58 protein-coding genes and 3 pseudogenes (1 of these 61 running past the window's edge) are annotated in these 57,671 nt (G+C 41.7%); 55 read left to right on the top strand and 6 right to left on the bottom strand.

What is annotated here, in order from left to right:
- Together HNR43_RS11720 and efp are read left to right on the top strand one after the other, a co-directional pair.
- Positions 1-619: the 3' portion of a M24 family metallopeptidase gene (locus HNR43_RS11720; RefSeq protein WP_183244092.1), read on the top strand. 443 nt of this gene lie to the left of the window's left edge; 619 of the gene's 1,062 nt are visible here — the last part of the coding sequence; the start codon falls outside the window, past its left edge; its stop codon occupies positions 617-619.
- 18 nt (positions 620-637) lie between these two features.
- A complete protein-coding gene (efp, locus tag HNR43_RS11715; RefSeq protein WP_004889583.1) occupies positions 638-1,195 on the top strand; it encodes an elongation factor P in 558 nt (185 codons plus the stop codon).
- A 69-nt stretch (positions 1,196-1,264) separates the two neighbouring features.
- Here efp and HNR43_RS11710 read toward each other — a convergent pair whose 3' ends face one another.
- On the bottom strand, positions 1,265-1,750 hold the full coding sequence (locus HNR43_RS11710; RefSeq protein WP_183244091.1) for a GNAT family N-acetyltransferase: 486 nt from the start codon (positions 1,748-1,750) through the stop codon (positions 1,265-1,267).
- 216 nt (positions 1,751-1,966) lie between these two features.
- Here HNR43_RS11710 and HNR43_RS11705 point away from each other — a divergent pair, with 216 nt between their 5' ends.
- From HNR43_RS11705 to spo0A, 23 genes are all read left to right on the top strand, one after another.
- Positions 1,967-2,239, top strand: a complete 273-nt coding sequence (locus tag HNR43_RS11705) for a YqhV family protein (RefSeq protein ID WP_183244089.1) — start codon at positions 1,967-1,969, stop codon at positions 2,237-2,239.
- A 13-nt stretch (positions 2,240-2,252) separates the two neighbouring features.
- On the top strand, positions 2,253-3,176 hold the full coding sequence (gene spoIIIAA / locus HNR43_RS11700; RefSeq protein ID WP_183244087.1) for a stage III sporulation protein AA: 924 nt from the start codon (positions 2,253-2,255) through the stop codon (positions 3,174-3,176).
- Positions 3,177-3,689, top strand: coding sequence for a stage III sporulation protein SpoIIIAB (gene spoIIIAB, locus HNR43_RS11695; protein ID WP_183244085.1), 513 nt, complete (start codon positions 3,177-3,179; stop codon positions 3,687-3,689).
- Between the two features lie 15 nt (positions 3,690-3,704).
- Entirely contained in the window at positions 3,705-3,911 is a 207-nt protein-coding gene (gene spoIIIAC, locus HNR43_RS11690; RefSeq protein ID WP_183244082.1) for a stage III sporulation protein AC, read from the top strand.
- 6 nt (positions 3,912-3,917) lie between these two features.
- Positions 3,918-4,319 (top strand): stage III sporulation protein AD, encoded by a 402-nt coding sequence (gene spoIIIAD, locus HNR43_RS11685; protein WP_343055775.1) that lies wholly within the window; start codon positions 3,918-3,920, stop codon positions 4,317-4,319.
- Between the two features lie 4 nt (positions 4,320-4,323).
- On the top strand, positions 4,324-5,484 hold the full coding sequence (gene spoIIIAE / locus HNR43_RS11680) for a stage III sporulation protein AE (protein WP_183244078.1): 1,161 nt from the start codon (positions 4,324-4,326) through the stop codon (positions 5,482-5,484).
- A gap of 16 nt (positions 5,485-5,500) precedes the next feature.
- Positions 5,501-6,070, top strand: a complete 570-nt coding sequence (spoIIIAF, locus tag HNR43_RS11675) for a stage III sporulation protein AF (protein WP_183244076.1) — start codon at positions 5,501-5,503, stop codon at positions 6,068-6,070.
- Between the two features lie 6 nt (positions 6,071-6,076).
- Positions 6,077-6,643, top strand: coding sequence for a stage III sporulation protein AG (spoIIIAG, locus tag HNR43_RS11670; RefSeq protein ID WP_183244074.1), 567 nt, complete (start codon positions 6,077-6,079; stop codon positions 6,641-6,643).
- Between the two features lie 12 nt (positions 6,644-6,655).
- Entirely contained in the window at positions 6,656-7,219 is a 564-nt protein-coding gene (locus HNR43_RS11665) for a SpoIIIAH-like family protein (protein WP_183244072.1), read from the top strand.
- A gap of 190 nt (positions 7,220-7,409) precedes the next feature.
- Complete coding sequence (accB, locus tag HNR43_RS11660) at positions 7,410-7,910, top strand: acetyl-CoA carboxylase biotin carboxyl carrier protein (protein ID WP_183244070.1); 501 nt, start codon at positions 7,410-7,412, stop codon at positions 7,908-7,910.
- A gap of 13 nt (positions 7,911-7,923) precedes the next feature.
- Positions 7,924-9,276 carry an acetyl-CoA carboxylase biotin carboxylase subunit gene (accC, locus tag HNR43_RS11655; RefSeq protein ID WP_006318014.1) on the top strand — a complete coding sequence of 451 codons (1,353 nt, stop codon included), beginning with the start codon at positions 7,924-7,926 and terminating at the stop codon, positions 9,274-9,276.
- A gap of 21 nt (positions 9,277-9,297) precedes the next feature.
- Positions 9,298-9,693, top strand: coding sequence for an Asp23/Gls24 family envelope stress response protein (locus tag HNR43_RS11650; RefSeq protein ID WP_183244068.1), 396 nt, complete (start codon positions 9,298-9,300; stop codon positions 9,691-9,693).
- A gap of 120 nt (positions 9,694-9,813) precedes the next feature.
- Positions 9,814-10,200, top strand: coding sequence for a transcription antitermination factor NusB (gene nusB, locus HNR43_RS11645; RefSeq protein ID WP_032100009.1), 387 nt, complete (start codon positions 9,814-9,816; stop codon positions 10,198-10,200).
- A gap of 23 nt (positions 10,201-10,223) precedes the next feature.
- Entirely contained in the window at positions 10,224-11,075 is an 852-nt protein-coding gene (gene folD / locus HNR43_RS11640) for a bifunctional methylenetetrahydrofolate dehydrogenase/methenyltetrahydrofolate cyclohydrolase FolD (protein ID WP_183244066.1), read from the top strand.
- A 23-nt stretch (positions 11,076-11,098) separates the two neighbouring features.
- The gene (xseA, locus tag HNR43_RS11635; RefSeq protein ID WP_183244099.1) at positions 11,099-12,439 is read left to right on the top strand and encodes an exodeoxyribonuclease VII large subunit; all 1,341 of its coding nucleotides are present in this window, start codon (positions 11,099-11,101) and stop codon (positions 12,437-12,439) included.
- Entirely contained in the window at positions 12,436-12,648 is a 213-nt protein-coding gene (locus tag HNR43_RS11630) for an exodeoxyribonuclease VII small subunit (protein WP_009373880.1), read from the top strand. Before xseA ends, HNR43_RS11630 begins: the two co-directional genes overlap by 4 nt.
- A gap of 9 nt (positions 12,649-12,657) precedes the next feature.
- Positions 12,658-13,530, top strand: coding sequence for a polyprenyl synthetase family protein (locus HNR43_RS11625; RefSeq protein WP_183244098.1), 873 nt, complete (start codon positions 12,658-12,660; stop codon positions 13,528-13,530).
- A gap of 172 nt (positions 13,531-13,702) precedes the next feature.
- The gene (gene dxs / locus HNR43_RS11620) at positions 13,703-15,595 is read left to right on the top strand and encodes a 1-deoxy-D-xylulose-5-phosphate synthase (RefSeq protein ID WP_183244064.1); all 1,893 of its coding nucleotides are present in this window, start codon (positions 13,703-13,705) and stop codon (positions 15,593-15,595) included.
- A gap of 3 nt (positions 15,596-15,598) precedes the next feature.
- Positions 15,599-16,441, top strand: coding sequence for a TlyA family RNA methyltransferase (locus tag HNR43_RS11615; protein ID WP_183244062.1), 843 nt, complete (start codon positions 15,599-15,601; stop codon positions 16,439-16,441).
- Positions 16,442-16,534: 93 nt separating this feature from the next.
- Complete coding sequence (gene ahrC, locus HNR43_RS11610) at positions 16,535-16,984, top strand: transcriptional regulator AhrC/ArgR (RefSeq protein WP_004889608.1); 450 nt, start codon at positions 16,535-16,537, stop codon at positions 16,982-16,984.
- An 18-nt stretch (positions 16,985-17,002) separates the two neighbouring features.
- On the top strand, positions 17,003-18,745 hold the full coding sequence (recN, locus tag HNR43_RS11605; RefSeq protein ID WP_183244060.1) for a DNA repair protein RecN: 1,743 nt from the start codon (positions 17,003-17,005) through the stop codon (positions 18,743-18,745).
- A gap of 100 nt (positions 18,746-18,845) precedes the next feature.
- The gene (gene spoIVB, locus HNR43_RS11600; protein WP_183244058.1) at positions 18,846-20,123 is read left to right on the top strand and encodes a SpoIVB peptidase; all 1,278 of its coding nucleotides are present in this window, start codon (positions 18,846-18,848) and stop codon (positions 20,121-20,123) included.
- A gap of 217 nt (positions 20,124-20,340) precedes the next feature.
- On the top strand, positions 20,341-21,120 hold the full coding sequence (spo0A, locus tag HNR43_RS11595) for a sporulation transcription factor Spo0A (RefSeq protein WP_183244056.1): 780 nt from the start codon (positions 20,341-20,343) through the stop codon (positions 21,118-21,120).
- A 20-nt stretch (positions 21,121-21,140) separates the two neighbouring features.
- Here the strand turns inward: spo0A and HNR43_RS11590 are convergent, their stop codons facing one another.
- Complete coding sequence (locus tag HNR43_RS11590) at positions 21,141-21,287, bottom strand: YycC family protein (protein WP_183244054.1); 147 nt, start codon at positions 21,285-21,287, stop codon at positions 21,141-21,143.
- 55 nt (positions 21,288-21,342) lie between these two features.
- On the opposite strand from HNR43_RS11590, the gene HNR43_RS11585 reads away from it, so the two are divergent.
- Entirely contained in the window at positions 21,343-22,077 is a 735-nt protein-coding gene (locus tag HNR43_RS11585) for a glycerophosphodiester phosphodiesterase (RefSeq protein ID WP_183244052.1), read from the top strand.
- Here HNR43_RS11585 and HNR43_RS11580 read toward each other — a convergent pair.
- Positions 22,069-22,320 carry a DUF2627 domain-containing protein gene (locus tag HNR43_RS11580; RefSeq protein WP_183244050.1) on the bottom strand — a complete coding sequence of 84 codons (252 nt, stop codon included), beginning with the start codon at positions 22,318-22,320 and terminating at the stop codon, positions 22,069-22,071. The genes HNR43_RS11585 and HNR43_RS11580 overlap by 9 nt on opposite strands.
- A gap of 124 nt (positions 22,321-22,444) precedes the next feature.
- On the opposite strand from HNR43_RS11580, the gene HNR43_RS11575 reads away from it, so the two are divergent.
- The 13 genes from HNR43_RS11575 to HNR43_RS11515 all read left to right on the top strand — a co-directional run bounded on the left by HNR43_RS11575 (position 22,445) and on the right by HNR43_RS11515 (position 39,578).
- A complete protein-coding gene (locus tag HNR43_RS11575) occupies positions 22,445-24,511 on the top strand; it encodes a sigma 54-interacting transcriptional regulator (RefSeq protein WP_183244048.1) in 2,067 nt (688 codons plus the stop codon).
- A gap of 128 nt (positions 24,512-24,639) precedes the next feature.
- Positions 24,640-25,542, top strand: coding sequence for a phosphate butyryltransferase (gene yqiS, locus HNR43_RS11570; protein WP_183244046.1), 903 nt, complete (start codon positions 24,640-24,642; stop codon positions 25,540-25,542).
- 16 nt (positions 25,543-25,558) lie between these two features.
- Positions 25,559-26,662, top strand: a complete 1,104-nt coding sequence (bcd, locus tag HNR43_RS11565; protein ID WP_183244044.1) for a branched-chain amino acid dehydrogenase — start codon at positions 25,559-25,561, stop codon at positions 26,660-26,662.
- Between the two features lie 65 nt (positions 26,663-26,727).
- Entirely contained in the window at positions 26,728-27,828 is a 1,101-nt protein-coding gene (gene buk / locus HNR43_RS11560) for a butyrate kinase (protein ID WP_183244042.1), read from the top strand.
- Between the two features lie 12 nt (positions 27,829-27,840).
- Complete coding sequence (gene lpdA, locus HNR43_RS11555) at positions 27,841-29,262, top strand: dihydrolipoyl dehydrogenase (protein WP_183244040.1); 1,422 nt, start codon at positions 27,841-27,843, stop codon at positions 29,260-29,262.
- A gap of 11 nt (positions 29,263-29,273) precedes the next feature.
- A complete protein-coding gene (locus HNR43_RS11550; RefSeq protein ID WP_183244038.1) occupies positions 29,274-30,266 on the top strand; it encodes a thiamine pyrophosphate-dependent dehydrogenase E1 component subunit alpha in 993 nt (330 codons plus the stop codon).
- Positions 30,267-30,268: 2 nt separating this feature from the next.
- The gene (locus HNR43_RS11545) at positions 30,269-31,252 is read left to right on the top strand and encodes an alpha-ketoacid dehydrogenase subunit beta (RefSeq protein WP_003394199.1); all 984 of its coding nucleotides are present in this window, start codon (positions 30,269-30,271) and stop codon (positions 31,250-31,252) included.
- 12 nt (positions 31,253-31,264) lie between these two features.
- On the top strand, positions 31,265-32,563 hold the full coding sequence (locus HNR43_RS11540; protein WP_183244036.1) for a dihydrolipoamide acetyltransferase family protein: 1,299 nt from the start codon (positions 31,265-31,267) through the stop codon (positions 32,561-32,563).
- Positions 32,564-32,722: 159 nt separating this feature from the next.
- Entirely contained in the window at positions 32,723-34,744 is a 2,022-nt protein-coding gene (locus HNR43_RS11535) for a methylmalonyl-CoA mutase family protein (RefSeq protein ID WP_183244034.1), read from the top strand.
- The gene (gene scpA, locus HNR43_RS11530; protein ID WP_183244032.1) at positions 34,728-36,923 is read left to right on the top strand and encodes a methylmalonyl-CoA mutase; all 2,196 of its coding nucleotides are present in this window, start codon (positions 34,728-34,730) and stop codon (positions 36,921-36,923) included. The genes HNR43_RS11535 and scpA overlap by 17 nt, the downstream gene beginning before the upstream one ends.
- On the top strand, positions 36,920-38,020 hold the full coding sequence (gene meaB, locus HNR43_RS11525; protein WP_183244030.1) for a methylmalonyl Co-A mutase-associated GTPase MeaB: 1,101 nt from the start codon (positions 36,920-36,922) through the stop codon (positions 38,018-38,020). The genes scpA and meaB overlap by 4 nt, the downstream gene beginning before the upstream one ends.
- A 65-nt stretch (positions 38,021-38,085) precedes the next feature.
- A complete protein-coding gene (locus tag HNR43_RS11520; protein WP_183244097.1) occupies positions 38,086-39,024 on the top strand; it encodes an aromatic acid exporter family protein in 939 nt (312 codons plus the stop codon).
- A 50-nt stretch (positions 39,025-39,074) separates the two neighbouring features.
- A complete protein-coding gene (locus HNR43_RS11515) occupies positions 39,075-39,578 on the top strand; it encodes a L,D-transpeptidase (RefSeq protein ID WP_183244028.1) in 504 nt (167 codons plus the stop codon).
- Between the two features lie 30 nt (positions 39,579-39,608).
- Here the strand turns inward: HNR43_RS11515 and prli42 are convergent, their stop codons facing one another.
- Positions 39,609-39,704: a stressosome-associated protein Prli42 gene (gene prli42, locus HNR43_RS11510; RefSeq protein WP_009373849.1), complete on the bottom strand. Its 96-nt coding sequence runs from the start codon at positions 39,702-39,704 to the stop codon at positions 39,609-39,611.
- Between the two features lie 144 nt (positions 39,705-39,848).
- On the opposite strand from prli42, the gene mce reads away from it, so the two are divergent.
- The gene (gene mce, locus HNR43_RS11505) at positions 39,849-40,262 is read left to right on the top strand and encodes a methylmalonyl-CoA epimerase (protein ID WP_183244026.1); all 414 of its coding nucleotides are present in this window, start codon (positions 39,849-39,851) and stop codon (positions 40,260-40,262) included.
- Entirely contained in the window at positions 40,259-41,809 is a 1,551-nt protein-coding gene (locus HNR43_RS11500; protein WP_183244096.1) for a carboxyl transferase domain-containing protein, read from the top strand. Before mce ends, HNR43_RS11500 begins: the two co-directional genes overlap by 4 nt.
- A gap of 46 nt (positions 41,810-41,855) precedes the next feature.
- Here the strand turns inward: HNR43_RS11500 and HNR43_RS11495 are convergent, their stop codons facing one another.
- On the bottom strand, positions 41,856-43,193 hold the full coding sequence (locus HNR43_RS11495; protein ID WP_246346316.1) for a PepSY-associated TM helix domain-containing protein: 1,338 nt from the start codon (positions 43,191-43,193) through the stop codon (positions 41,856-41,858).
- A 164-nt stretch (positions 43,194-43,357) separates the two neighbouring features.
- Between HNR43_RS11495 and HNR43_RS11490 the strand changes: the two genes are divergently transcribed.
- From HNR43_RS11490 to HNR43_RS11440, 11 genes and pseudogenes are all read left to right on the top strand, one after another.
- The gene (locus HNR43_RS11490) at positions 43,358-44,482 is read left to right on the top strand and encodes a M20/M25/M40 family metallo-hydrolase (protein WP_183244024.1); all 1,125 of its coding nucleotides are present in this window, start codon (positions 43,358-43,360) and stop codon (positions 44,480-44,482) included.
- A 4-nt stretch (positions 44,483-44,486) separates the two neighbouring features.
- Entirely contained in the window at positions 44,487-44,954 is a 468-nt protein-coding gene (locus tag HNR43_RS11485) for a chemotaxis protein CheW (RefSeq protein WP_183244022.1), read from the top strand.
- Between the two features lie 64 nt (positions 44,955-45,018).
- Positions 45,019-46,428, top strand: a complete 1,410-nt coding sequence (gene gndA / locus HNR43_RS11480; RefSeq protein WP_171335177.1) for an NADP-dependent phosphogluconate dehydrogenase — start codon at positions 45,019-45,021, stop codon at positions 46,426-46,428.
- A gap of 240 nt (positions 46,429-46,668) precedes the next feature.
- A complete protein-coding gene (locus HNR43_RS11475) occupies positions 46,669-48,528 on the top strand; it encodes an SLC5/6 family protein (RefSeq protein ID WP_183244020.1) in 1,860 nt (619 codons plus the stop codon).
- The gene (locus HNR43_RS11470) at positions 48,528-49,163 is read left to right on the top strand and encodes a P-loop NTPase family protein (RefSeq protein ID WP_171335175.1); all 636 of its coding nucleotides are present in this window, start codon (positions 48,528-48,530) and stop codon (positions 49,161-49,163) included. The genes HNR43_RS11475 and HNR43_RS11470 overlap by 1 nt, the downstream gene beginning before the upstream one ends.
- Positions 49,164-49,256: 93 nt before the next feature.
- A complete protein-coding gene (locus tag HNR43_RS11465) occupies positions 49,257-49,652 on the top strand; it encodes a hypothetical protein (protein ID WP_183244018.1) in 396 nt (131 codons plus the stop codon).
- A 118-nt stretch (positions 49,653-49,770) separates the two neighbouring features.
- Positions 49,771-51,795: an ABC transporter permease gene (locus HNR43_RS11460; RefSeq protein WP_183244016.1), complete on the top strand. Its 2,025-nt coding sequence runs from the start codon at positions 49,771-49,773 to the stop codon at positions 51,793-51,795.
- Positions 51,779-52,645, top strand: coding sequence for an ABC transporter ATP-binding protein (locus HNR43_RS11455; protein ID WP_183244014.1), 867 nt, complete (start codon positions 51,779-51,781; stop codon positions 52,643-52,645). Before HNR43_RS11460 ends, HNR43_RS11455 begins: the two co-directional genes overlap by 17 nt.
- The gene (locus HNR43_RS11450; protein ID WP_183244012.1) at positions 52,638-53,264 is read left to right on the top strand and encodes a hypothetical protein; all 627 of its coding nucleotides are present in this window, start codon (positions 52,638-52,640) and stop codon (positions 53,262-53,264) included. The genes HNR43_RS11455 and HNR43_RS11450 overlap by 8 nt, the downstream gene beginning before the upstream one ends.
- Positions 53,265-53,289: 25 nt before the next feature.
- Positions 53,290-53,463 (top strand): annotated as a pseudogene (locus HNR43_RS11445) (hypothetical protein); the annotation flags it as partial.
- A gap of 231 nt (positions 53,464-53,694) precedes the next feature.
- Positions 53,695-53,922 (top strand): hypothetical protein, encoded by a 228-nt coding sequence (locus tag HNR43_RS11440; RefSeq protein WP_183244008.1) that lies wholly within the window; start codon positions 53,695-53,697, stop codon positions 53,920-53,922.
- Between the two features lie 50 nt (positions 53,923-53,972).
- Here the strand turns inward: HNR43_RS11440 and tnpC are convergent.
- A pseudogene (tnpC, locus tag HNR43_RS11435) lies at positions 53,973-55,417 on the bottom strand (IS66 family transposase).
- A gap of 36 nt (positions 55,418-55,453) precedes the next feature.
- On the opposite strand from tnpC, the pseudogene HNR43_RS11430 reads away from it, so the two are divergent.
- The 3 genes and pseudogenes from HNR43_RS11430 to HNR43_RS11420 form a co-directional block, all read left to right on the top strand.
- A pseudogene (locus HNR43_RS11430) lies at positions 55,454-55,720 on the top strand (ribonuclease Z); the annotation flags it as partial.
- Between the two features lie 212 nt (positions 55,721-55,932).
- A complete protein-coding gene (locus HNR43_RS14355; RefSeq protein ID WP_425486539.1) occupies positions 55,933-57,084 on the top strand; it encodes a hypothetical protein in 1,152 nt (383 codons plus the stop codon).
- A gap of 12 nt (positions 57,085-57,096) precedes the next feature.
- Positions 57,097-57,492, top strand: a complete 396-nt coding sequence (locus tag HNR43_RS11420; RefSeq protein ID WP_153127507.1) for a CDI toxin immunity protein — start codon at positions 57,097-57,099, stop codon at positions 57,490-57,492.
- Positions 57,493-57,671 lie beyond the last annotated feature (179 nt).

Here is a 57,671-nt window from a genome sequence, read left to right as displayed (position 1 = left end):
CCATATTCTCGATTTTATTCGCCCGGGTGTGCGCGAAATAGATGTGGCGAATGAGTTAGAATTTTTTATGCGCAAACAAGGGGCGACAAGTTCATCGTTTGATATTATCGTTGCATCTGGTGTGCGCTCAGCATTGCCACATGGGGTGGCGACAGAGAAAGTCATTGAAAAAGGAGAGCTCGTCACGCTTGATTTTGGTGCGTATTATAAAGGATATTGCTCCGATATTACGAGAACGGTTGCCGTTGGAGAGGTAAGTGACGAATTAAAGCGCATATACGATGTCGTATTGCAAGCCCAGCTTCGCGGTGTTGAACACATTCGTCCCGGGATGACAGGACGAGAGGCAGATGCGCTCACACGCGATTATATTTCTGCTTGTGGATTTGGTGAATATTTTGGACATTCCACAGGTCATGGGCTCGGCATGGAAGTGCATGAAATGCCGGCGCTTTCGATGCGCTCGGATACAGTGCTACAGCCGGGAATGGTTGTGACGGTTGAACCAGGCATTTACATAGCAGGATTAGGCGGTGTTCGCATTGAAGACGACATCGTCATTACAGAAAACGGCAATGAGCGGCTCACACTTTCACCAAAAGATCTCATTACTTTATAGACGTAGGAGGAAATGAACATGATTTCAGTAAACGACTTTCGTACAGGCTTAACGATTGAAGTTGACGGCGATATTTGGCGCGTCATCGAATTCCAACATGTGAAACCAGGAAAAGGTGCAGCGTTCGTTCGCTCAAAACTTCGTAACTTGCGCACAGGTGCGATTCAAGAAAAAACGTTCCGTGCCGGTGAAAAAGTAAACAAAGCGCAAATCGATAACCGCAAAATGCAATATTTATATGCAAACGGCGATCAACATGTGTTTATGGATATGGAATCATATGAGCAAATTGAACTACCTGCAAAACAAATTGAGCATGAATTAAAGTTTTTAAAAGAAAACATGGAAGTATTTATTATGATGTACCAAGGTGAAACGATTGGTGTCGAATTGCCAAACACAGTTGAGTTAAAAGTTGTTGAAACAGAGCCAGGTATTAAGGGTGATACAGCATCAGGTGGCTCTAAACCAGCAACATTAGAAACAGGCCTTGTCGTTCAAGTACCGTTCTTCGTTAATGAAGGCGATGTATTAATTATTAACACAACAGACGGCACATACGTATCACGTGCGTAATGGAAACTCATGAAAGTACGAAATTCAGCTTGTCGATTATCGACAAGCTGAATTTCGTATATGGGAATTTTAAAGTTTTAAAACCATTCTGATTGTTTTTAACATATGACCATCAAACTCTTCATCAAACTCTTTTACAACTTTAAACCCTTTAGCCTCATAAAAGCTTTTTCCAATTATATTATCTTTTTCAACATTTACATAAATTTCATTCGCACCGTCTATATGTTGTATCCCTTTTTGTAACAAGGCTGAACCGATCCCTTTGCCTTGTTGTTCCGGATGAACATAAATCGCCCACAACTCAACCTTTCCATCGTCTCTTACTGAAGAAAAGTTAGCAAACCCTACAATGTTGTTTTTTACTTCAGCTACAAAAAGAGTAGAGCGTTGTAATCGTTGTTTCATTCGTTCATCACTGTACGCTGATTTTAAAAAATTTTCTTGCACATTTGAAGGAATAATTCCCTCGTAAGTAGCATTCCAAGTTATTTTCGCTATATATTGAACTTGTTGTATATCTCCTTGTTTCATCTTACGAATGATATATGCCATCTTGATTATCCCCTTTTTAAACAGATTAGTAAAAATTATATATTTTTCGTTGTAAATCTTTCCAACCTCCTCCTTGATGGCACTAGCAAAAAATATTGTATTGTCCTTTCTATGTGTAAACATCTTTCCCTATAAATATAAATTTTCCTTCTCGTACTTCTGAATTGTCCCATTTCTGCATACGTTGTACTAGCACTGTTGTACAAGGAGGACGCGATGAAGATTGATGCAACGGTTTGGACGATGGCGGGTTTACGGTTTTTATCTGCGGCGATTGAGTTAAGCGCAGCAATTGTTATGTTGTCGCTGAATGATGTAAAAAAGGCGCTTGCAGTTAATACATTGCTTGCGGCTGTCGGTCCGACGATTTTTTTCGTTGTGATGATGGTTGGGCTTGTTGCAGTAGCGAATGAGCTATCATTGTTTAAGCTCGTATGGATCGGTGTTGGGGTTGTATGTATATTGATCGGCATTTATGTTGTGAAATGAAGGAGGGAAGAAGATGCAAGCAGTGTTTGATATGTTGCCTAAAACGCTCGTGCACGCCATTCAATCGTTTCCTATTGGCTCTCATTCTGCGATCGAAGAAATTCGCATTCGCATTCATCGCCCATTAGAAGTCATTGCTGGGGGGAGGTCGTACATATGTCCACATATTGTACAAATGGAAGAAGGCATCGAACTATTAAATAAACTAAGCCAATATTCTCTTTATACGATCGAAGAAGAGTTGAAAAAAGGCTACATCACGATTCAAGGTGGGCATCGCGTCGGTTTAGCTGGAAAAGTAATTACAGAAGACGGAAAAGTGAAAGCGATCCGACACATTACATCATTTAACATTCGAATGGCCCGGCAACAAATCGGCATCGCTGAGCCACTTCTTCCTTACTTATACGACGGACGATGGCTTAATACGATGATTATCGGAGCGCCTCAAACAGGAAAAACAACGCTTCTTCGTGATATTGCACGCATCGTAAGCATTGGAGTGAAAGAGAGACATATTACATCTCAAAAAGTAGGCATCGTCGATGAACGTTCAGAAATTGCTGGTTGCGTGAAAGGCATTCCGCAATTTACATTCGGCTATCGTGTCGACGTGCTCGATGCATGTCCGAAAGCGGAAGGGATGATGATGATGATTCGTTCCATGAGCCCAGACGTTTTAATTGTTGATGAAATCGGAAGTGAGGCAGATTGCACCGCAATTTTAGAAGCCATTCATGCGGGAGTGGGCTTATTTATGACAGCACATGGCCATCATTTCGACGATATAATGAAGCGCCCATCGCTACGCCCGATTATAGAACAAGCTGTATTTGAACGATTTGTTGAATTGACGAATATCGGACGTCCCGGAACGATTCAAGCCATTCGAGATGTAAACGGTCGTGATATATACCGAAAGATGAGCGTGATGTAAATGAAATGGATTGGAGCAATATGCATTATATTGGCGACAACATGGTCAGGTTTTGAAGCATCGCGACTTTTACGCGAGCGCACAAGACAATTGCGCCAGTTAAAAATGGCGTTGCAGTCGCTTGAAGCAGAAATTATGTATGGGCATACGCCGTTAATGGACGCTGCGCTTCGATTGTCCCAGCAGCTATCGAAACCGTTATCATGGCTGTTTGAATCGTTTGCGCAAAAATTACAAAAAGGAACGATGAACGCTCGTCAAGCATGGGAGGAAAGTTTACACGAAGTATGGAAAATGACCGCCTTAAAAGAAGGGGAATTGGAGATTATGAAACAATTTGGCGAAACACTTGGACAATACGATCATGAAATTCAACAAAATTATATTCGTTTAACGATGGTGCATTTAGAGAGAGAAGAAGGGGACGCCATCGAAAAACAACAACGTTATGAAAAAATGATGAAAAGTTTAGGTGTATTAACGGGCATTCTCATCGTGCTTTTACTCATATAGAGGAGGACATTTCAAATGGGCGTTGACGTAGATTTAATTTTTCAAATTGCTGGCGTAGGGATTGTTGTTGCTTTTTTGCATGCTGTTTTAGAGGGAATTGGGAAAAAAGAGTATGCGCAATGGGTGACGTTACTAGGGTTTATTTACATTTTGTTTCTCGTCATTTCAATCGTTCAAGACTTATTCCAAAAAATTAAATCTGTTTTTTTGTTTCAAAGTTAGGAGGGAATACTCATTGATATTTTGCAAATTGTTGGACTTGGACTTATTGCAACGTTTTTAGTGACGATTTTAAACGAACATAAGTCGAATATTTCACTTTTGTTAACCGTTTTTGTTGGAACAGTTATTTTTTTATTTTTAATGGATCGCATTCAAGACATTTTTCGCATGGTTCAAACGCTAGCGAACGAAGCACACGTTCAAACGGTGTATGTGGAAACGATTTTAAAAATTATCGGCATTGCTTATATTGCGGAGTTTGGCGCACAAATTTCGAAAGATGCGGGACAAGGAGCGATCGCTGGAAAAATTGAGCTCGGTGGAAAAATTTTAATTTTAGCGATGGCGATTCCGATTTTAACAGCTTTAATTGAAACGATTTTGAGCTTTCTTCCGATGAAGGGGTGATGACATGAAGTACGCTCCCATCCTATTTTTCTTTCTCCTTTTTTTCTTGCCTTCCGTTGTACAAGCTTCACCAACAACAAATGAACTAGTGAAACAACAAGCAGAACAAGTTGGTGTGGAGTCGATAAAACAATATTGGGATCACATTGTTCAACAGTATGGAGGGTTATTGCCAGAAAGCCAAAAAGGATCGTTTTGGCAGTTTATAAATGGCGAAAAAGAACTATCGCTCAGCGAATGGTTACAGGCGTTTATAAAGTTTTTATTGTACGAGCTGATGGCGAATGGAAAGTTGCTCGGTATGCTTATTTTACTAACGGTATTTAGTATATTTTTACAATCGTTACAAAACGCTTTTTCACACCATGCTGTCAGTAAAGTCGCTCATGCAGTTGTTTATATGGTGCTGATGATTATTGCACTGAACAGTTTTCATGTTGCTGTCACGTATGCGAAAGAGGCTATTCAGACGATGACGAGTTTTATGATTGCTCTTTTACCGATTTTACTTGCGCTTATGGCGTCGTCTGGTGGTGTTATATCTGTAGCCTTTTTTCACCCAATTGTGTTATTTTTTATGAACATAACAGGGACGATCGTTGAACATTTTTCATTGCCGCTTTTATTTTTAGCGACAATTTTAAGCATCGTTAGCTTATTAAGCGAACATTACAAAGTAACGAAATTAGCCGATTTGTTACGCAACATTAGTGTAGGTTCACTTGGTGTGATGCTAACGATCTTTTTCGGTGTATTGTCGGTCAAGGGAGCAACAACCGCAATTGCGGATGGAGTGGCGATACGAGCAGCAAAATTTATGGCAGGAAATTTTATCCCGATTATCGGTCGAATGTTTACCGATGCAGCCGATACAGTCGTTACCGCTTCCGTCTTATTGAAAAATACAGTTGGGTTGTTCGGAGTGGCTCTGTTGCTTCTTATTGCAGCGTTTCCAGCGATCAAAATTTTAGTCATCGCCCTTATTTATCAACTAGCAGCCGCAATGTTACAACCGATGGGAGGAGGCATCGTCATTTCCTGTTTGAGTATAATGAGCAAAAGTATCATGTATGTGCTCGTTGCTCTGATGATCGTATCGCTTATGTTTTTTTTAAGTATGACCGTCATTATCGCAGCAGGAAATTTAACGATGATGGTTCGCTGAAAGGAGAATAGAGGCTGTGGGACTATTGACCGAATGGATTTCCCATCTTATCACATTCATTTTGCTAGCCGTTATCATCGATCTTATTTTACCAAATGGCTCATTTCAAAAATATGTAAAGATGGTTGTTGGTTTACTGTTTATTTTCATTTTATTTTCTCCACTTCTTCGTTTATTTCATGGGAATGTAGATACGTGGTTTGCTTCAATTCAACACCAACAAAATGAAACGCTCGAAAATGACATTGAAAAAAAGAAAAAAGAAATACAAGCCTCACAACGTGCATATATTTTAGAACAAATGGCTGTCCAGCTAAAGAACACAGCGGCTGAGGAGTTGATGCGCACATATGGGTTAACGGTGACGGATATTTCATTAACGATCGGGGAATCGGAACAATCTCCTCCACCAATTGAAGCGATTACAGTGGAGGTGGCAGAAGAAACGACTTCTGTTGTGAAGCCGATTCGCATTCAATCATCGCCATCAATAACAGAAAAACACGACGACATTGCCCGCTTTTTAGCACATATGTGGGGAGTAGATCCAGAGCTGATCACGATTCATCTAGAAAGGAGGGAGTAGGGAGGGGTGAAACAATGGATTGAAAAAAACGGATTAATTGTAATCCTCTTAGCTTTCGGTTTATCATTTATGATCTTTGGCAATGTATTTAATTTCTCTTCTTCAAAACAAGTTCAACAAGAAACGACCCAAGCTGTATTTCGTCAAACAGATGAAGAGAAAAAATTAAAACAAATTGCTGACTATGAAGAACGATACGAACAGCAATTAAAGGAAGCGCTTGAGGCGATTGTTGGCGTTGGTGAAGTAAAAGTGATCGTAAATGTCGATGCCACAGAACAAAACGTACTTGAAAAAAATGCAATCGTTCAAAAAAAACGAACGATGGAAGAAGATAAAGAAGGTGGAAAGCGTCAAATTGAAGATGAATCAACAGACGAAAAAATTGTGATCGTGCGCAAAGGAGACGAAGAAACGCCTCTTGTTCTGCAAACGAAAAAACCAGAAATTCGCGGTGTGCTTGTTGTTGCTAAAGGAGCCGATCAAGTGCAAGTGAAAAAATGGATTATCGAAGCTGTGACGCGAACGTTGAACGTTCCGAGTCATCGCGTTGCTGTTTTACCAAAAAAGTAAGGGGGAGAACATATGTTGAAAAAACAAACAGTTTGGTTGTTAACAATGTTTAGTTTAGTTGTCGTCTTATCGGTGTATTATGTAACAAGTCCTCAGCTCACAGAGCAAGTGGCGTTTGAACAAAAGGACGAGGCAAACAATGAAAAAGGTTTAAAAACGACAGATGAAGCGATGAAAGAAGAAGTTGCAAATGAGGAAGACGTAACTGTCGAACAAACGAATACAGGAAGTGACGATTTGTTTACTGCGCTTCGACTCGAAATTGAAGATGAGCGAAGCAAGTTGCGTCAAGAGTTGAACGCCATTGTCGCTTCCAATAACGTATCTGCTGAAGAAAAAAGCAAAGCAATCGATCAGTTGCAACAACTATCGAATATTGCAGAAAAAGAAGCGGTGTTAGAAACGTTAATTAAATCGAAAGGATATGACGATGCCCTTGTTCGCGTTCACGAAAATCAAGTGCATATCACAGTGAAATCGAAAGAGCATTCGAAAAAAGCAGCGAATGAAATTATCCAACTCGTTCAAAGTGAACTTGGTCGTGTGCAAGATGTGGCTGTTCGTTTCCAAAAATAACCGGTAAACCGGTTATTTTTTTTCGGTTGAAAACAAATTTTATAATACTATATAATAATAATTGTTTTTATGACCAGATATAAATTTTCTAACATTTTCTTATCATTTTATTGAATAATGGAAAAGGTGTGTCGTATCATGGTATTGTATAATCTTTTTCTACAAATGATGGGGCGAGGGGTGTAAGTCAATGTTGAAAATCCAAGAAATTCGCGAATTAATCCGATTAGTAAACGAGTCAAACATTGTCGAGTTTGTATACGAACACGACGGCTCAAAAATTAAAATGAAAAAAGCTGGAGCAGCTGAACAAGTTGTTGTTGCTACACCAAAAGTGGACGTGCCACAAACATCTGTTGTCCAACAACAACCACCGGTGACACCTGTTGTTGAGAAAGTGGAAGTGAAAGAAGAAGCGAAGCCGGAAAAACAAGTTGTTGCAACAGAAAACCTACATACGATTACATCGCCGATGGTCGGTACGTTTTATGCAGCGCCATCACCAGATGCCGCACCGTACGTAAAAGTTGGCGATAAAGTGAAAAAAGATACGATTGTATGTATTGTTGAAGCAATGAAATTGTTTAATGAAATTGAAGCGGAAGTGGATGGAGAGATCGTAGAAGTGCTTGTAAAAAATGGCCAGCTCGTTGAATATGGACAACCTTTATTCCTTGTGAAGCCTGAATAAAGGAGCGATCGTGATGATAAAAAAATTGTTAATTGCCAATCGTGGGGAAATTGCTGTTCGGATTATTCGGGCGTGCAAAGAGCTTGGCATCGAGACGGTTGCTGTATTTTCTGAGGCGGATCGCGAAGCGCTTCATGTTCAATTAGCAGACGAAGCATATTGTATCGGTCCCAAAACGTCTAAAGACAGCTACTTAAACTTTACAAACATTATGAGTGTAGCGACGTTAACTCAATGTGATGCGATTCATCCAGGCTACGGGTTTTTAGCTGAAAACGCTGATTTTGCTGAACTATGCCGAGAATGTAACGTTACGTTTGTCGGACCAAGTCCGGAAGCGATTACAAAGATGGGTACAAAAGATGTTGCACGTGAGACGATGAGACAAGCTGGGGTTCCGATCGTTCCCGGTTCACAAGGAATTATTGAAAGCATCGATGAGGCAATTGCGCTAGCGAACGAAATCGGGTATCCTGTTATTATTAAGGCAACTGCAGGTGGCGGTGGAAAAGGCATTCGGGTCGCTCGAAACGAGCAAGAGCTCATCAAAGGAATTACGATCACGCAACAAGAAGCTGCAACAGCGTTTGGAAATCCAGGGGTATATATTGAAAAATACATCGAAGATTTTCGGCATGTGGAAATTCAAGTGCTAGCAGACTCATACGGAAACGTCATTCACCTTGGAGAGCGCGATTGTACGATTCAACGTCGTTTGCAAAAACTGTTAGAAGAAACACCATCTCCTGTACTTGATGAAGAAATGCGTCAAAAAATGGGGGAAGCAGCTGTCAAAGCAGCGCAAGCAGTTCAATATACGGGAGCTGGAACGGTGGAATTTATTTACGACTACCGCAATCGCCAATTTTACTTTATGGAGATGAACACGCGCATTCAAGTGGAACACCCAGTTACGGAAATGGTGACAGGTGTCGATTTAATTAAAGAACAAATTCGCGTGGCGTCAGGTGAGAAATTAACGTTGAAACAAGAGGATGTCACTTTTAACGGCTGGTCTATTGAATGCCGAATTAATGCGGAAAACCCTGCGAAAAACTTTATGCCATCCGCTGGGAAAATACAAATGTATTTACCACCGGGAGGATTTGGCGTGCGAGTGGACTCTGCCGCTTATCCGGGCTATACGATTCCACCGTATTACGATTCGATGATTGCCAAGCTGATTGTTCATGCACCGACTCGCGAAGAAGCGATTGCCCGCATGAAACGCGCTTTGAGTGAGTTTGTTATTGAAGGAGTTCATACGACGATTCCGTTTCATTTGAAATTGCTTGAACATGAAAAGTTTGTCGAAGGAAACTTTAATACAAAGTTTTTAGAAACATACGATGTAATGAACTCTTAATGATGAAGGAGGGGAATTGTTATGTCTGAGCACGTATTAGAAATGGAAAATGGTCATAACAGTTTAGGTAAAGTAGAAATTGCACCGGAAGTCATTGAAGTTATCGCAGGCATTGCGGCTTCTGAAATTGAGGGAGTAGCGCAAATGCGCGGTAACTTTGCTGCAGGTGTCGTTGAGCGGTTAGGAAAAAAAAATCACGGTAAAGGTGTGAAAGTGGATTTAACGGATCGCGGCATTGTCATTGATATTTATTGTGTGATGAACTTTGGTGTATCCATTCCAACGGTTTCGCAAAAAATTCAAGAAAACGTTCGCCAAGCGTTGTTGACGATGACAGGATTAGAAACAGCTGAAGTGAACGTCCATATTGTCGGTGTTCAATTTGAAACATCGAAAGTAGAGACGGAAGTGGAGTAAAGAAAAAGGGCAATCTCGTTTATGAGATCGCCCTTTTTCGATGTGCGAGTGTTTTCTTTCGGCGAAATATGTTATGATCATGATATAATTTTCGACAATATGATAGAAAGGGTTTTGGTCATGAAACGGCATACAGCAAGAGAAAAAGCGTTACAAGCGTTGTTTCAAATTGACGTAGGAGGCATTGAACCACACGAAGCGGTTGCTAACGTCATTGAAGAAGAAACAGATCCGTTTATGGAAATGCTTGTTTTTGGTGTAGTTAAGCACCAAAAAGAAATTGATGATTTATTGCGCCAACACTTAGAAAAATGGACGTTAGAGCGTGTCGCAAACGTCGATCGTTCCATCTTACGCATGGCTGTATTTGAAATGAAATATATGGATGATATTCCGTTGAGCGTAAGTATGGACGAAGCTATTGAGTTAGCCAAAGTATTTGGTGACGAAAAATCAAGTCGCTTTATTAACGGCGTACTTGCAAAAATAAAAGAAACATTGTCTTAAACGAATAAGGGGGAGAAGGGTTTATGACAGCGCAAATCATTAACGGTCTTGAATTAGCAAAAGAAAAACGAGCACAATTAGCGAAAGAAGTCGAGCAGTTAAAACAAGAAGGCATTGTTCCATCACTGGCCGTTATTCTTGTTGGAGATCATCCTGCTTCACAATCGTACGTGAAAGCGAAGCAAAAAGCATGTGAAGAAATCGGGATTCGTTCAATTTTACTGACTTTTCCAAGTGACATATCCGAGTCGTTTTTGTTAGAGCAAATTGCTCGTTTAAATGAAGATCGCTCAGTACACGGCATTTTAGTGCAATTGCCGCTACCACCACAAATTAATGAATTACATGTGATTGAAGCGATTGCACCAGAAAAAGACGTTGATGGTTTCCATCCACTCAATATTGGGCGAATGATGACGGGACAACAAACATTTTTACCGTGTACACCGTACGGTATTTTATATATGGCTCAATCTTTGCAAGTTGATATTGCAGGAAAACATGTCGTCGTTGTTGGACGTAGTAACATCGTCGGTAAACCAGTTGGTCAACTGTTTTTACGTGAACATGCGACGGTAACGTATTGTCACTCGCGCACAAACGATTTAGAAGCGATCACACGTCAAGCAGATATTTTAATTGTTGCGGTCGGCAAACCGAAGCTTATCACGTCTTCATATGTGAAAGAAGGAGCAATTGTGATCGATGTCGGTGTGAATCGATTAGAAAATGGAAAGTTGTGTGGAGATGTCGATTTTGATGATGTAAAACAAGTAGCAAGCTACATTACCCCTGTGCCAAAAGGTGTCGGACCGATGACGATTACGATGTTGTTGCACAATACCGTACAAGCAGCACGTGAACAACATAAATAAGCGAGGTTATTTTTGTGACAGACATGAGGTATGTAACTGTTGCGGCGTTAACGAAGTACATTAAACGAAAATTTGAAGTTGATCCTCATTTACAAGATTTATGGATTAAAGGGGAAATTTCAAACTTTACATATCATTCACGTGGACATATGTACTTTACTTTAAAAGATGAGCAAGCGCGCATTCAAGCGGTTATGTTTGCGGGATATAATCGTCAGCTGACATTTAAGCCAGAAAACGGAATGACTGTACTTGTACGCGGCGAAATTTCCGTATACGAGCCGAGCGGGACGTATCAAGTATATGTCAAAGAGATGCAACCGGATGGTGTCGGCGCGCTTTATTTAGCGTATGAGCAATTAAAAAAGAAACTGGAACAAGAAGGGCTATTTGATCAAAAACATAAAAAGCCAATTCCAAAATTTCCGCAACATATTGGGGTTGTGACATCGCCAACAGGGGCAGCGATTCGCGATATTTTAACAACGATTCGTCGTCGCTATCCGCTAGCGAAAGTCATTTTATTTCCAACGCTTGTTCAAGGGGAGCAAGCTCCGTTATCGATCGTTCAATCGATTCAAAAAGCGAATGACATGGGATATATTGATGTGCTCATCGTCGGACGCGGTGGTGGCTCGATTGAAGAGCTTTGGGCGTTTAATGAAGAAATTGTGGCGCGGGCGATTTTTGCCTCGCGCGTTCCGATTATTTCTGCTGTCGGGCATGAAACGGATTACACGATTGCTGACTTTGTTGCCGACTTACGTGCACCGACGCCAACAGGAGCAGCGGAGCTTGCAGTGCCACATGTTGCAGATTTACTTTCCCGTGTGTCCGATCAGCAAGCGCGTCTCATTCGAGCAATGAAAGAACGAATGAACACAGAACAAAAACGGCTTCAATCGTTACGGTCGTCGTATGCTTTTCGCTATCCGAAGCGACTTTATGAACAAAAAGAGCAGCAACTAGATATACTTGTTGATCGATTGCAACGGCAAATGAGCGATATGTTAAAACGACAAGAAAATAAACTTCGGCAACTACAACTGACATTGTTGACCCATCATCCGCAATCACGAATCGAAAAAGCGACTGAACGTGTTCGCACGTTAGAACAAACCATTGTCCGCAATATGAGCGATGTGATCAAACAAAAAAAATGGTCGCTCGCAACAACGATGGCGAAGCTCGATGCGCTTAGCCCATTAAAAATTATGGAACGTGGCTATAGTCTTGCGTACGATGAACAAAACATGCTCATTAAGACAGTGACACAATTGCAAACAGGAGATCGCGTTCGTATCCGTTTTCAAGACGGGCGCGCACATTGTATTGTTTCTGATATTGAGGAGGAGAACGTATGACGTTTGAAGAAGCGATGAGCAAACTTGAAGAAATTGTGCAAAAGTTAGAAGAGGGGGACGTTCCGCTTGAGGAAGCGATTCACTTTTTCCAAGAGGGCATGAAATTATCGAAGTTTTGTCATGACAAATTACAACAAGTTGAAAAACAAATGGAATTTATTCTACGGGAAGATGGGCAACTTGAACCGTTTACGGTGCAGGAGGAATAGAAGTTGAATATGGAATTAGTATTGCGACAATATAAAGAGCAAATTGAACAGCAGCTCCCCGCATACATTGAGTCGTTGCAGGCACCTGAGACGATCAAAGAAGCGATGTTATATTCGCTGCAAGCAGGTGGAAAACGCATTCGTCCTCTTTTATTGCTTTCTACGTTACATGCGTTTCAGAAGCCAGTACATATCGGGATGCCAACTGCCTGTGCGCTCGAAATGATTCATACGTATTCGCTCATTCATGATGATTTGCCAAGTATGGATAACGATGATTTACGGCGCGGTAAACCGACAAATCATAAAGTATTTGGTGAAGCCAATGCTATTTTAGCGGGCGATGCGCTGCTGACATACGCTTTCCAAGTTGTTGCGGATGCTGAAGCGATTTCATCTGACGTAAAAGTTCGTCTCATTTCTGAATTAGCGAAAGCAGCTGGACCTGAAGGAATGGTTGGCGGACAAGTAGCGGACCTTGAAGGAGAAGGAAAAACGATTCATTTGCAACAATTAGAATACATTCACCGTCATAAAACAGGAAAACTGTTACAATACAGCGTTCGAGCGGGTGCAATATTAGGTGAAGCAACAGAAAAACAATTAACACTATTAACAGCATTTGCCGACCATCTCGGCTTAGCGTTTCAAATTCGCGATGACATTTTAGATATTGAAGGGGACGAACAAAAAATTGGAAAAAAAGTGGGGAGCGACATCGAAAATCATAAATCGACTTATCCTGCTCTTTTGACGCTTGATGGGGCAAAAAGAAAACTTCGCGATCACATGAAAGAGGCGCGTACGCTTCTTCATGAAGTTGGGGTGGACGCATCGCTACTACATTATATTTGTGATATCGTCGAAACGCGCGATCATTAATAGCATTGAGGAAATAAGCAACATGTGGTATAGTGGAAAAGAAATGTTAGCCGTTCACACGTTCGTGTAAGCGGCTCTTTTTTGCGTACAAGCATGTTTATCTGTATAATTAAAAATACATAAAACTGTATGATATCGATTGTTTTAGCTTACATGAAAGAGAGTGATCGCGTTGGATGTTACAGCGATTCAAAACCCGAAATTTTTAAAGCAAATGTCGAATGAACAGCTCGTTCAATTGAGTGAGCAAATTCGACAATTTTTAATTGAAAAACTATCGAAAACAGGTGGACATATTGGTCCGAATCTTGGAGTCGTTGAATTGACAATTGCCCTTCATAAAGTATTTGACAGTCCAAAAGATAAACTCATTTGGGATGTTGGCCATCAGTCGTACGTGCATAAAATTTTAACCGGTCGTGCTAGTCAGTTTGATACGTTGCGACAGTATAAAGGATTGTGTGGCTTTCCAAAACGGAGCGAAAGCGAACATGACGTATGGGAAACAGGGCATAGCTCGACGTCGTTATCTGCTGCCATGGGCATGGCGATTGCGCGCGACTTAAAAGGAACGGATGAATATATTGTTCCGATTATTGGAGACGGTGCACTCACCGGTGGAATGGCGCTAGAAGCATTAAATCATATTGGACATGAGAAAAAAGATATCATCGTCATTTTAAATGATAACGAAATGTCAATTGCTCCAAACGTTGGAGCGCTGCACAATGTGCTCGGACGACTACGGACAGCAGGAAAATATCATTGGGTAAAAGATGAGTTAGAAATGTTGTTAAAGAAAATTCCGGCTGTCGGTGGAAAGCTTGCTACAACAGCGGAACGTGTCAAAGATAGCATTAAATATTTACTCGTTTCGGGCGTATTTTTTGAAGAATTAGGCTTTACGTACTTTGGTCCGGTAGATGGCCATAACTTTGAAGATTTATTTGAAAACTTACATTATGCAAAAAAGACGAAAGGACCTGTCCTTGTTCACGTCATAACGAAAAAGGGAAAAGGATACCATCCGGCAGAAAGCGACAAAGTCGGAACGTGGCACGGCACAGGACCATATAAAATTGAAACGGGTGATTTCATTCAAACAAAGCAGTCTGCTCCATCTTGGAGTGCGCTTGTGAGTGAAACGGTGCGCAAATTAGCGCGCGAAGATCGTCGCATTGTTGCCATTACGCCAGCGATGCCTGTTGGATCAAATTTAGAAGGATTTGCAAGTGAGTTTCCTGAGCGCATGTATGACGTCGGTATTGCCGAGCAACATGCGGCGACGATGGCCGCTGGTTTAGCAACGCAAGGGATGAAACCGTTTTTAGCAATTTATTCAACCTTTTTACAACGGGCGTACGACCAAGTTGTTCACGATATTTGCCGTCAAAACTTAAATGTGTTTCTCGGTATTGACCGTGCAGGTCTCGTCGGTGCGGATGGTGAAACGCATCAAGGGGTGTTTGATATCGCTTTTTTACGCCATATTCCAAACATCGTATTAATGATGCCAAAAGATGAAAATGAAGGTCAACATATGGTATATACAGCTATTCAATACGATGACGGCCCGATTGCGATGCGTTTTCCGCGCGGCAACGGTCTTGGTGTACCGATGGATAAGCAATTGAAAAAAATCCCGATCGGTACATGGGAAGTGTTGCGTGAAGGAACAGACGCTGCGATTTTAACGTTCGGTACAACGATTCCAATGGCGCTTCAAGCAGCTGAACGTCTTGCAAATGAAGGCATTTCTGTACAAGTTGTCAATGCTCGTTTTATTAAGCCACTTGATGAAGAGATGTTGCATACGTTATTACAACAAAACATGCCGTTACTTACGATTGAAGAAGCGGTGCTTCAAGGTGGATTTGGCAGCGCAGTGCTTGAATTTGCTCATGATCATGGGTACTATGGAGCGATTATCGACCGAATGGGCATACCGGATCGCTTTATCGAACATGGTGGTGTGTCGCAACTTCTTGAAGAAATTGGTTTGACAACAGAACATGTAATGGAACGAATTTGTTTATTAACTCCGAAAAAAAGAAAAAGGGCATGAGAGATGAAAGGGAAGAAAGAACGTTTAGATGTATTACTTGTTGAACGTGGATTGGCTGAAACGCGTGAAAAGGCGAAACGAACAATTATGGCCGGTCTTGTATATTCGAATGAAATGCGGCTTGATAAACCGGGGGAAAAAGTACCTGTTGACATTCCGCTTACGGTGAAAGGAAATGCACTACCGTATGTAAGTCGCGGGGGGCTCAAACTTGAAAAAGCGTTACAAGTATTCTCGCTTGAAGTAGAAGATAAGATTATGGTTGATATTGGTGCATCGACAGGCGGATTTACAGACTGTGCGTTGCAAAACGGGGTGAAGTTGTCATACGCTCTTGATGTTGGCTACAACCAATTGGCATGGAAACTGCGCCAAGACGAGCGTGTTGTAGTCATGGAGCGGACAAACTTTCGTTATGTGACACCGAGTGATTTTCAGCACGGTCTGCCGAATTTTGCAACAATCGACGTGTCGTTTATTTCACTAAAATTAATTTTGCCCGTCTTAAAAACCATTTTAGTGCCACATAGCGATGTGGTTGCTTTAGTCAAACCACAATTTGAAGCGGGAAAAGAGCTTGTTGGCAAAAAAGGAATCGTTCGTGATGCGCGCGTTCACGTACATGTGCTCGAAACGATTACAGCATTTGCTCAACAAGAAGGGTACGATATTATTGGGCTAACCTACTCGCCGATCACAGGCGGTGACGGAAATATTGAATTTTTACTTCATTTACGTTGGGAAGGGAAAGAAGTAGGAGAAAATCGGTTGACAGTTTCTCCAGAAGAAGTTGTTGCTAGGGCGCATGATGAACTGAAAGAAAATAACGAACATGCGGGGGAATAACGATCGGTTATTCCCTCTTGTTTGCCTGTCTATCGTTCGGTAACATAGAAGTATAAATATGCATATGTTATACACACGAAAGAGGTGTTTTCGTTGAATAAAGGACAACGTCATATTAAAATTCGTGAAATTATTTCAAACCATGATATTGAAACACAAGATGAACTTGTTGATATGTTGCGCAAAGAAGGTTTTAACGTCACACAAGCAACGGTGTCTCGCGACATTAAAGAACTACATTTAGTGAAAGTGCCAATGATGGATGGGCGATATAAATATAGCTTACCTGCGGACCAACGATTTAATCCGCTCCAAAAGTTAAAACGAGCACTTATGGATGCGTTTGTGAAAATTGATGGCGCTGGTCATTTGCTTGTCATGAAGACGTTACCAGGAAATGCACATGCCATCGGTGTACTGCTTGATCATTTAGAATGGGATGAAATTGTTGGAACGATTTGCGGGGATGATACGTGTTTAATTATTTGCCGTACGCCAGAAGATACAGAAGTTATTTCAAAACGATTGCTGGACATGCTGTAATAAAGGTGTGAACGGAAAATGTTAGCAGAGTTATCCATTAAAAATTTCGCCATTATTGAATCCCTTTCGCTTTCGTTCGAAAAAGGATTAACCGTTTTAACGGGAGAAACGGGAGCGGGAAAATCCATTATTATTGATGCCATTCATTTATTAATTGGCGGACGCGGTTCGGCAGAATTTGTTCGATACGGGGAAGCAAAAGCAGAAATTGAAGGTCTTTTTTTGCTTGAACGAGACGATCACCCATGTTACAGCAAATGTGCTGAACTCGGCATCGATATAAGCGATGGTATGATTGTGCTTCGTCGAGAACTAACGATAAACGGCAAAAGCGTCTGTCGTGTAAACGGGAAATTAGTCACGATTGCAGCGTTGCGTGAAATTGGTTCTACGCTCGTTGATATTCATGGACAACATGAGCATCAAGAGTTGCTCGATGAAAGTAAACACTTACGCCTGTTAGACGAATATGGGGGAGACCGTATTCGTGACGCATTGGAAGAATACGGTGCGTTATATGCCACGTATGAACGAGTCAAGCGTCAACTGCAAAAATTAAATGAAAACGAGCAACAAATGGCACATCGATTAGATTTGTTAACATTTCAGTTAGATGAAATTCAAAAAGCGGATTTGCAAATAGATGAAGATGAACGACTGATGGAAGAACGCCGAAAAATCGTCAACTTCCAAAAAATATATGAGGCGTTACAAAGCAGCTATGAGGCGCTGTACGGAGAGCAACGTGGACTTGATTGGATTGGACTAGCAATGAATCATTTAGATCATGTTAGCGAGATTGATTCATCCGTTAAACAAGCTCAAGAGGTTGTATCGAACTGTTACTACTTGTTAGAAGAAGTTGCTCACCAGCTACGCGAACAATTAGATCAGTTAGAATATGACCCGCTTCGGCTTGATGAAATTGAAAGTCGCTTAAATGAAATTAATCATTTGAAACGGAAATACGGCCAAACGGTACGTGATATTTTAGAATATGCGGCGAAAGTGGAAGAAGAAATTGAAACGATTCAACACCGCGATGATCATATCCATAAATTGCAGACCGAACTTCAATCCATTACGGCGGATTTATTAGTTGAAGCGAAACATATAAGCGAATTGCGTATGAAATATGCGAAACAACTGATCGATGATATTCATCAAGAATTAAAAGATTTATACATGGAAAAAACGACGTTTGATGTCGTCTTTCGAAAACGACAAGGAACGTATAATGATCCGTTGCTTGATGGAGCGCCTGTAAAGTTACAACCAGACGGAATGGATGAAATCGAATTTTTTATCTCGACAAACCCTGGAGAACCGTTAAAGCCGCTGGCCAAAGTTGCGTCGGGTGGAGAATTGTCGCGCATGATGCTTGCTTTAAAAAGCATTTTCTCTAAACATCAAGGTGTCACGTCCATTATTTTTGATGAAGTCGATACCGGTGTAAGCGGTCGCGTCGCTCAAGCCATTGCAGAAAAAATTTATCGCGTAGCACGCCATTCACAAGTATTATGTATTTCGCACTTACCGCAAGTGGCAGCGATGGCAGATACGCATTTATTTATTGCAAAAGAAACGAAGGATGGACGGACAAAAACAACGGTGGAAGCGTTAAATGAACAAGAAAAAATTAACGAAATTAGCCGTATGATTTCTGGAGTAGAAATTACAGACTTGACGAAACAGCATGCACATGAGTTATTGCAATTAGCAAAAAAGATCAAAAACGAACAACATAAATACCAACATTGACATTGTTTTTTCGTTTTATTCGGTTATATTTCATTTGTTTCAGGCAACATTAAATAGTGTAGGATTCGGTGTGTACGTAGGAACGAGGAGAGTGAAGACTTTGGATTTTGACAAATTAAGAAAAGGAATAGGTGCATTTCTCCTTGTTTCTTTTATCGTTCTAAGTATGGCAACACCATTTCAAAAATATGTAAGTATTCCGAAACAAATTGTGTTATTCCAAGGACAAACGGCTCATGTGCCCGTATTTGGTTCTACTCACTCGATAACGACAAACGCTGTTTCTGTCCATCCAAAAGAAAAGTTAGCAATTACCGGAGAACATGTTGGGGAAAGTGATGTCATTTTACAAATGGCAGGATTTCCAATGAAACAGGTAAACGTAAAGGTATTACCAGATTTTAAAGTTGTTCCCGGTGGTCAATCGATTGGAGTTAAGTTAAATACCGTTGGAGTTCTTGTCGTTGGGCACCATTTAGTGGAGACAGAACAAGGAAAGCAATCTCCAGGTGAGACGGCTGGCATTCAAGTTGGGGATGCGATTACTCACATTAACGGACGAAAAATCGAAAAAATGACAGATGTTTCCCCATTCATTGAAGAGGCGGGAAAAACGGGTAAACCTTTACGTTTAACCGTTGCTCGTGATCATCAGACGTTTGAAACAACACTCACCCCATTGAAAGATAAACATGATCAGGCGTATCGTATCGGATTATACATTCGTGATTCTGCAGCAGGGATCGGGACAATGACGTTTTTCGATCCGAAATCAAACATATATGGCGCACTCGGACATGTCATTTCTGATATGGATACGAGAAAGCCGATTGTCGTTCGTGATGGAACGATTGTTAAGTCGACGGTCACGGCGATTGATAAAGGAAGAAACGGTAGCCCTGGTGAAAAATTAGCAAGATTTTCGACTGATAAACAAATTATTGGTGACATTAAAACAAACAGTCCGTTCGGTATTTTTGGAAAACTTTCACAACCTATTCAAAATGGCATTTTCGACAAACCGATGCCAATTGCCTTATCGACAGATGTGAAAAAAGGGCCAGCAAAAATATTGACGGTCGTCGAACAAGATCAGGTGGAGGCGTTTGATGTTGAAATCGTAAGTGTCACTCCGCAAAAATTCCCTGCGACAAAAGGCATGGTCATCAAAGTAACCGATCCACGTTTGTTAGAGAAAACAGGTGGCATCGTTCAAGGGATGAGTGGGAGTCCGATTATTCAGGATGGAAAACTCGTTGGGGCTGTGACGCATGTATTTGTTAACGATCCGACATCTGGGTATGGTGTGCACATTGAATGGATGTTGCACGAAGCCGGAATTAACATTTATGATAAAAACGAACAAAAAGCGAGCTAATATTAGCTTGCTTTTTGTTTTTCCACGCAATTTGTCATATTTTATCATGACACGGCGTAAACATGTAGTGTAAAATGAAAGAAAAAACGTGCACATATGTTTTATGAAAAATATAAATTATTTGACTAATTTTGCAAAGGAAAAAGGATTTTTGCCCATTGCGTCGAATTAAGCACGTATGTGACAAAAGATCATTGCTTTAGGGAGGAAGGATTTCGTGAGTACAATAAAAGTGTGTATTGTAGATGATAATCGAGAATTAGTGCATTTGCTTGAAGAATACATTACAAGCCAAGAAGATATGGAAGTCATTGGCGTTGCATATAACGGGCAAGATTGCTTGCAATTATTGCGCGATCGCGATCCTGATGTTCTCGTTCTTGACATTATTATGCCGCATTTAGACGGTTTGGCTGTGTTAGAAAAGCTACGCATGGTCAAACAATCGTTGCCGAACGTAATCATGCTGACAGCATTTGGGCAAGAAGATGTGACGAAAAAAGCGGTTGAACTCGGAGCTTCTTACTTCATTTTAAAACCGTTTGACATTGAACATTTAGTCAATCAAATTCGCCACGTATGCGGGAAAAAGCCAGCCGTATTCAAACGACCGCTTCTTTCCCCAGTTCGTGACGGAAAACCGAAGAATTTGGATGCAAGTATTACGAACATCATTCACGAAATCGGTGTTCCTGCACACATTAAAGGATATTTATATTTGCGTGAAGCGATCGCAATGGTATACAACGATGTCGAGTTACTTGGATCAATTACGAAAGTGCTTTATCCAGACATCGCAAAAAAATATAATACGACAGCTAGTCGCGTTGAGCGAGCAATTCGTCATGCGATTGAAGTGGCATGGAGTCGCGGGAATTTAGAATCCATCTCATCTTTATTCGGTCATACGGTCAGTATGTCGAAAGCGAAACCGACAAACTCAGAATTTATCGCGATGGTCGCTGATCGGTTAAGACTTGAACATAAAGCAAGCTAATAAAAAAGGTAGTCCGATGGCTACCTTTTTTGTTTTTCGTTTTTTTCAATTTCAAGCAACTTTTGGATTAATACGTGCTGAGGCATGTGCATAATTTGTTCTAGCGGCATGTTTAATGCTTCCGCTAGTTTTTGAGCCGTTTCTAAAGAAATGTTTAGTGGTCGCATACACTCAACTCCTTTCATATGTTAAGTATAAAACGTTTTTGAAGGTGGGAAAAGGATGACACATATTTTTGCTCATCGTGGTTCAGCAGGAACACATCCAGAAAATACAATGGCTTCGTTTATGGAAGCAGCACGTGTGCAAGCGGATGGAATTGAACTTGATGTACAGCTTTCGAAAGATGGGGTTGTCGTCGTCATTCATGATGAAACAGTAAATCGGACGACAGACGGAACAGGATGGGTAGGACAAATGACGTATCGGCAATTACGTAAATTAAACGCTAATTATAAATTTAAGCAATACGGCTTTTGTCCCGTTCCATCGTTACAAGAAGTGCTCGAGTGGGCGAAAAATACGTCGTTACTCATCAATATTGAATTGAAAAACAATCTTGTACCTTATGAACGATTAGAAGAACAAACGATTGAGCTTGTCGAACGATACGGTTTAGCATCGCGTGTCATTTTTTCATCGTTTAATCACGAAAGTATGGCAACATGTCACAAATTGGCTCCTCATATTGAAACAGCGCTACTATACATGGAAAAGTTACATCGGCCGTGGAGTTATGCCCATACTTTACAGGCGTTAGCGCTTCATCCGTATCATCCAACGGTCGATCGATCGTTCGTTGAAGCCGCTCATGCTCACCAATTGCTCATTCGTCCTTTTACAATCAATAAAGAAGAACAGATGAAAACGATGTTTCAATATGAAGTAGATGGGATTTTTACTGATTTTCCTGAAAAAGCAAAAAACATACGTGAAAAAACGCTTCGATCATTTTGAATCGAAGCGTTTTTTTTGAAAGCGTGGTTGTACTTTATTTCGTTTTCGATCGCGATGAAAAATAAATCCTGCGATAAAGCCGAGACCGATGAGAAAACAAAATAAACCGAGTAAAAACTGAATGGCAAGTGAAGGAATTGGTGCATGCAAAATGCCAAATACGGTATCTCTCATCCATTTAATTCCTAATGCTGCAATAAATCCGGGAATAAGTAAGATGAGTAGGGCGATCATTCGTTGCATAAAACAAAACCCTTTCCATTTGTTCTGTCTTCATCATAAATGTTTTTGGTTGTTTGTCAAGAAGAGAAAAACAATGTATGATGAAAGCGTCTGCAAAAAATTGCAAACGAATAGGTGATGGGAAATGAAAAAAGTATTGATTGTTGGGGCAGGCAAAGGCGGAAGTGCGCTATTAAAAATGTTTCATGAAACGAAGCTGATGGATGTTGTAGCGATTGTGGATCGAAACGACGATGCACCAGGGATGAAGGCTGCACGTGACATGGGTATTCAAACGAGTAACCATTGGCATGATGTGTTAACGGACGATATTGATGTCATTGTTGAAGTAACAGGAGACGACGAAGTGTTTGCTACGTTGCGTAAAGCAAGCGCTGCGCATACGGTCGTCATTCCTGGCGATATTGCCTACATTATTGCGCAACTCGTGGAAGAAAAAGAGCAACTCATTGCCACGTTAAAAACAGCGACAACAAAACACGATTTAATTTTCAACTCTACGCATGATGGAATGATTGTTATTGATGAACGTGGTTTCGTGACACATATGAATCCAAGTGCAGAGAAGATGATTGGGAAAAGGAGAAAGGAAGTGATAGGATCACATATTTTGCATGTCATTCCAGCGAGCGGATTGCCGCGCGTATTACAGACAAGAGAAGTCGAGTTGAATCAAGAATTACTATTAGAAAACGGAAAAAAAATGATTACGACACGTATTCCGTTAATAGACGAAAACGGAAAATTGTTCGGTGCTTTTGCGGTATTCAAAGATATTACAGAAGTTGTTCGTTTGGCGGAAGAAGTAACAAATTTGAAAGAAATTCGCACGATGTTAGAAGCGATTATTCATTCTTCCGAAGAAGCGATCTCCGTCGTTGATGAATATGGCAACGGCATTTTAATTAACCCGGCGTATACAAAGCTAACAGGCTTATCTGAAGAAGAAGTGATCGGAAAACCGGCAACAGCGGATATTTCAGAAGGGGAAAGCATGCATATGAAAGTGTTAAAAACACGACGGCCAGTAAGAGGTGTGCGCATGAAAGTCGGTCCGAAAAAGCGTGATGTTGTCGTGAATGTTGCCCCGATTATCGTTGATGGGGTATTGAAAGGAAGTGTTGGTGTCATTCATGATGTTTCAGAAATTGAACAATTAACTTCTGAGTTGCAACGTGCTCGTCAAATTATTCGTACGTTAGAGGCGAAATATTCCTTTGACGACATTGTCGGCACGTCAGAAGAGATGATGTTAGCAATTGAACAAGCAAAATTGGCAGCGAAAACTCCAGCAACTATTTTGCTTCGTGGTGAATCAGGAACAGGCAAAGAATTGTTTGCTCACGCTATTCATAATGCGAGTGATCGAAAATACCATAAATTCGTTCGCGTCAATTGCGCTGCCATTTCCGAGTCGCTACTTGAAAGTGAATTATTTGGTTATGAAGAAGGGGCGTTTTCTGGTGCGAGACGCGGAGGGAAAAAAGGATTGTTTGAAGAAGCGAACAACGGAAGTATTTTTCTCGATGAGATTGGGGAATTATCAGCCAACATGCAAGCGAAACTTTTGCGAGTGTTGCAAGAGAAAGAAATTGTGCGTGTCGGTGGCACAAAGCCGATTCCGATTAATGTACGTGTCATTGCTGCAACAAACGTTCACCTCGAAAAAGCGATTGCCGATGGCACATTTCGTGAAGACTTATATTATCGGTTAAATCGCATGCCGATTTACATTCCGCCGTTACGTGCTCGAAAACAAGATATTCCAGCTCTATGTGAACGACTCATACAAAAACTAAATCAAGATTATGGGCGTAATGTGGAAGGTATTACAGATGATGCGCTAACTTATTTACTCTCGTACGATTGGCCTGGCAACGTACGGGAGCTAGAAAATGTGTTAGGAAGAGCAATGATTTTTATGAAATATAATGAAGTGATCATTGAGCGTAAACATATTTCGTTGTTACACAAACCGAAAGAACAAGAACATCTTTCTTCTCCTGAATCATCCCATGTTCATCAACCTTTGGCGGTGCTCGTGGAACAATATGAAGCCAAAGTGATTGAAAGCGTTTTACAAGCGTGTCACGGAAATAAAACGGCAGCTGCCAAACAACTTGGCATTTCTATTCGAAATTTATATTACAAACTTGAAAAGTATGGACTTGACAAAAAAAGCATGCAATAATGTTCATAGTATGCAAAAGATTGCAATAAAAAATAAATAAAAATAAAGCGTTTTCAACACAAGAGAAGTTGGCACACTTTTTGCAAGAATAAAAAGTGACGAAAAAACAAAGGGGTTGAGCAGATGAGATGAAGCTACAATCGTTGATCACCAAGGCAACCCAATTTCCTGAGGCAACTGTAGCTGTTGCAGCGGCCGAAGATGAGGAAGTATTGAAGGCGGTCGCACAAGCATTACAAGCAGGATTCGGGCGATTTATTTTATACGGCGATAAATCCGTTTTATCACAACTCATTACTGAATATGTTCAGGAAGCAGGTGACGATGCGATTCGTATCGTCCATGCTTCGACAAACGAAGAAGCAGCTCACATGGCTGTGAAAGCGGTGCACGAAAAAGAAGCAAGCGTCTTAATGAAAGGGAACGTACCGACAGCAACCATTTTAAAAGCGGTGCTAAATAAAGAGTATGGGCTGCGCACGGGTCGTGTTTTATCGCATGTTGCTGTGTTTGATGTGCCGCATTATGAACGGCCAATTCTCGTCACTGACGCAGCGATGAATATTGCACCTGATTTACAACAAAAAACAGAAATTATTATGAACGCCGTACAAGTGGCGAAAGCAATTGGCATCCATATGCCAAAAGTTGCACCACTCGCCGCCGTTGAAGTTGTCAATCCAGCGATGCCGGCAACGATTGATGCAGCAGCGTTGTCGCTCATGAATCAGCGCGGTCAGTTGAAAGATTGCATCGTCGATGGTCCGCTCGCTTTAGATAATGCCATTTCTGTTGAATCTGCCCAACATAAAGGCATTCAAAGTTCGGTAGCAGGACATGCTGACATTTTAGTTGTACCGAACATTGAAACGGGGAACGTGTTATATAAATCGCTCGTATACTTTGCCCGCGCGCAAGTAGGGGCGATTATTGCCGGAGCGAGAGCACCAATTGTATTAACATCTCGCGCAGATTCCGCAGAAAGTAAATTATACTCACTAGCATTAGCCATTTGTGCAACGAACAAATAACAAGGGGGAACGAAAGATGGAGATTTTTAAATATATGGAGCAATACGACTACGAGCAATTAGTATTTTGCCAAGATAAAGAATCAGGATTAAAAGCAATCATTGCCATTCATGATACAACGCTTGGACCAGCGTTAGGTGGCACGCGCATGTGGATGTATGAATCAGAAGATGCAGCCATTGAAGATGCGCTTCGTTTAGCGCGTGGCATGACATATAAAAACGCTGCAGCCGGATTAAACCTTGGCGGTGGAAAAGCGGTTATCATTGGGGATCCACGGAAAGATAAAAATGAAGCGATGTTCCGTGCGTTTGGTCGCTTTATTCAAGGATTAAACGGTCGCTACATTACAGCAGAAGACGTTGGTACAACAGTTGCGGATATGGACATTATTTACGAAGAAACAGATTATGTCACAGGTATTTCACCAGCGTTCGGTTCATCCGGAAATCCTTCTCCGGTTACTGCATACGGCGTGTATCGCGGCATGAAAGCGGCAGCAAAAGAGGCGTTCGGCAGCGATTCGCTTGAAGGAAAAGTCATTGCTGTGCAAGGTGTCGGTAATGTGGCGTACAATTTATGCCGTCATCTTCATGAAGAAGGAGCAAAGCTCATCGTTACAGACATTAATAAAGAAGCGGTGCAACGCGTTGTTGAAGAATTTGGGGCACAAGCAGTTGATCCGAACGATATTTACGGTGTGGACTGCGATATTTTCGCTCCGTGTGCGCTTGGGGGCATTATTAATGACCAAACGATTCCACAGTTAAAAGCAAAAGTCATCGCTGGTGCTGCCAACAACCAATTGCGTGAAGCAAGACATGGAGACATCATTCATGAAATGGGTATCGTTTATGCGCCAGACTATGTTATTAATGCAGGAGGCGTTATTAACGTAGCCGATGAGTTATATGGATATAATCGTGAACGTGCGATGAAAAAAGTTGAGCAAATTTACAACAATATTGAAAAAGTCATCGAAATTGCGAAGCGTGATGGCATTCCGACATACCAAGCAGCAGACCGTTTAGCTGAAGAACGTATTGCAAAAATGCGTCAATCACGTAGCCAATTTTTACAAAACGGTCAGCACATTTTAAGCCGTCGTCGCACGCGTTAAAAATATGTAACGAAGCGAGGACGTTCGTTCTCGCTTCGTCGATGATAAAAATGGAGGGTTACACATTGCAAGAACATTCATTTCGCATCTTAGTCATTAATCCGGGATCGACGTCAACGAAAATTGGCGTTTTTGATAATGAGCGCTCCATTTTAGAAAAAACGATTCGTCATGATGCAGAAGCGTTACGAGCGTATAAAAAAATTATTGATCAATACGAATTTCGTAAGCAAACGATTTTAGAAACGCTTGATCATGAAGGCATTAATATTTCTAAGCTTGACGCGGTATGTGGCCGCGGTGGCTTACTTCGTCCAATTGAAGGTGGCACATATGCTGTGAATGAGGCGATGCTGCAAGATTTAAGACGTGGATACTCTGGTCAACATGCTTCAAATCTTGGAGGCATTTTAGCACATGAAATTGCTTCAGCATTAAATATTCCCGCATTTATTGTCGACCCAGTCGTTGTAGATGAACTTGATCCAATTGCCCGCGTTTCTGGATTTTCATTAATTGAGCGTCGTAGCATTTTCCATGCATTGAATCAAAAAGCCGTCGCTCGTCGTGTGGCTAAACAAATGGGAAAAACGTATGAAGAAGTCAATTTTATTGTCGCACATATGGGCGGAGGTATTACAGTCGGTGCACATAAATGCGGGCGCGTCATCGATGTCAACAACGGATTGGACGGAGAAGGTCCGTTTAGCCCAGAACGTGCTGGGACTGTGCCAGCCGGTGATCTTGTCTCTCTCTGTTTTTCTGGCGAATATTATCGCGAAGAAATTATGCGCATGCTCGTTGGGGGCGGAGGTCTCGTTGGTTACTTAGGGACGAACGATGCGGTGAAAGTCGAGAAAATGATCGAAAATGGTGATGAGAAGGCAAAGCTCATTTATAGCGCGATGGCATACCAAGTAGCAAAGGAAATAGGAGCAGCAAGTGCCGTTTTAGCCGGAAAAGTCGATGCCATCATCTTAACGGGCGGTTTAGCGTATGGAAAACAATTTGTGAAAGAAATTGCTGATCGGGTACAATGGATTGCCGACGTCATCGTGCAACCAGGGGAAAATGAATTGCAGGCGCTTGCTGAAGGTGCGCTTCGCGTATTGCGTGGAGAAGAAAAAGCAAAACAATATCCACAAGCGGTCAAAACAACGGTTTAAGGGGATGAAATGATGGCTAAAGAGTACGATGTAGTCATACTTGGGGGCGGAACAGGCGGATATGTCGCTGCGATTCGCGCTGCCCAGCTCGGTTTAAAAACAGCAATTGTTGAAAAAGGAAAGCTCGGGGGAACGTGTCTACATGCAGGATGCATTCCGAGTAAAGCGTTATTGCGCAGCGCAGAAGTGTACGCTCAAACAAAAGAAAGTGAAACGTTTGGTGTAGTTGCTAGCGAGGTGCGATTAGATTTTGCGAAAGTACAAGCGCGCAAACAAGCGATTATTGACCAACTGCATAAAGGTATCCACATGTTGATGAAAAAAGGAAAAATTGATGTGTATGAAGGAACGGGACGTATTTTAGGTCCATCCATTTTTTCACCAATGCCGGGAACGATTTCTGTTGAGATGAACGATGGAACGGAAAATGAAATGCTTGTACCAAAATACGTTGTCGTCGCAACAGGATCTCGCCCACGTACGTTACCTGGCCTAACAATTGATGGTCAATTTGTCATGACATCAGACGAAGCATTACGCATGGAGACGTTGCCATCTTCTATCATCATTGTTGGCGGTGGTGTCATCGGAATCGAATGGGCATCGATGTTAAACGATTTTGGGGTAGATGTTACAGTCATTGAATATGCAGATCGCATTTTGCCGACAGAAGACCGAGATGTCTCAAAAGAAATTGAAAAAATATTAAAACAGCGTGGTGTACGCATTGTTACAAAAGCGAAAGTGTTACCAGAAACGCTCATTGTTGAAAATGGTGTACGCATTCAAGCAGAGATTAATGGACAAAACGAAACGTTTACAGCTGAAAAAATGCTCGTTTCCGTCGGACGTCAAGCAAACGTTGAAGGCATCGGATTGGAAAATACCGATATTGTTATTGAAAAAGGATTTATTCAAACGAACGAGTATTATCAAACGAAAGAAAAACATATTTATGCGATTGGCGATGTGATCGGTGGTTTGCAACTTGCTCATGTTGCTTCACATGAAGGGATCATTGCAATTGAACATCTCGCTGGAAAAGAAGTTCACCCACTTGATTATGCGATGGTGCCAAAATGCATTTACAGTCGTCCTGAGGCTGCGAGCGTTGGCTTAACAGAAGAAGAAGCGAAGGCAAAAGGATACGAAGTGAAAGTCGGCAAATTCCCGTTTAAAGCGATTGGAAAAGCGCTCGTGTACGGAGAGGCGGAAGGATTTGTAAAAATTGTCGCTGATGCAAAAACAGACGATTTGCTCGGTGTGCATATGGTTGGTCCACATGTAACGGATATGATTTCTGAAGCTGGATTAGCACGCGTGCTTGATGCAACACCGTGGGAAATTGCCCACACGATTCATCCGCATCCGACGCTGTCAGAAGCGATGATGGAAGCGGCGCTTGCTGTTGACGGAAAAGCGATTCATTTTTAAAGGAGGAATGCATGATGCGTCATAAACAACTCGGTTTAAGCGATGAAACCGTTTTACAAATGTATGAAACAATGGTGTTAGCGCGTAAAATTGACGAGCGGATGTGGCTACTCAACCGCGCGGGTAAAATTCCGTTCGTCATTTCTTGTCAAGGGCAAGAAGCAGCGCAAGTGGGAGCTGCATTCGCTTTAGATCGCACGAAAGATTATGTATTACCATATTATCGTGACATGGGTGTCGTATTAACGTTCGGTATGACACCGACAGAACTCATGCTTTCAGCATTTGCGAAAGCTGAAGATCCAAACTCTGGCGGTCGTCAAATGCCAGGACATTTCGGGAAAAAGAAAAATCGAATCGTCACGGGCTCTTCACCAGTTACAACGCAAGTGCCACATGCTGTTGGTATCGCACTAGCAGCGAAAATGGAGAAAAAAGATTTCGTATCGTTCGTTACATTTGGAGAAGGGTCTTCTAACCAAGGTGACTTCCACGAAGGAGCAAACTTTGCAGGTGTTCACAAGTTGCCGGTCATTTTTATGTGCGAAAACAACAAATACGCGATTTCAGTTCCAATTGAAAAGCAATTAGCTTGTGAAAAAGTATCGGACCGTGCCATCGGCTATGGTATGCCGGGCTATACAGTTGACGGTACAGATCCGCTTGAAGTATATCGCGTCGTCAAAGAAGCAGCAGACCGTGCACGCCGCGGTGAAGGCCCAACGTTAATTGAAACGGTTGCTTATCGTTTAACGGCGCATTCATCAGACGATGATGACCGCGCATATCGTACGCCAGAAGAAATTGCAGAAGCAAAATCAAAAGATCCAATTTACTTGTTTGCAAACTACTTAAAAGAAGTAGGCGTATTAACAGACGAGCTAGAGAAAGAAATTCTCGATCGCGTCATGAAACAAGTCAATGAAGCAACAGATTATGCGGAAAAAGCACCATATGCAGAACCAGAACATGCGTTGAAATACGTATACGCAGAGGAGGAATAAATATGCCTGTCATTTCATATATCGATGCCGTTACGATGGCGATTCGCGAAGAAATGGAACGTGACCCGCGCGTATTCGTACTTGGGGAAGATGTCGGAAAAAAAGGGGGCGTATTTAAAGCAACACAAGGGCTATATGATCAATTTGGCGAAGAGCGCGTCATTGATACGCCGCTTGCGGAATCTGCGATCGTAGGCGTGGGCATTGGCGCTGCGATGTACGGATTGCGTCCCATTGCTGAAATTCAATTTGCTGATTTCATTATGCCTGCTGTAAACCAAATTATTTCCGAAGCAGCGCGTATTCGTTATCGTTCAAATAATGATTGGAACTGCCCGATTGTCATTCGTGCTCCATATGGTGGCGGTGTTCACGGAGCGCTATATCATTCTCAATCGGTTGAAGCGATTTTTGCAAATCAACCGGGATTAAAAATTGTTATGCCATCTACACCATACGATGTGAAAGGGTTATTAAAAGCGGCGATTCGCGATGAAGATCCGGTGCTGTTTTTTGAGCATAAACGAGCATATCGCCTCATTAAAGGGGAAGTGCCGACAGATGATTATGTGCTACCAATTGGTAAAGCAGACGTTAAACGTGAAGGGGAAGATATTACAGTTATCACGTACGGTTTATGCGTTCATTTCGCGTTACAAGCTGCTGAAAAATTGGCGCAAGAAGGCATCTCTGCTCACATTTTAGACTTGCGTACCGTATATCCGCTCGATAAAGAAGCGATTATTGAAGCGGCAAGCAAAACAGGAAAAGTGTTGCTTGTGACAGAAGACAACAAAGAAGGAAGCGTCATGAGTGAAGTGGCGGCAATTATTGCCGAGCATTGCTTATTTGACTTAGATGCGCCAATTATGCGTCTTGCTGGTCCAGACGTTCCAGCCATGCCATATGCGCCAACGATGGAAAAATTCTTTATGGTTAACCCAGATAAAGTTGAAAAGGCGATGCGCGAATTGGCGCAGTTTTAAGGAGGAGTCACGATGGCGATAGAGAAAATTACGATGCCACAGCTTGGCGAAAGTGTAACGGAAGGAACGATCAGCCAATGGCTTGTGTCTGTTGGCGATCGTGTGAATAAATACGATCCACTTGCTGAAGTGATGACAGATAAAGTGAATGCAGAAATTCCATCTTCATTTGCTGGTGTGATTAAAGAAATTATCGCAAAAGAAGGGGAAACATTGCCTGTTGGCGCTGTCATTTGTACGATCGAAGTCGAAGGAGAAGGACGAGTAGAAGAAAAGCAAACGAGCGTGGAACACGAATTACTGCCGTCGAGTGAACAAACGAATAAACAACCGGTGAAAAAGCAAGCCGGTGAGCGTGGACGCTATTCGCCAGCTGTTCTTCGTCTCGCGCAAGAACATCACATCGATTTAACACAAGTGACAGGAACAGGGATGGGCGGTCGCATTACGCGCAAAGATTTACTTAAACTCATTGAGTCTGGTAACGTGCCAAAAGCGGATGCACCAAAACAAGTCGCTGAGCAAGTCCAACAAGTAGAAGTGCCGAAACAGGATATCGCACCAAAAATAGAGGCGTCAAAACAACAAGCACCAAGCATTCCTGTGCAAGCGGGCGACATCGAAATCCCTGTCACACCAGTCCGAAAAGCAATCGCAACAAATATGCTTCGCAGTAAACATGAAGCACCGCATGCGTGGACGATGGTCGAAGTCGATGTGACCAACTTAGTCGCTTATCGCGATTCGATTAAAGATGAATTTAAAAAGCGCGAAGGCTTCAACCTAACATACTTTGCGTTCTTTGTGAAAGCGGTAGCTCAAGCGTTGAAAGAATTCCCACAAATGAACTCGATGTGGGCAGGCGATAAAATTGTTCAAAAGAAAGATATTAACATTTCGATTGCGGTAGCGACAGACGATGCCTTATTCGTTCCGGTCATTAAACATGCCGACGAAAAATCGATTAAAGGCATTGCGCGTGAAATTGCGGAATTAGCAGCAAAAGTACGCGCAGGAAAACTCCGTCCAGAAGATATGCAAGGTGGGACATTCACCGTCAACAACACCGGCTCTTTCGGTTCAGTGCAATCGATGGGCATTATTAACTATCCACAAGCAGCGATTTTACAAGTCGAATCAATCGTCAAACGTCCTGTGGTTAAAGATGGTATGATCGCGATTCGCGACATGGTCAATTTATGTTTGTCGCTTGACCATCGCGTCCTCGACGGCTTAATTTGCGGTCGCTTCTTAGCACGCGTGAAACAAATCTTAGAAAACATGAATAAAGACAATACGCCAATTTATTAAACGAAAAGAGGGTGTCCACTTAGGACCCCTCTTTCATTATATTATCCATTAATTACAATTGTTCGTTGCCCAAGCTGTCTATATATACTACAATAAATATGAATGTTTCAAAAATTAAAAAGAAAGCGCTTTAAAGGTCTTCAAAGGGGAGGGATTGTAATGGCGGATTTTTTAACGATGAAAAACGTCTCGTTTCCTATTCCGACATATGACGAGTGGAAACAGGAAGCAGAAACATCGCTTAAAGGAAAAACATTTGAAAAGTTAGTGACAACAACGTATGAACAACTGCAAGTAAAACCGATCTATGTACGAAGCGATATAGAGGCAACTCCTGAGCAATATCCGGGGTTCCCTGGCTATGTGCGAGGGACGGAGCCAGATGGGTATATGAAAAAAACATGGGCAGTCAGTCAAGCCATTTCTGCCAAAAATCCTAAGGAATGGAACGAAATCGCAACATACGATATTGCAAGAGGACAGACAGAAATTCATCTTATTTTAGACGAGCTCGGATTTTCGATCACGTCGCTAGAGGATATCGAAACGATGTTTTCTGGCATTTCGCTTTCCGATTATTCGATTCGTCTCGATGCAGGGGCATGTTCGTTGTCAGCTTTGGCTCTGTTTGTCGCTTATTTTCATAAACAACAACTTTCGTTCGATTCATTGCGCGGAACAATCGGTATGGACCCGCTTGCGGCATTAGCGATAAAAGGGGAACTTCCTACGTCGCTTTCGACGCTGTATGACGTGATGGCGGATGTGACGAAATGGACGAAAGAACAAATGCCTCATATAAAGACGATCATCGTTCACGGAGAGCCGTATCATCACGGTGGGGCGAATGCGGTGCAAGAGTTAGCGTTTTCGGTTGCGACCGCTGTTGAATATATGAACGAATGTTTAAAGCGTGGGTTGACGGTCGATGAGGTGGCCGAACGAATGAGTTTTTCGTTTGCGATTGGCGCCGACTTTTTTATGGAAATTGCAAAACTACGCGCGGCTCGTGCGATGTGGTCGAATATTGTTCAAGCGTTTGGTGGTAGCGAACGAGCACAAAAAATGTCGCTTCATGCGCGAACGTCGTATTTCACGAAAACGGTGTATGACCCATATGTGAACATGCTTCGGGCATCAGCAGAAGCGTTTGCCGCGATTGTCGGTGGTGCAAATAGTTTACACGTTTCCCCGTTTGACGAAGCGATTCGACCAGCGAATGAGTTTTCCCGAAGAATTGCCCGTAATACACAATTGATTTTACGAGAAGAAGCGCACATCGGGAAGGTCATCGACCCGGCTGGTGGTTCGTATTACGTTGAAACGTTAACGGAACAGATCGCAGAAGCTGCATGGAAGCTATTTCAACAAATCGAAGCGAAAGGCGGCATGACAAAAGCGCTGGAAGCGGGAGTGGTGCAAGCAGAAATCGAAAAAATCGCGAAACTCCGCGAGCAAAACGTCAAGGTGCGCAAAGAACGAATCATCGGCACAAACGTCTACGCCAATTTAGCAGAGCCAAAACCGAATATCCAATCCGTATCGCCGTCAAAAGATGAATCGTATGATGGCGAAACGATGGAACAAAGCGGAAATTGGGTAGATAGCGCCATTGCTTTCGTTCATCGTCGAGCGACCGCTCGAGGAATCGATGCTGCGCTCACCATGACTGGTCCGTCGATTGCCATTTCCCCAGTTCGCCAATGGCGGCTATCCGAGCCGTTTGAGCAGCTGCGTCAAGCAGCGGAGCGGCATTTAGAAACGCACGGAAAGCGTCCGACCGTTCATCTCATCAATCTCGGTGCTATCGCCCATCATAAGGCGCGCGCTGATTTTATGACCGGCTTTTTTGAAGCAGGTGGATTTGCTGTCGTAAAAAATGACGGCTATATGTCGATTGACGAGGCGATAAAAGAATCGTTAGAAGCAAGCGGAACACACTACATCATTTGTGGAACGGACGAAAGCTATCTGGAAGCGGTCCCAGCGATCGCGAAAGCATTAAAGGTCGTGAATCCGCCACGAAACGTCTACGTCGCTGGAAAACAATCGCCGGAAATCGAAACTGCTTTTATAGAAGCAGGGGTGGACGGATTTATTCATATCGGTTCTAATTGCTACGAAACGCTTGTGACGTTTATGAAGGACATGGGGGTGGCTTTAGATGGAGCGGAAAGTTGATTTTACCAATATTTCTTTCCACCGAACAGGCGATACGGTGAGTGAACAACAATGGAAACAGGCTATCGAAGAAAAGCTGAAAACATGTATTGATGACCTCTTCTTCCAAACAAATGAACAAATTGCGATTAAACCGCTATATACAAAAAAAGATATCGAAGGATTTGATTTTCTCGATTATATGCCAGGCATTCCGCCATATTTGCGCGGACCGTACCCGACGATGTACGTTGTTCGTCCTTGGACGATTCGCCAATACGCAGGTTTTTCCACAGCCGAAGAAAGCAACGCTTTTTACCGTCGCAATTTAGCGATGGGGCAAAAAGGGCTATCGGTTGCGTTTGACCTTGCTACTCACCGTGGTTATGATTCTGATCATCCGCGCGTCGTCGGTGATGTTGGTAAAGCAGGGGTCGCCATCGATTCAGTGCTTGATATGAAAATTTTATTCGATGGCATTCCGCTTGACCAAATGTCCGTATCGATGACGATGAACGGGGCCGTGCTCCCGATCATGGCGTTTTACATTGTCACCGCCGAAGAGCAAGGAGTGACGCGAGACAAACTGTCCGGCACGATCCAAAACGACATTTTAAAAGAATATATGGTGCGCAATACGTACATTTATCCGCCAGAAACGTCGATGCGCATTATCGCTGACATTTTCGCCTATACTGCAAAATATATGCCAAAATTCAATAGCATTAGCATTTCCGGCTATCATATGCAGGAAGCGGGTGCACCGGCGGATATTGAGCTTGCCTATACGCTTGCCGATGGGCTTGAGTATGTACGTACCGGCTTAAAAGCAGGTATTGACATCGACTCGTTCGCGCCGCGCTTATCGTTTTTCTGGGCAATCGGCATGAACTATTTTATGGAAGTAGCGAAAATGCGCGCTGCGCGCGTGATTTGGGCGAAAATGATGAAAACATTTCACCCGAAAAATCCGAAGTCGTTGGCGTTGCGAACACATTCCCAAACATCGGGCTGGAGTTTAACCGAACAAGATCCGTTTAACAACGTTGTCCGCACGCTCATTGAAGCGCATGCAGCAGCGATGGGGCATACGCAGTCGCTCCATACGAACGCGCTGGATGAAGCGATTGCGTTACCGACTGATTTTTCTGCGCGAATCGCTCGCAATACGCAGCTTTATTTGCAAGAAGAAACGGGCATTTGCCGCGTCATTGACCCGTGGGCAGGCTCATATTATGTTGAAACGTTGACGAACGAGCTAATGGAGCGAGCGTGGAAGCATATTGAGGAAATCGAAAATCTCGGTGGTATGGCGAAAGCGATTGAAACAGGATTGCCAAAAATGCGCATTGAAGAAGCAGCGGCAAGACGACAGGCGAAAATTGATTCTGGAGCGGAAACGATTATTGGCGTGAACAAATATCGTCCAGAAAAAGAAGTACCAATTGACATTTTAGAAGTCGATAATACCGCCGTTAGGGAGCGACAAATTGAAAAATTAAAACAGTTGCGTGCTTCTCGGGATGAAGAGCGCGTACAACAGGCATTAGATGCCATTACAAAAGCGACGGAAACAGGCGAAGGAAACTTATTAGAATTGGCGGTAGAAGCCGCTCGTGCTCGTGCGACGTTGGGTGAAATTTCGTATGCGATTGAAAAAGTAGCAGGTAGGCATAAAGCGGTCATTCGTTCTGTTAGCGGGGTATATAGCGCCGAGTTTACGAACGAAGAAGAAATTGCGCGCGTGAAAAAAATGACGGATGAATTTTATGAGCTAGAAGGAAGAAGACCGCGCATTTTAATCGCAAAAATGGGGCAAGATGGGCACGACCGTGGAGCAAAAGTCATTGCCACGGCATTTGCTGATTTAGGGTTTGATGTCGATATCGGCCCGCTCTTTCAAACGCCAGAAGAGACAGCGCGACAAGCGGTTGAAAACGATGTGCACGTCGTTGGAATTAGCTCGCTTGCTGCTGGACATAAAACGTTATTGCCACAGCTTGTTGAAGAGTTGCGAAAATTAGGTCGGGAAGATATTATCGTCGTTGTTGGTGGGGTTATTCCACCGCAAGACTATGAATTTTTATATGAACATGGAGCGGCTGCCATTTTCGGACCAGGTACAATTATCCCGGTCGCAGCACAAAAAGTATTGCATGAAATTTATCGTCGACTCGGTTATGAGGAAGTGAGCGAATGAACGATGAGCGAACATCTCGGCCAGAATGGGCTGATGAAGGAAATATGTTTGCCACATCATACGTCAAAGGAAGCGACGGTGTTTATGCATCAAAAGAAAGACGGTGGGTGAAAAGAAAAGAACGTTCAGTTGAGGAATACGTCGCTGGGATATTAAATAACGAACGTACCATTTTAGCGCAAGCGATTACGCTCATTGAAAGCAATGCGGCAAAACATACAGAAAAGGCTCAACGCATATTGCATGAGCTCCTCCCCTATGTGGGGCGTTCCATTCGCATCGGCATTACCGGTGTACCGGGAGCGGGAAAAAGTACGTTTATTGAAGCGTTTGGGCAATTTTTATGCGACAAAGGGCATCGTGTGGCTGTGTTAGCTGTTGATCCGAGTAGTTCTGTTACAGGTGGAAGCATTCTTGGCGATAAAACGCGCATGGAAAATTTAGCTCGCCATCCGCGTGCGTTTATTCGCCCATCGCCATCGGGTGGCACGCTCGGTGGCGTACATCGAAAAACGCGTGAGACGATATTGCTTTGTGAAGCAGCAGGATATGATATTATTCTTGTTGAAACGGTTGGTGTTGGTCAAAGCGAAGTGGCAGTACGCGGCATGGTTGATTTCTTCTTATTACTCGCCTTAACGGGCGCCGGTGACGAACTGCAAGGAATGAAAAAAGGAATGATGGAGCTCGTCGATGCGATCGTCATTAATAAAGCAGATGGGGATAATAAAAAGAAGGCCGAGCTTGCGAAAGAAGAATATAATCAAATTTTACATTACTTACGTCATGCGACGAAAGGTTGGGAGACGAAAGCATATACATGTTCTTCTCTCTACGGAGAAGGAATTGAACAAATTTGGGAAGTAATCGAACGGTTTGTCCAAACAACAAAACAATCTGGCGTATTTGAAGAAAGAAGAAGAGAACAGATGAAAGATTGGTTGCACGCGATGATTAAAGATTATTTGCATATCCGCTTTTTTCAGCATCCGGCTGTACAGCAACAGTTGCCGACGATTGAACGAGATGTGATGGAAGGAAAACAACCGGTCACGATGGCCGCTCAGCAATTAATTCGTTTATATGAGCAGACGTAAAAGGTGTCCATTATGGGCACCTTTTATATTGGAATGTGTTATAATGGGGGCGGAGTGTGATAATTGTGTTAAAAATTGGTTATCGGACAGTAAAAACAGCGATTGGAACGGCGAGTGCTATTGCAATTGCTCAATGGTTACATCTTGAAAATTTTACTTCTGCTGGAATTATTACGTTACTTTGTATTCAAGTGACGAAAAAAAAGTCGTTACAAACGGCGCGCGCTCGGTTTGTTGCTGGTTTGGTCGGCTTATTGTTTTCATTTCTCTTTTTTGAAGGGCTTCATTATCATCCGCTCTCGATTGGGTTATTGTTGTTGTTTTTTATTCCGACGACCGTTTCATTGAAAGTGACCGAAGGGATTGCAACAAGTGCGGTTATTATTTTGCACGTATATATGGCAAAAACGATGACGTGGCATCTCGTATATAATGAAGTGATGTTAATGATTATTGGAATCGGCATCGCTTTACTTGTCAATATGTACATGCCGAGCGTTGAAAAAGATTTAAAAGAGTATCAACGTATTGTAGAAGATTTATTTCGCATTATTTTTAAAGAAATTGTTCATTATTTACGTACGAACGAAAGTTTATGGGACGGAAAAGAAATTGCGTTAGCGAGCGATACGTTAAAGCAAGCAAAGGCGCTTGCGTTACAAAACATTGAAAACCATTTTTTACGAAATGAAGATTATTATTATCGATATTTTCGTATGCGTGAACGGCAATTTGAAATTATTGAGCGCATGTTACCGCTCATTAGTTCAATGACGTATACGGTCGAACAACGCAATATGATTGCCGATTTTATCGACGAATTAAGCGATGCGATTCATCCAGGAAATACAGCCGATCATTTTATTCGACGGCTTGAAGAGATGAAAAAGCAGTTTCAACAAATGCCTTTGCCAAAAACACGCGAAGAATTTGAAGAACGAGCTGCTCTTTTGCATTTTGTGAAAGAGATGGAGCAATATCTAATCATTAAAAGTCAGTTATAGCGGTATGATCTCCCTTTTTTGATGCACAATAATTGAAAAAGGGTGAGATTATGCCGCTTTTGTTTGCTTTTTTTCTTTTTGTTTCACCGCTTTGGCCGCTTGGAGACAATCCGCGCGTTGGCGATCCGATGATTATTGTTAACAAACAAACGAACCAACTTGCTTTTATTCGCAATGGGAAAATTGAACGTATATATCGTGTTGCCACAGGAAAAACGAATGCGCTCACACCAGAAGGATTATTTACGGTTACGGTAAAGGCGGTGAACCCTTACTATCGGAAAAAAAACATTCCGGGGGGTGCACCGAATAACCCTCTTGGCACGCGCTGGATTGGATTTGATGCGCGCGGGACGGATGGACGAACGTATGGGGTTCATGGAACGAATCGACCTGAATCAATTGGACGTTATATAACAGAAGGATGTGTACGTATGCACAATCGCGATGTCGAGGCGTTATATCCGAACGTGCCACTAGGAACGAAAGTAGCGATTGTAAAAACAACTGAATCGTTCCAACAGCTCGGAAAAAAGTACGGAGCGCTCAAATAGAACAAGCTGGCCGAATGCGGTCAGCTTGTTCTATATCCACATGCTTAGTCCAGCGAGCAAAGAAGTCAAAAGCATCGAGCCGAGCATTAAATAAACAACAATTTTTTGCACTTTTTTTGAATGCATGTTCTTCACCTCTTGCTTCCTATTGTACAAACATGCTGTTCGGCAAACAAGCAGGAAAAATGCAAAAAAAGAAGGAAAAAAGAAAAAAGATGTCGAAATACATAGATGGTTTGCAACCGAGAACAACAAAGGGGTTGGGGATTTATGGAAGTAAAAAAAGTCGATCATATTGGTATTGCGGTCAAATCGTTAGACGAGGCGCTTCCGTTTTATACGGATACGCTCGGCTTATCGTGCGTTGGCATTGAAACAGTCGAATCAGAACAAGTTCGGGTAGCGTTTTTAAAAGTCGGCGATGTCAAGCTTGAACTGCTTGAGCCGCTTTCTGAACATAGTCCAATTGCTTCTTTTATTGAAAAAAGAGGTGAAGGTATTCATCATGTCGCGCTCGGCGTAGATGATATTGAACTGCGCATTCAGGAGTTAAAAAATAACGGCATTCGTATGATTCATGAGCAACCAAAGCGTGGTGCGGGCGGTGCACTGATCGCTTTTATGCATCCGAAATCAGCGCTCGGCGTGTTATATGAGCTTTGTGAAAGAGGCGGTGGGCAATAATGGATATGTACGATAAAATTAACGAACTATATGACCGTCGCCGTGAAATTGAGTTAGGTGGTGGCGACGATAAAATTGCTAAACAACATGAGAAAGGGAAGTTAACAGCGAGGGAGCGCATTGACCTTTTATTAGATGAAGGAACGTTCGTCGAGTTAAACCCATTTATTGAACATCGTTGCACCGATTTTGGATTAGCGGGGAAAAAAGGTCCAGGTGACGGAGTTGTCACAGGATACGGTAAAATCGATGGTCGAACAGTATTTGTCTTTTCGCAAGACTTCACCGTATTCGGTGGGGCGCTTGGAGAGATGCATGCGAAAAAAATTGCGAATATTATGGATTTAGCTGCGAAAACAGGAGCTCCGATCATCGGATTAAATGATTCTGGTGGTGCGCGCATTCAAGAGGGTGTGTTGTCGCTTGATGGCTACGGTCATATTTTTTACCGTAACGCCATTTATTCTGGTGTTGTTCCGCAAATTTCGGTTATCATGGGTCCTTGTGCAGGGGGGGCTGTCTATTCACCAGCCATTACCGATTTTGTATTTATGGTCGAGAAAACGAGCCAAATGTTTATTACTGGACCGAAAGTGATCGAAACGGTGACTGGAGAAAAGATTAGTGCAGAAGATTTAGGTGGTGCGCGCGTTCATAATATGATTAGCGGAAATGCTCACTTTTCAGGAGCGACAGAAGAAGAAGTGCTTGCGCAAGTACGACGACTGTTAAGCTATCTTCCACAAAATTGTCAAGAAAAGCCGCCTGTTGCACCTGTACAAAAGGAAAGCGATTACCGTCCCGATTTAGCGGATGCTATTCCCGTTGATGCGGTGCGTCCATACGATGTGCGAAACGTCGTGTGGCAAGTGGTTGACGAAGGATCGTTTATGGAAGTACAAAAAGATTTCGCGAAAAATATTGTTATCGGTTTTGCCCGCATAAAAGGGGAAGTTGTCGGACTTGTATGCAACCAGCCGAAGTTTATGGCGGGAGGACTAGATATTGACTCATCGGATAAAGCGGCGCGCTTTATTCGCTTTTGCGACTCGTTTAATATTCCGATTATTACATTTGAAGATGTGACGGGCTTTTTCCCAGGAGTCAAACAAGAGCATGGCGGCATTATTCGCCACGGGGCAAAAATTTTATATGCCTACTCTGAAGCGACCGTGCCGAAAATTACGGTCATTTTACGGAAAGCATATGGTGGAGCGTACGTCGCATTAAACAGCAAATCGATCGGAGCGGATGTTGTATACGCATGGCCGAATGCAGAAATTGCCGTTATGGGACCACAAGGGGCAGCAAACATTATTTTCGCCAGTGAAATTGAAAACAGTCCACATCCAGAAGAAACGAGAGCGCAAAAAATTGAAGAATACCGCGACAAGTTCGCGAATCCATATGTCGCAGCAAAATACGGCATGGTTGACGACGTCATCGATCCGCGCGACACGAGAATCAAGCTCATTCAAGCGCTCGATATGCTTCGTCATAAGCAGGAAGAGCGTCCAAAAAAGAAACATGGGAATATTCCGTTATAAATTGTTCAATGAAAAAGCGAACAGTACATGTACTGCTCGCTTTTTCTTATGAGAACCATGTTTGTAATTTTGGAATGCGACGAATAACAATCCAATCGAGAACAAAAGCGATGGCCAATGAAAGAGCGACTAAAGGCATCATAAGCCCTAATATGATAATGATGAGTGTGACGATTTGCATCGCTTTTTTGTTTTGTGGAGCAGATGGGACACCTAACGATCCTTTTGGGCGTCGCTTCCACCACATCACAACACCGCTATACGAAATGAATATGAGACCGAGGCAAGTGATAAGGCCGATCATTTGATTAAATAAGCCGAAATATCGACCTTCGTGAAGGGCAATACCAATTTCGATTACTTTAGCTAGCCAACCATAATCTTTAAAGCGCAAATCGGCTAACACTTTGCCGCTATATTGATCAATATGCAATGTAGCTTGATCTTGCGGCAAGTTTGGAAAGACCGAAACGGTATACACTCCTTTTTCTCCTTCAGGGAAGTAAATGGAAAAACCTTGATGAACATGTCGCTCTTTTGCAATTTGAATAACTGATTCAACTGGAATGGTCATTGTTCCGTTTTGATTCGATTCAGGTACAGGCATGTTTTCCGCCGCCCATGGCACGTCTGCTACTGATTTCGTTGGAATAACGGATTCTGGAATTTGACCGTCCCATAAGCCAGGGGGGTAGCCGGTGTGTGTTGCCGTGGCAATACGATTAATTTTATCGCCCATAAACCCAGCCCAAGGTAAACCAGTGAAAATAAGTAATAAAATAAAGACTGACAGCCAAATGGCAATCACGGAATGAATGTCTTTCCACATGACGCGCTTTCCTTCATTAAAGCGAATTTTCACAATGCCATATAAAGAACGATTTCTTGGCCACCATAAATATAATCCTGTTATTAATAAAATGACAGCCCAGCATGCAGCAAGTTCAACAATTCTGTCGCCAATTGTTCCTACCATTAATTCACCATGCAGCTTGACAATGATATTCATGAGTTTGTCTTCTTTTGCGATTTTACCAAGAATATCGCCGGTATATGGGTTAACAAAAACGATATATGTTTCACCATCTAAAACGACGCCAACTTCAGTCGAACGGTGTGGAGCATCGCTTGGCCGATAGCTGACGACTGTAGCATGTTCATACGTATTTGTAACTTTTTCAATGAGGGTACTCGGTGCCAACTCATGTTCCCCTTCTTCAATATAATAGTAGTCTTTGTATAAAAACGATTCAATTTGTGGTTTAAATAAGTAGATAGCTCCGGTGATGGAAAGAATAATTAAAAAAGGTGCGAAAATAATTCCGGCATAAAAGTGCCAACGCCATATAGCCTTGTATAAATCTTTGTTTGATAATGAATTCATAAAAACCTCCTGTTTTACTATGAAATGAAGTTCAATGTGAATGATATAACGAAATTGTGACAAATGTGTGAAGCGGAAGAAAAAAATTATGTGCATGTGTTCATCGCCATATGAAGGAAAATTCGTTATACTTAAAGATGAGTACATACATAGGAGGATGCGAGATGGTAAACGAACAGCGTTTAGTCGAAGAATTTTTAGAGCTTGTGCAAATTGATTCAGAGACGAAATATGAGCGCGACATTGCGGATGTGTTGAAAGCGAAGTTTGAAGCGCTCGGTTTGCACGTCATTGAAGATGATACGACTGCGCAAACAGGGCATGGAGCAGGAAATTTAATTTGCACATTGCCAGCGACAAAAGAAGGAGTTGATCCGATTTACTTTACATCTCATATGGATACCGTTGTGCCAGGAAAAGGGGTAAAACCGTCCATTCAAGATGGATATATTGTAACAGATGGTACGACGATTTTAGGAGCGGACGATAAAGCAGGACTTGCTGCGATGTTTGAAGCGATCCGAGTATTAAAAGAAAAACAAATTGCGCACGGCACAATTCAATTTATTATTACTGTTGGAGAAGAGTCCGGGCTCGTTGGGGCGAAGGCGCTTGATCCGTCGCTCATTCAAGCGAAATTTGGATATGCACTAGATAGCGATGGAAAAGTTGGACAAATTATCGTTGCTGCTCCGACACAAGCAAAGTTGAAAGTGACCGTTCACGGAAAGACGGCTCATGCGGGTGTTGCACCAGAGCGTGGCGTATCGGCAATTACAATCGCCGCCAAAGCGATTGCGCAAATGCCGCTTGGGCGCATCGATGAAGAAACGACCGCAAACATCGGCCGTTTTGAAGGTGGAACACAAACAAATATCGTTTGCGATCGCGTGGACATTTTAGCAGAGGCGCGTTCGCTCGTTCCAGAAAAAATGGAAGCGCAAGTCGCGAAAATGAAAGAAGCGTTTGAACGAGTAGCGGAAGAAATGGGTGGTCGTGCAGATGTTCACGTGGAAGTGATGTATCCAGGATTTAAATTTGGCGACGGCGATCATGTTGTTGAAATCGCAAAACGAGCAGCCGAAAAAATTGGTCGTCCGCACGAGCTGTTGCGTAGCGGTGGCGGTAGCGATGCCAACGTCATTGCTGGATTTGGCATTCCAACTGTAAACTTAGCGATCGGTTATGAAGAGATCCATACGACAAATGAACGAATGCCAATTGAAGAACTTGTCAAAGCAACTGAAATGGTCATCGCGATTATTGAGGAAGTGGCTGCGAGGGGGTGAAACGATGAATAAAGTCGTCGTTTTTCAACTTGCGAACGAACAATACGCCATTCCGGTTGAACATGTTGTTTCCATCGAAAAGATGAGCCATCCGACGCTCATTCCAAGCATGCCTTCGTATATGCTTGGTGTTGTTCGCATTCGCGGTGAGCTTGTTCCCGTGCTTGATACGTCACAAATTTTATATCGCCGTCCGTATACGGAAGCAGAGAAAACGCGGCTTGTCGTTGTGCATACGGGCGATTTACACGTAGCATTTATCGTAGACGATGCAAAGGAAATTATTGATATTCCATCACATATGATGAAGCAAGTGAATATGCTTGCCTATCAACAGACGCCATACTTTATTGGCATTGCGAATTTACCTGATCGGCTCATTACTGTCATTGATCCGACAATATTGTTTGACAATTTAGAAGGAGCAAGCACGATTAAAGAACATATGAGGAATGAGAAACAGAACACTTGAACGAGAAAAGACGATTATGGTATGTTCTTTTTTGAACAAACAAAAATAGAAAGGAACATTTGCTATGGCGAAACAACAAATTGGTGTAATCGGTTTAGCGGTCATGGGAAAAAACTTGGCGCTCAACATTGAAAGCCGTGGTTATTCCGTCGCCGTATATAACCGTTCGCGTGAAAAAACAGACGAGTTTTTACAAGAAGCGGAAGGGAAAAATGTTGTCGGTACATACAGCATCGAAGAGTTTGTTAACGCGCTTGAGAAGCCGCGCAAAATTTTATTAATGGTGAAAGCAGGCGCCGCAACAGATGCAACGATTGAGCAATTAAAGCCGTATTTAGAAAAAGGCGATATCGTCATCGACGGCGGCAATACGTATTTTAAAGATACACAACGCCGCAATAAAGAACTTGCGGAACTTGGCATTCATTTCATCGGCACAGGCGTCTCTGGTGGAGAAGAAGGAGCGTTAAAAGGGCCTTCGATTATGCCAGGTGGACAAAAAGAAGCACATGAACTCGTTCGCCCGATTTTTGAAGCGATTGCGGCAAAAGTGGACGGCGAGCCGTGCACGACGTATATCGGTCCAGACGGTGCGGGCCATTACGTAAAAATGGTGCATAACGGCATTGAATATGGCGATATGCAATTAATTGCCGAAGCATACTTTTTATTAAAACATGTGCTCGGCTTAAACGCCCAAGAGCTTCATGAAGTATTTGCCGAGTGGAATAAAGGGGAATTAGATAGCTATTTAATCGAAATTACAGCAGACATTTTTACAAAAATCGATGAAGAAACAGGCAAGCCGCTTGTCGATGTCATTTTAGACAAAGCAGGGCAAAAAGGAACAGGAAAATGGACGAGCCAAAACGCGCTCGATTTAGGTGTTCCGCTTCCAATTATTACGGAATCGGTATTCGCTCGCTTTATTTCTGCAATGAAAGAAGAGCGTGTGAAAGCAAGCAAGCTATTAGCTGGTCCAGCAGTGAAACCGTACGAAGGCGACCGTGCGCATTTCATCGAAGCCGTTCGTCGCGCGCTTTACATGAGCAAAATTTGCTCGTACGCCCAAGGCTTTGCGCAAATGAAAGCAGCATCGGAAGAATACAATTGGAATTTACAATACGGCAATATCGCGATGATTTTCCGCGGTGGCTGCATTATTCGTGCGCAATTTTTACAAAAAATTAAAGAAGCGTACGATCGCGATCCAGCGCTACCAAACTTATTGCTCGATCCATACTTTAAAGAAATCGTCGAAAACTATCAACAATCGCTCCGCGAAATCGTCGCAACGGCAGCGATGCGCGGCATTCCAACACCAGCGTTTGCAAGCGCCTTAGCCTACTATGACAGCTACCGAATGGAAACATTGCCAGCAAACCTTATTCAAGCCCAGCGCGACTACTTCGGTGCGCATACGTACGAACGCATCGACAAAGAAGGCATCTTCCATACCGAATGGTTGAAATAAACGAACACCCCCTAGAAATGGCTCTAGGGGGTTATACTATGGTAATTTTGTTAAAATATTATAAAATTTCTAAGTAAATAATTGACATATCTTTTTTTTTTTTATAATGTACGTGGATGTATATTAATTGCCTATTACAGTTTGAATGTATATATTTTGCGAAGTTAGTCTTTGTAGTTTGTAGTATAGAAGCGGCTTATTTTGAATGATAAGTACAATATGAGAAAGGATTATGTATGGATGAAATGGTGTTCTGTACTATTCCGAATGATAGCAAATATGAAATTAGATGTTGCCTTGATTTCTATTTATTTGGGTATTCTCGTTTTTTATTGTATAAACCCGTATACAATAAATCCAGCTGAGTTTATTTTGTACAAGAAATATTTGCTTCCTATTGGAGTTGTTGTCTGGCTGTTGGCAAGTTTTCGCCTACATTTTTTGATTATGACCTCAACTCCGGTTGATTGGATTTTGATGAATAATATCATACAAAAACCGAAAAAGATCATCGCTAATCAAATAACTATTCTATTCACATGTTTTTTCATATTACAAATACTGATTGCAGGAGTTGTAGCAAGTGCGATTGTTGTAAACTATTCGGCAGGTTGGGATCTTTTTAAGTTTCTTTTTCGGTTGTACTGGATTTGTTTTGTTCTCCCATTCATATGGGCATGGATCATCGGATTATTTATCAGCATGATTGATGCATACTATTCTCACAAAAAATCAATGTTGCTCCTCAGTGTATTTCTTCTATGGATTATGACACTATTTTCCCTTGAATATAGCCCGTTTCAAGTGTTTATTGAAAATCGCTTTCCTTATATTGATCCTTTATTTAGTCTGACCTTTCTAAAAGAAAATGTATGGATTCAGTTGGTATATGTTGTTTGTTCGATCATGATTTGCATTGTATTTATGAAAATGAAACGTACAGCATTTGGATTAGCTATAAGTGTAATGTTGATTATTTCTGTCACATTTACAATCTATCATACTCAAACGAAATTTCAGCTAGATGATATTTTACTCGCAAATGACTACAAACTTTATCAACATATAAAATATAAAACTCATCACAATAAAAGTATGACAAGCAATTGGAGAATAACGGGAATCGAGGTCGAACCTGAATCTCGATATCCAATTAAAGTTGAGCTCACTTTAGACAAAAAAGCTCCTTTTGTGCGTTTTTCGATGAACGAGCAATTCGAAATCGACCACATAAAAAGCGGAGGAAAAAATTTATCTTTTAATCAACAAGGAAGCATTGTTGAAGTCGAAACGAGTGGTGTTCATTCCATGATCATCTATTATAAACATACTTTCGGTTCTAGCTTTTATCCGCTAACATCGAACATTGTTTTACTGCCGTTCGAGGCAAATTGGTATCCACAGTCAACTCATTCGAATATTTATACGATAGACTCATCTGGAACTTTTCATACTAATGTCGAAACGAAAAAATGTAAACACATAAAGGTAATTGAGGGAAAAGAAAAGTATAGTTGGCATGGAGATCATTTAGATTGTCTATCCATTATAAGAGGTCCCTACAAACAAATGGAAATTGAAAATACGAAGTTAATCGTTTATGAACCATTTTTGACGAAAACGAAGAATTATAGAGAATTGAAGAATCAACTTGTTTCGATTCGTAGTGAGCTTTGTGAGTTATTTACTAATCTTAAAAATACAGATTATTGTATGAATGAAATTAAAACTGTTGTTATTATTCCCAAAAGCTTAAGTACAACAAATCTCTTGCTATATGACAGCACAGTTACTAACGGAAGCTATACGTTCTACGTCGATCCTTTTCTTGACGTTAATGACAAATCGGTAACAGCATATGTCCAGGAATTAGCCGCCTTTTTGATCCCATACAGACTGTTTGAAAATGAACAGATAAGCATCTTTGTCGGTCAGTATTTAATGGAAAAACTACGTATTCCATCAAGTGGATCTTTAAAAACGATAGTGGGGAAATCTTCTATCAGTTTGGAATCATGGAATCACTATATGAAACTGGCGATGGAAGAGAAAGAAAAGGTGCTTATTCAAATGGCAAAAGAAATGGAGAGAACAGACTGATGCTAGAATTAAAAAACGTTACTATCACATATAACCGCCAAATCATTTTGCATAGTTGCCATTGTAAGCTTCCGTCTCAATCAATTATTGTGGCAAGGAATCATATTCATACGGATATTATGGCGAGAACGTTTGCTGGCTTTCATCCTTTAGATGAAGGCGAAATACATTTAGATGAAAATGTTGTAACGAGAAAGGAAAAATCGAGTAAAAACGTATTTTTTGTCATACCGGAAAACTACAATCAGTTGTGGAGGAATTATCGTTTACGTGAAATGCATAAGCTGTTGAATCGCTCATTTCGGAAATCTGAATTGTGCGAAAAGTATTGTATACCACCCGATGCGACAATGGATTCGTTAACAGCATTTCAACGGCTAATTTATCTCATTTCTCTTGGACAAGCATTAAAACGTATCATATTTATTTTTGATCAGCCGACGAAATATTTCGATTTTGAGGATTTAAACCATTTTTATCACTTTCTAAAAGAGGATTTTTCGGATGTACATTATCTCATTTTTACGAATCGAATCGAAAACGTATTTTTAAAGTTTTCTAATCCTATTTATCAAATCGATCGATCGCATAAAATCATTTGCTTTGAAAGGGGGGATAAGAATGCTGGTCGATGACATTATGCATTCTGTAGGGATTTGATGAGTTTAAATGTCTTGCTGAAGAAAAAGATCGAATGACAAAATTTAAAACTAAAGGAGGAAAAATGCATGTTAGTAAATCGAAAAAACAAGTGGAAATCAAAATGGATTTCTTTATCGCTTGCAGCAGCAGTAATTGCAACTGCTAGTGCGGCAGTTGCAGAATCTGCAACTGCCTCTTTAGATGGTTCAAGTACTTATAAAGACACATCCATTATTAAAGCAACTACAAATGGTACAGGAACAATTTATGCGATAAATAATGGAGCAAATACGCAAACTAGAGGATATGCTTATAAGTCTATTGATTGGTGGCCTGATAGCATTGTAGCTTCTACGAACTGGCTAAATCCAGGACAAACAGAAAACCGCATTTTTACGCAAACGGCAGGAGATAAATATTACGGTCAAATTGTCGGCCAAACAGTTGGATCAAGAGGAAGTGTGACTATTACAGTTAAGTAGTCAAGGTTGGTTATGAGCGCTATAAATATCAGGGATGTGTATGACGGCACTTCCCTGATTTTACTTGTTCTATATCCAAAATTATCATACGCTCTTCAAAGAAAGTTGGTGAGCAATCATGAGATGGAAATTTCTTTTTGTATTTTATTTAAAACACATGTTCAAAAGTAAGTTATACGCCAGTGCTAGCATCTTATTTTTTGTTTTGTTGATTGTTAGACTCATTTTGTTCTTTTCAGATCCGTATGATATGGAAGCGTATGGACAATTGCCACATGAAGTTTTTATGCTTGTACAAATGATATCGATCTTTTACATTGTTTTTTTCTATCTTCTTCATTCAAAGGAGCTTCTTTATGGCGTTCAGTCATTTTTTACAGATGGGTATCGGATTATGTGGGAAAAAATGAGCTCAATGTTTGCGGCTCATGTGTTGTACCAAGGAGTTATGGTAGTTTTTTCTTATCTCATTTTTGCCATTGTTTATTTTTTTGTAGGTATTGAGCCTTCCAATATTTATTTGTCCTTGTTTCGATTTCTTGTCGTTTATATGTTCGGCCCGCTTGTGCTTAGCAGTATGTACGGCTTGGCTGTGGCGATGTTATTTGGAACGAAAAAGATTAGTTTTTTTGCGATACTGATTATATGGATTACAACTGGACCGATGACGACGGAACTATTTATTCATTTCTTTATAAAGGTTCATGCGAATGACTGGAAATCTCTTCTTTTTATAGGTAAGCATGCTATTCAACATATATATGACTCTTATATTGGTTTTGAGGTTGATCGTGGTAATGAACTAAAACTTTTCACATGGTTTCTCGTTTTTTTCGGCATCATTTTCATGTTGTCGCTTCGTTGGGTGCTCACAAAGAGCGAGCGGAATGCCGTCGTAAAAGTGCTTCTAGTGTTGCCGCTTTTTGTTGTAGCGTCAGCTTATGGAGCTGTGCAATCAAATACAAAAGCGTTTACTCGAGCCGATCAAACAATGGAGATCGATGACTATCGAAAGATGAACGAGGATGTAAAAACAGACTTGCGGTATGATATCGAGTCGTACGCCATTTCATTGAACGAAAAACAGGCTACCGTGCATATAAAGTTCTCCCGTATGGAGACGACTAAGCCGACGTTTCAATTGTACCATGCTTATCCAATAAAATGGATTAAATCTAATCGCCAACAGGTAGAATTCACAAGAAATGGAGATATCGTGACAGTTTACTTGCCTGAACGCACGTCTTCCCTCATTTTTCGCTATGACATCGTGGATACGAGTCTTATCCCTTATACGAATGGACGGACGGTTCTTCTTGCTGATAAAGCGTGGTATCCGAAAAAAAGGGAGTCACAAATGCTGACAGTATATGAATTTAAAATTATTGGAACTAATTATCGATTGACTTTGGATACATTCACGGATCGATTTTTTCCAAAAGAAAAACATGCTTTTACGTTGAAAGTGGATGGTGATGTGCTATTTTGCAATTTGCCGAAGCGTGGAGAGGTTTACTACGGTAAGGCGCAGGCGGTCACGCTGATCAAGGGGCAAGGCAACCAACTTGTTTATAAAGGCTATCAGATTACATATCCGGCCGACTGGCCAGATATGGGAGAGAGGGTTTCAACGGTGGTACCGCAGTTGGAAAAGGCGTTTCAAGACGTGCGGCAACTTGCACAGACTGATGTTTCAAGACTTCCAAAAAGAATTGTATTTTCTAGTTTTGGACTGTCTTCGTTTATGACAGATGATCATCTTATTTATAACACTAATGATTTATATGCTATCGATCAATACATCTTAGATCGAAATTTTTATGAAGAAATGCTTTTTCTTTCCGTGCCTCCGAAAGGTTCGTTGATCATGTATCACGAGTGGATTTCGTTGGCTATCCGGTGGCTGATGCAAAAAAACGAGTTGTCCGCGATCGAATGGGTATCAAAAAGCTATCTATTCGTGGCACAGCCGCTGTCCGTGCAGAAACAGATTGAATCCATTTACAAAAGTTTTCAACCACTCAGCTTAGAACAAAAGCAACAATTTTTACGAACATGGTATGAAAAAATGGATGAGACATGGACATGGGAACAAGTGTTACAATTAGTAAAGGAGTCGGGGACCATTGGAGATTTACATTGAAGAACTGACCAAAGTCATCAAAAAGAAACATATTTTATCGGATGTGACGCTTTCGATTTCGGGAATTTACGGATTATTAGGACCGAACGGTGCTGGGAAGACAACGCTAATGAAAATATTAGCGGGGTTGCTAGAGTTTGACGCTGGGTGCGTGTATCTTGGAGAAGAGGTGATTAGTACACGCAATCGTGTGAAGCGAACGGATCATATCGGGTATTTGCCGCAAGATTTTATGATTTATCCAGAGTTAAAGGTGTATGAAGTGCTCGAGCATATTGCAATTCTTCAAGGGGAGCATCCAGCGTCGTGCCAAAGTAAAATTAAGAACGTTGTCGAACAAGTGAATTTATCTGAACATATCAATAAAAAAATGCGGGAACTGTCTGGTGGTATGCGCCGGCGTGTCGGCATTGCCCAACTTTTATTACGCAAGCCGTCTGTGCTCATTTTTGACGAGCCGACAGCGGGGCTAGATATTCGCGAGCGTGTACGTTTTCGCAATTTATTGAAACAGCTTGGAAAACGTCATACGGTTATTATTTCTTCACACATTGTTGAGGATATTGAGTTTCTTTGCACGAAAATTGGCATTATTGACAAAGGGAGAGTTTTATTTGAAGGGACGCCAGAGGAATTAAAGAAAAAAGCAGAACACTGCACATATGAAATTCATGTGTCGTTTGAAGAACTTGATGAAGTCATGGCGACAAAGGAAGTAGTCCAAATGAGCGAAGAGCCATCACACGTTGTTGTCCGCGTATTATCGGATCATCCTGTCGGTCAGCGGGTGAGTCCACGGCTAATGGATGGGTATTTAGCTCTTTTAAAAGAGGCGGATCTTTATGAATAAGCTTATTCATTTATTTAAGTTTGATGCCAAGTTATTAGGTTATTTATATAGTTTTCCTTTTGTCATATACGTGCTGTGCATGTTGCTCATGTTGTCTTTTGCTGCCCGCTCCAATGATCCATTTATGCCATATATCGTTGTCCAAGGTATTGCTGTGCCGATTGCCGGTTGGCATATCGTGTTTTTATACAACAGCCTTTACGAAGAAGGAGCAACAGAAACGTTATTGCCTTACTATCGCAAAGTGTTTTTTATCGATATCATCCGTTATGCAGCGTTGCATGGAACGTTCGTTTTCCTTCTTGTTGGCTTAACAGTATGGCTTAATGGTACGCAATTTTTCACGGTTCCCTTAATTATTCATCTAATGATGTTATTTATCTTTTATCAAATTGTGGGACTTGCTGTTTTAAGTGCTGTTCGAAGTTTAGATGTTGCGCTTGCGATCATAGCGATGTATACGTTTATGGAAGTGGCGACACAAGGAACGTTTATGCCGTGGCCGCATATATTTATTTTTCGAGAACCTGTTGATTCGATTTCAATGTTTCTTCCTTTGTTTTGGTTAATTATTGGTGTTTTTTTATCCATTGTACAAATATGGAGGACATTTAAATAAACCATGATGCATAAGTACCTCATCGTACAGTAGCTATCGAATGGACACATTGCCAGCGAACCTTATCCAAGCTCAACGCGACTACTTCGGTGCGCACACATACGAACGCATCGATAAAGAAGGCATTTTCCATACCGAAATAAACGAATTCCCCCTAGGGCAAGAGGCTCTAGGGGGTGTACTATTGGCGATTTTATAAAAATATTGGTTCTGCACTAAAATTTATATTAGACTTTTTTCATCATACTCCCCACTCATGCCTCCAAGAGAAAACAAGCAAACTAATATTCTTGCATATGCTTGTTTAGAAAAGTGCACCATTTGTCAAGTATATGTTGTGATGATGAACCAAAAATTCCTAAAAAATTAATTGACTTTTTTTTTATTCTAAAATTGTAATGAATTGTTTATTATGGAAGGAGGTGAGGGTATGCGGATAAAAAGAAGTGTTGCGTCCACTTTGATTGTTTTAAGTTTAATAGTTGTAGGAAGTGTTAGTGCAGCGTCTTACGTTACTTATGCCACTACTCTTCCTATGTTGTCTGGTGATAAGTCTTTGGCAAGTGCTAACAAAACGAATAACAGCAAGAGTAAAGTAGAAAATTCTGTTGTTGGACAAGATTATAAAGCAAATAGTAACTATTCACCCCAGTGCTAGTGTATAAAAAAGCCCAGCACAAATCGGGCATCCTCGTGATGGAAAATGCCCTAAGTGGTAGAAAGAACACGATCGAGCGTGTCGCCCGTCAACAGAAGACATAACGAGTCCCACACGTTTTTTTCGTGTTTCGTCAGTGTGGAAACGATGCTTCTTGTGATGCAAAACGACTGGGCGAATGTTTCTTCGCGAAACGTACCCGAAATGTTCTCTTTCACTTTGACCATGCGCAGATCGCGTTCGGCTTGGTTATTGTCAAAGGGAACGTGCACTTCACGTAAGAAACGCAGCGCTTCTTCCTTTCGTTTCTGAAGCCGTCGAATAAAAGCGAGTGCTTTTTTCGGAAGAGGCGTCATCGTTTCCAATCGGTGCTGTGCTTTCATAAGGATGCGATCATACACTCGTTCCCATCGTTTCGCTTCTTTTTCGGAAAGTGCACCGTGGTGGGCTTCAACGGCTTGCTTGGCAGCTAACAGAAACGTCGTCATGCGCGATGCCCATGTATGTCCTTGTTCGATGAAACCCTTCAATTCACGCAAATGATGGGCATGACAAAGGGCATGTGTGGCTTGCGTGTATTTTGGATACGTACCGAACCCATCGTGCATCATCGTCCCTTGATATCGCGGAAGAATCCCGATGTCATCGGTCGCTTTCTTTCCACGAGAAACGTGAGGAGCCAAGTACGTGTATTTTGATGTACACGCGACATGCACCCATGCGAGTTTCCCTTTGATGCGCAAACTCGTTTCATCGACATGCAGGATGTTGGATTCAAGTAAGGCGTCTTCGATGATGTCCATATTCGATTCTAGCGCTTCGCGTCCTCGTTTCACCATATTGGCAAGAGTTCCCGTACTGATTGAGTGTTGATATAATGCTTCGATCGTATCACTCAAACGTTTGTAAGGGATCAATTGGATATGATGCAAATAAACAACGAGCGCCGTGAGACGTGGACCGTATTGCACATGATTCGTGACATGTGGTGGAAACTCCGCTTGTTGAACACATCGGCAATGTGGACAGGATTTCACTTCACGTTCATGTTGTGTCACCTCGATCGTCACGGGAGGGAGATCGAACACTTGACGGACATCGACTTTGAACGGTTTGACTTCGCGCAAAGAAGCCCCACATCCTTGACACGTATGCACACGATGAACGATGCGATGATGTGGACGTTCCACTTGACGGAGCGTCGTTCCTTGATGTCCTTCTTGTCCGCCTGGCTTGTTGCCAGATGGCTTGCGAGAAGAATGGGTGTGAAAACGGTCAGAAGATGGGGGCAAATGGCTATTGGAGCTGTTTTTTTCGTGCGTGCTTCCAGCTCTTGAACGCGATACTTCAGTTGTTCATTTTCTTTGCGCAGCTGTTTGATTTCGTGACGCAAATGTTCATTTTCTTGAACGAGTTGATGAATGAGCTGTTTTTGTTGTTGGACTTTGCTGATTAAGCTCTCAACTGTAAATACAGCTTGTTGTACCGTCAACATGCGATTCACCTCCTTGTCTATCAATATTCACATCATAGACAAGCTGACGTCCTTGTCCATGAGGCAACATTTCGTGCCAAAGAAGCACATTTAGCGCATGATTACTATCATTCGACGACGACCCAAGCAGCGGAAGTAGCGAAACGAGCGGAAGTGAAGCAACTCATTTTGACACATATGAGTTCCCGTTATCAAGGGGAGATGTGTGACCAACTGCTAGAAGAAGCAAAAGCGATTTTCCCGAACGTGGCTATTGCATTTGATTTTGCCTCGTTTCCGATTCCGAAACGAAGCGCGGAGTAAAAAAGAGCTGGCCGATGATGCAGGCCAGCTCCTCACAAAGACTCATATCGGAGCGTACAAAACGCTCGACATACGATTTTCTCCTCTTGTTCATAATTTTGGAATGTCGATTGAAAAAGAAAAATGTCGAATGAAAAATATCGAAAAAAATGTTTGATTATTTACAATGAATGCGAAAGAAACGAGCAAATATGTAAAAAGAGGGGAGAGTCATGCCGTTTTCAAAATCAGCCAGTGCTGCGATGACACGCAGTAGTTATTCAAGGACAGTGAATACTCATGTGACAAGTACGGCGACAAAGACAGAAAAAGTCAACCATCCACAAAATAGCTCAGCTAAATCGAGCAAACCATCCATTCCAAAAGACACCGTACATATTAGTCAAGAAGCACGGAAGGCATACGAATTAGCGATCAATCCAGTAAGAAACACGATTGGAAATACAGTTTATAAACCTATTGATTTTATCAAAAGGGAAGCTTCAAGAAATTTAGGAAATCAAACAGAAACCGCGCTCTATAACCCTGTAAAGAGCATTAAAAATGCGCTCCAGTCTGCGGTCAAATCATTCGAAACAGACACGGTGCAAATGAGTAAAGAAGTTCAAGAAGCGTCTCAGCAATCACAAAAATCAAATGATGTAAAGAAAGCAAAAGAAGAAGCGCTCACTCGACAAATTCGACTATCTTTGTATAATATGGACAAAGACGTTCGTACTGTCGTCGTCCATAGTCTGTCACAGGACGTATACACGGCTTCAAAAAACAAAAGTGACAAAGGATGGTCCGCAACAAAGGAACTAATCGAAGTGGTCACCGACTTCGTTCCGATGGTAGGTACGATCAAAGATGCTTATTGCTTGTATCAAGTGTTAAGCAATCCGAAATCCGATGCAAAAGATGTGGCCGAAGCGTTAGTTGGTTTTATTCCGGGACTAGGTGATCTAAAGAGCATTGCAAAAGTAACAAATGCCATTAAGAAAGCATTTGATATTGATCCGAAAAAATTAGATCAGGCTGTGAGTATTATTAAGGGTATTGGTAAAGGGGAACAAGTATTAGATAAAGTCAAGACATATGAACAGGCTAGAAATAAAGCACTAGACCTAGTTGGAGATTTAGGACCAAATTCAAAGCCATATATAGGAACTCTTAAGTCAAGTGCTGGATATGGTAAAGTAATTGGTAGGCAGTCTGCTGACGGAAAAGTAAGATGGAGATTAGATTATGACCCAAATAAGGGTATACATATAAACATTGAAGATTTTCGCAATGGTAAAGGGGCTAATGCTCGAAAAATCGTTATTCCATTTGAGGGTAACGAAAGCACCTTTAAATCTTTATTAAAACATTTGAATAGGTAAGGGGGAATTTGAATGAGTTTATTTGATGAGTGTATTGAGGCACTAGGTGAGAATGTACACGTCTTATCTGATAGTGAGAGAGAGCAAGTACTAAGAGATTTTGAGAATTCTTTTCCATTTACTGAGTGGGGGCGTATTGAATGGGAGAAAGTGACTTATCATGCTAAAGTGAATACAGTTGATGAGATCATCTCCTTTTTGAACCAAAACATTGATGAATACAGCAACGTTATATATGTAATTTGGGATGAAGGGACATTACCTATAATTCAATCTGAGTTAAATAAAGTATTTGAAGTTATAGATGATGTTACTGCTGTAAGTTTTGATACATGGATATTTTCACCATCTTCAGGATATGTCATTGAGATATTTCATGACGGTGAAGTAAGAATAGGATTGAAGTAAAATATCATTGAATTAACCCTCAAAAGGGGAATATAAATTCTCTTTTGAGGGTTTTCTACTAGTGACATAATGCCGAACGAGCTGCTATATACATCCAAATTGACATTTTAACTTCTGATTCACGCAGCACACCCGATGCGGCGTAACGCCTCATCTGGGTGCTGTAAGACGTGCTGTTC

The sequence above is a fragment of the Anoxybacillus mongoliensis genome, assembly GCF_014201515.1.
Classification (GTDB): Bacteria; Bacillota; Bacilli; order Bacillales; family Anoxybacillaceae; genus Anoxybacillus; species Anoxybacillus mongoliensis.
Note: the sequence above shows the minus strand (reverse complement) of the source record. Positions and strands in the feature narration are given on the sequence as shown.

What these genes read in the sequence shown, in the direction of transcription:
- efp (WP_004889583.1), top strand. Translation starts at nt 638, where the DNA reads ATGATTTCAGTAAACGACTTTCGTACAGGCTTAACGATTGAAGTTGAC.
- HNR43_RS11710 (WP_183244091.1), bottom strand. Translation starts at nt 1,750, where the DNA reads ATGGCATATATCATTCGTAAGATGAAACAAGGAGATATACAACAAGTT.
- HNR43_RS11705 (WP_183244089.1), top strand. Translation starts at nt 1,967, where the DNA reads ATGAAGATTGATGCAACGGTTTGGACGATGGCGGGTTTACGGTTTTTA.
- spoIIIAA (WP_183244087.1), top strand. Translation starts at nt 2,253, where the DNA reads ATGCAAGCAGTGTTTGATATGTTGCCTAAAACGCTCGTGCACGCCATT.
- spoIIIAB (WP_183244085.1), top strand. Translation starts at nt 3,177, where the DNA reads ATGAAATGGATTGGAGCAATATGCATTATATTGGCGACAACATGGTCA.
- spoIIIAC (WP_183244082.1), top strand. Translation starts at nt 3,705, where the DNA reads ATGGGCGTTGACGTAGATTTAATTTTTCAAATTGCTGGCGTAGGGATT.
- spoIIIAE (WP_183244078.1), top strand. Translation starts at nt 4,324, where the DNA reads ATGAAGTACGCTCCCATCCTATTTTTCTTTCTCCTTTTTTTCTTGCCT.
- HNR43_RS11665 (WP_183244072.1), top strand. Translation starts at nt 6,656, where the DNA reads ATGTTGAAAAAACAAACAGTTTGGTTGTTAACAATGTTTAGTTTAGTT.
- accB (WP_183244070.1), top strand. Translation starts at nt 7,410, where the DNA reads ATGTTGAAAATCCAAGAAATTCGCGAATTAATCCGATTAGTAAACGAG.
- accC (WP_006318014.1), top strand. Translation starts at nt 7,924, where the DNA reads ATGATAAAAAAATTGTTAATTGCCAATCGTGGGGAAATTGCTGTTCGG.
- HNR43_RS11650 (WP_183244068.1), top strand. Translation starts at nt 9,298, where the DNA reads ATGTCTGAGCACGTATTAGAAATGGAAAATGGTCATAACAGTTTAGGT.
- nusB (WP_032100009.1), top strand. Translation starts at nt 9,814, where the DNA reads ATGAAACGGCATACAGCAAGAGAAAAAGCGTTACAAGCGTTGTTTCAA.
- folD (WP_183244066.1), top strand. Translation starts at nt 10,224, where the DNA reads ATGACAGCGCAAATCATTAACGGTCTTGAATTAGCAAAAGAAAAACGA.
- xseA (WP_183244099.1), top strand. Translation starts at nt 11,099, where the DNA reads ATGAGGTATGTAACTGTTGCGGCGTTAACGAAGTACATTAAACGAAAA.
- HNR43_RS11630 (WP_009373880.1), top strand. Translation starts at nt 12,436, where the DNA reads ATGACGTTTGAAGAAGCGATGAGCAAACTTGAAGAAATTGTGCAAAAG.
- HNR43_RS11625 (WP_183244098.1), top strand. Translation starts at nt 12,658, where the DNA reads ATGGAATTAGTATTGCGACAATATAAAGAGCAAATTGAACAGCAGCTC.
- HNR43_RS11615 (WP_183244062.1), top strand. Translation starts at nt 15,599, where the DNA reads ATGAAAGGGAAGAAAGAACGTTTAGATGTATTACTTGTTGAACGTGGA.
- recN (WP_183244060.1), top strand. Translation starts at nt 17,003, where the DNA reads ATGTTAGCAGAGTTATCCATTAAAAATTTCGCCATTATTGAATCCCTT.
- HNR43_RS11590 (WP_183244054.1), bottom strand. Translation starts at nt 21,287, where the DNA reads ATGCGACCACTAAACATTTCTTTAGAAACGGCTCAAAAACTAGCGGAA.
- HNR43_RS11585 (WP_183244052.1), top strand. Translation starts at nt 21,343, where the DNA reads ATGACACATATTTTTGCTCATCGTGGTTCAGCAGGAACACATCCAGAA.
- HNR43_RS11580 (WP_183244050.1), bottom strand. Translation starts at nt 22,320, where the DNA reads ATGCAACGAATGATCGCCCTACTCATCTTACTTATTCCCGGATTTATT.
- HNR43_RS11575 (WP_183244048.1), top strand. Translation starts at nt 22,445, where the DNA reads ATGAAAAAAGTATTGATTGTTGGGGCAGGCAAAGGCGGAAGTGCGCTA.
- yqiS (WP_183244046.1), top strand. Translation starts at nt 24,640, where the DNA reads ATGAAGCTACAATCGTTGATCACCAAGGCAACCCAATTTCCTGAGGCA.
- bcd (WP_183244044.1), top strand. Translation starts at nt 25,559, where the DNA reads ATGGAGATTTTTAAATATATGGAGCAATACGACTACGAGCAATTAGTA.
- lpdA (WP_183244040.1), top strand. Translation starts at nt 27,841, where the DNA reads ATGGCTAAAGAGTACGATGTAGTCATACTTGGGGGCGGAACAGGCGGA.
- HNR43_RS11550 (WP_183244038.1), top strand. Translation starts at nt 29,274, where the DNA reads ATGATGCGTCATAAACAACTCGGTTTAAGCGATGAAACCGTTTTACAA.
- HNR43_RS11545 (WP_003394199.1), top strand. Translation starts at nt 30,269, where the DNA reads ATGCCTGTCATTTCATATATCGATGCCGTTACGATGGCGATTCGCGAA.
- HNR43_RS11540 (WP_183244036.1), top strand. Translation starts at nt 31,265, where the DNA reads ATGGCGATAGAGAAAATTACGATGCCACAGCTTGGCGAAAGTGTAACG.
- HNR43_RS11535 (WP_183244034.1), top strand. Translation starts at nt 32,723, where the DNA reads ATGGCGGATTTTTTAACGATGAAAAACGTCTCGTTTCCTATTCCGACA.
- scpA (WP_183244032.1), top strand. Translation starts at nt 34,728, where the DNA reads ATGGAGCGGAAAGTTGATTTTACCAATATTTCTTTCCACCGAACAGGC.
- meaB (WP_183244030.1), top strand. Translation starts at nt 36,920, where the DNA reads ATGAACGATGAGCGAACATCTCGGCCAGAATGGGCTGATGAAGGAAAT.
- HNR43_RS11515 (WP_183244028.1), top strand. Translation starts at nt 39,075, where the DNA reads ATGCCGCTTTTGTTTGCTTTTTTTCTTTTTGTTTCACCGCTTTGGCCG.
- prli42 (WP_009373849.1), bottom strand. Translation starts at nt 39,704, where the DNA reads ATGCATTCAAAAAAAGTGCAAAAAATTGTTGTTTATTTAATGCTCGGC.
- mce (WP_183244026.1), top strand. Translation starts at nt 39,849, where the DNA reads ATGGAAGTAAAAAAAGTCGATCATATTGGTATTGCGGTCAAATCGTTA.
- HNR43_RS11495 (WP_246346316.1), bottom strand. Translation starts at nt 43,193, where the DNA reads ATGAATTCATTATCAAACAAAGATTTATACAAGGCTATATGGCGTTGG.
- HNR43_RS11490 (WP_183244024.1), top strand. Translation starts at nt 43,358, where the DNA reads ATGGTAAACGAACAGCGTTTAGTCGAAGAATTTTTAGAGCTTGTGCAA.
- HNR43_RS11485 (WP_183244022.1), top strand. Translation starts at nt 44,487, where the DNA reads ATGAATAAAGTCGTCGTTTTTCAACTTGCGAACGAACAATACGCCATT.
- gndA (WP_171335177.1), top strand. Translation starts at nt 45,019, where the DNA reads ATGGCGAAACAACAAATTGGTGTAATCGGTTTAGCGGTCATGGGAAAA.
- HNR43_RS11475 (WP_183244020.1), top strand. Translation starts at nt 46,669, where the DNA reads ATGAAATGGTGTTCTGTACTATTCCGAATGATAGCAAATATGAAATTA.
- HNR43_RS11470 (WP_171335175.1), top strand. Translation starts at nt 48,528, where the DNA reads ATGCTAGAATTAAAAAACGTTACTATCACATATAACCGCCAAATCATT.
- HNR43_RS11465 (WP_183244018.1), top strand. Translation starts at nt 49,257, where the DNA reads ATGTTAGTAAATCGAAAAAACAAGTGGAAATCAAAATGGATTTCTTTA.
- HNR43_RS11460 (WP_183244016.1), top strand. Translation starts at nt 49,771, where the DNA reads ATGAGATGGAAATTTCTTTTTGTATTTTATTTAAAACACATGTTCAAA.
- HNR43_RS11450 (WP_183244012.1), top strand. Translation starts at nt 52,638, where the DNA reads ATGAATAAGCTTATTCATTTATTTAAGTTTGATGCCAAGTTATTAGGT.
- HNR43_RS11440 (WP_183244008.1), top strand. Translation starts at nt 53,695, where the DNA reads ATGCGGATAAAAAGAAGTGTTGCGTCCACTTTGATTGTTTTAAGTTTA.
- HNR43_RS14355 (WP_425486539.1), top strand. Translation starts at nt 55,933, where the DNA reads ATGCCGTTTTCAAAATCAGCCAGTGCTGCGATGACACGCAGTAGTTAT.
- HNR43_RS11420 (WP_153127507.1), top strand. Translation starts at nt 57,097, where the DNA reads ATGAGTTTATTTGATGAGTGTATTGAGGCACTAGGTGAGAATGTACAC.